The 57671-nt window shown below is 39.1% G+C and carries 57 protein-coding genes and 2 tRNA genes (2 of these 59 cut by a window edge); 30 read left to right on the top strand and 29 right to left on the bottom strand.

Translation table 11 applies throughout. From position 1 onward, the window contains the following. Together BFP77_RS11415 and polA are read left to right on the top strand one after the other, a co-directional pair. Positions 1 to 53, top strand: partial view of an isoaspartyl peptidase/L-asparaginase family protein gene (locus tag BFP77_RS11415; protein WP_099574151.1) — the 3' portion only. Its footprint begins 940 nt before the window's first position; 53 of the gene's 993 nt are visible here — the last part of the coding sequence; the start codon falls outside the window, past its left edge; its stop codon occupies positions 51 to 53. Between the two features lie 48 nt (positions 54 to 101). Further along, the gene (polA, locus tag BFP77_RS11410) at positions 102 to 2936 is read left to right on the top strand and encodes a DNA polymerase I (protein ID WP_099574150.1); all 2835 of its coding nucleotides are present in this window, start codon (positions 102 to 104) and stop codon (positions 2934 to 2936) included. Positions 2937 to 2984: 48 nt separating this feature from the next. Here polA and BFP77_RS11405 read toward each other — a convergent pair whose 3' ends face one another. Then, positions 2985 to 3545, bottom strand: a complete 561-nt coding sequence (locus tag BFP77_RS11405; protein WP_099574149.1) for a hypothetical protein — start codon at positions 3543 to 3545, stop codon at positions 2985 to 2987. Between the two features lie 331 nt (positions 3546 to 3876). Between BFP77_RS11405 and BFP77_RS11400 the strand changes: the two genes are divergently transcribed. Then, the gene (locus BFP77_RS11400) at positions 3877 to 4209 is read left to right on the top strand and encodes a T9SS type A sorting domain-containing protein (protein WP_180272347.1); all 333 of its coding nucleotides are present in this window, start codon (positions 3877 to 3879) and stop codon (positions 4207 to 4209) included. 55 nt (positions 4210 to 4264) lie between these two features. Here the strand turns inward: BFP77_RS11400 and BFP77_RS11395 are convergent, their stop codons facing one another. After that, the gene (locus BFP77_RS11395; RefSeq protein ID WP_257212953.1) at positions 4265 to 4768 is read right to left on the bottom strand and encodes a lipocalin family protein; all 504 of its coding nucleotides are present in this window, start codon (positions 4766 to 4768) and stop codon (positions 4265 to 4267) included. Positions 4769 to 5087: 319 nt separating this feature from the next. On the opposite strand from BFP77_RS11395, the gene rplM reads away from it, so the two are divergent. The 4 genes from rplM to tsf all read left to right on the top strand — a co-directional run bounded on the left by rplM (position 5088) and on the right by tsf (position 8347). Next, positions 5088 to 5543 carry a 50S ribosomal protein L13 gene (gene rplM / locus BFP77_RS11390; protein WP_099574147.1) on the top strand — a complete coding sequence of 152 codons (456 nt, stop codon included), beginning with the start codon at positions 5088 to 5090 and terminating at the stop codon, positions 5541 to 5543. Next, positions 5543 to 5929 (top strand): 30S ribosomal protein S9, encoded by a 387-nt coding sequence (gene rpsI / locus BFP77_RS11385; RefSeq protein ID WP_099574146.1) that lies wholly within the window; start codon positions 5543 to 5545, stop codon positions 5927 to 5929. The genes rplM and rpsI overlap by 1 nt, the downstream gene beginning before the upstream one ends. 214 nt (positions 5930 to 6143) lie before the next feature. Next, on the top strand, positions 6144 to 7310 hold the full coding sequence (rpsB, locus tag BFP77_RS11380) for a 30S ribosomal protein S2 (RefSeq protein ID WP_099574145.1): 1167 nt from the start codon (positions 6144 to 6146) through the stop codon (positions 7308 to 7310). Between the two features lie 71 nt (positions 7311 to 7381). Next, the gene (gene tsf, locus BFP77_RS11375) at positions 7382 to 8347 is read left to right on the top strand and encodes a translation elongation factor Ts (RefSeq protein WP_099574144.1); all 966 of its coding nucleotides are present in this window, start codon (positions 7382 to 7384) and stop codon (positions 8345 to 8347) included. Between the two features lie 75 nt (positions 8348 to 8422). Here tsf and BFP77_RS11370 read toward each other — a convergent pair whose 3' ends face one another. Then, on the bottom strand, positions 8423 to 10294 hold the full coding sequence (locus BFP77_RS11370; RefSeq protein WP_099574143.1) for a M61 family metallopeptidase: 1872 nt from the start codon (positions 10292 to 10294) through the stop codon (positions 8423 to 8425). A gap of 175 nt (positions 10295 to 10469) precedes the next feature. On the opposite strand from BFP77_RS11370, the gene pyrH reads away from it, so the two are divergent. From pyrH to BFP77_RS11340, 6 genes are all read left to right on the top strand, one after another. Further along, complete coding sequence (gene pyrH / locus BFP77_RS11365; protein ID WP_099574142.1) at positions 10470 to 11177, top strand: UMP kinase; 708 nt, start codon at positions 10470 to 10472, stop codon at positions 11175 to 11177. Positions 11178 to 11220: 43 nt separating this feature from the next. Continuing rightward, positions 11221 to 11775 (top strand): ribosome recycling factor, encoded by a 555-nt coding sequence (frr, locus tag BFP77_RS11360; protein WP_099574141.1) that lies wholly within the window; start codon positions 11221 to 11223, stop codon positions 11773 to 11775. Positions 11776 to 11912: 137 nt separating this feature from the next. Continuing rightward, positions 11913 to 14300, top strand: a complete 2388-nt coding sequence (locus tag BFP77_RS11355; RefSeq protein ID WP_099574140.1) for an efflux RND transporter permease subunit — start codon at positions 11913 to 11915, stop codon at positions 14298 to 14300. Positions 14301 to 14398: 98 nt separating this feature from the next. Beyond that, the gene (asnS, locus tag BFP77_RS11350; protein ID WP_099574139.1) at positions 14399 to 15832 is read left to right on the top strand and encodes an asparagine--tRNA ligase; all 1434 of its coding nucleotides are present in this window, start codon (positions 14399 to 14401) and stop codon (positions 15830 to 15832) included. Positions 15833 to 15870: 38 nt separating this feature from the next. Continuing rightward, the gene (rpoN, locus tag BFP77_RS11345; RefSeq protein WP_099574138.1) at positions 15871 to 17328 is read left to right on the top strand and encodes an RNA polymerase factor sigma-54; all 1458 of its coding nucleotides are present in this window, start codon (positions 15871 to 15873) and stop codon (positions 17326 to 17328) included. Beyond that, positions 17328 to 17933: a hypothetical protein gene (locus BFP77_RS11340; RefSeq protein ID WP_099574137.1), complete on the top strand. Its 606-nt coding sequence runs from the start codon at positions 17328 to 17330 to the stop codon at positions 17931 to 17933. Before rpoN ends, BFP77_RS11340 begins: the two co-directional genes overlap by 1 nt. Here BFP77_RS11340 and BFP77_RS11335 read toward each other — a convergent pair. The 8 genes from BFP77_RS11335 to BFP77_RS11300 form a co-directional block, all read right to left on the bottom strand. Continuing rightward, positions 17928 to 18614: a porin family protein gene (locus tag BFP77_RS11335; RefSeq protein WP_099574136.1), complete on the bottom strand. Its 687-nt coding sequence runs from the start codon at positions 18612 to 18614 to the stop codon at positions 17928 to 17930. The genes BFP77_RS11340 and BFP77_RS11335 overlap by 6 nt on opposite strands. Before the next feature lie 150 nt (positions 18615 to 18764). Then, complete coding sequence (locus tag BFP77_RS11330) at positions 18765 to 19247, bottom strand: ExbD/TolR family protein (protein ID WP_099574135.1); 483 nt, start codon at positions 19245 to 19247, stop codon at positions 18765 to 18767. A gap of 20 nt (positions 19248 to 19267) precedes the next feature. Then, on the bottom strand, positions 19268 to 19891 hold the full coding sequence (locus tag BFP77_RS11325) for an ExbD/TolR family protein (protein WP_099574134.1): 624 nt from the start codon (positions 19889 to 19891) through the stop codon (positions 19268 to 19270). Positions 19892 to 19903: 12 nt separating this feature from the next. Further along, positions 19904 to 20335 carry a hypothetical protein gene (locus BFP77_RS11320; protein ID WP_099574133.1) on the bottom strand — a complete coding sequence of 144 codons (432 nt, stop codon included), beginning with the start codon at positions 20333 to 20335 and terminating at the stop codon, positions 19904 to 19906. Between the two features lie 25 nt (positions 20336 to 20360). After that, entirely contained in the window at positions 20361 to 21110 is a 750-nt protein-coding gene (locus BFP77_RS11315) for a MotA/TolQ/ExbB proton channel family protein (protein ID WP_099574132.1), read from the bottom strand. A 78-nt stretch (positions 21111 to 21188) separates the two neighbouring features. Continuing rightward, positions 21189 to 21276 (bottom strand) — tRNA-Ser (locus BFP77_RS11310). Positions 21277 to 21347: 71 nt separating this feature from the next. Continuing rightward, complete coding sequence (locus BFP77_RS11305) at positions 21348 to 22379, bottom strand: asparaginase (RefSeq protein WP_099574131.1); 1032 nt, start codon at positions 22377 to 22379, stop codon at positions 21348 to 21350. Positions 22380 to 22398: 19 nt separating this feature from the next. Next, entirely contained in the window at positions 22399 to 23166 is a 768-nt protein-coding gene (locus BFP77_RS11300) for a TatD family hydrolase (protein WP_099574130.1), read from the bottom strand. 99 nt (positions 23167 to 23265) lie between these two features. Between BFP77_RS11300 and BFP77_RS11295 the strand changes: the two genes are divergently transcribed. Beyond that, on the top strand, positions 23266 to 23712 hold the full coding sequence (locus BFP77_RS11295) for a retropepsin-like aspartic protease (protein ID WP_099574129.1): 447 nt from the start codon (positions 23266 to 23268) through the stop codon (positions 23710 to 23712). An 81-nt stretch (positions 23713 to 23793) separates the two neighbouring features. On the opposite strand, the gene odhB is transcribed toward BFP77_RS11295, so the two are convergent. Both odhB and BFP77_RS11285 read right to left on the bottom strand, forming a co-directional pair. Then, complete coding sequence (odhB, locus tag BFP77_RS11290; RefSeq protein WP_099574128.1) at positions 23794 to 25011, bottom strand: 2-oxoglutarate dehydrogenase complex dihydrolipoyllysine-residue succinyltransferase; 1218 nt, start codon at positions 25009 to 25011, stop codon at positions 23794 to 23796. A 22-nt stretch (positions 25012 to 25033) separates the two neighbouring features. After that, positions 25034 to 27835, bottom strand: a complete 2802-nt coding sequence (locus tag BFP77_RS11285) for a 2-oxoglutarate dehydrogenase E1 component (RefSeq protein ID WP_099574127.1) — start codon at positions 27833 to 27835, stop codon at positions 25034 to 25036. Positions 27836 to 27953: 118 nt separating this feature from the next. On the opposite strand from BFP77_RS11285, the gene BFP77_RS11280 reads away from it, so the two are divergent. Continuing rightward, positions 27954 to 28469: an alpha-ketoglutarate decarboxylase gene (locus BFP77_RS11280; protein WP_257212952.1), complete on the top strand. Its 516-nt coding sequence runs from the start codon at positions 27954 to 27956 to the stop codon at positions 28467 to 28469. A 2-nt stretch (positions 28470 to 28471) separates the two neighbouring features. Here BFP77_RS11280 and BFP77_RS11275 read toward each other — a convergent pair whose 3' ends face one another. The 4 genes from BFP77_RS11275 to BFP77_RS11260 all read right to left on the bottom strand — a co-directional run bounded on the left by BFP77_RS11275 (position 28472) and on the right by BFP77_RS11260 (position 32407). Continuing rightward, complete coding sequence (locus BFP77_RS11275; protein WP_257212951.1) at positions 28472 to 28834, bottom strand: hypothetical protein; 363 nt, start codon at positions 28832 to 28834, stop codon at positions 28472 to 28474. An 8-nt stretch (positions 28835 to 28842) separates the two neighbouring features. After that, positions 28843 to 30117: a metal-dependent hydrolase family protein gene (locus BFP77_RS11270; RefSeq protein ID WP_099574125.1), complete on the bottom strand. Its 1275-nt coding sequence runs from the start codon at positions 30115 to 30117 to the stop codon at positions 28843 to 28845. A gap of 76 nt (positions 30118 to 30193) precedes the next feature. After that, positions 30194 to 31210, bottom strand: a complete 1017-nt coding sequence (gene galE, locus BFP77_RS11265) for a UDP-glucose 4-epimerase GalE (RefSeq protein WP_099574124.1) — start codon at positions 31208 to 31210, stop codon at positions 30194 to 30196. Positions 31211 to 31252: 42 nt separating this feature from the next. Further along, positions 31253 to 32407: a DegT/DnrJ/EryC1/StrS family aminotransferase gene (locus tag BFP77_RS11260; RefSeq protein WP_099574123.1), complete on the bottom strand. Its 1155-nt coding sequence runs from the start codon at positions 32405 to 32407 to the stop codon at positions 31253 to 31255. 91 nt (positions 32408 to 32498) lie between these two features. Between BFP77_RS11260 and BFP77_RS11255 the strand changes: the two genes are divergently transcribed. The 11 genes from BFP77_RS11255 to BFP77_RS11220 all read left to right on the top strand — a co-directional run bounded on the left by BFP77_RS11255 (position 32499) and on the right by BFP77_RS11220 (position 38671). Next, the gene (locus BFP77_RS11255) at positions 32499 to 33737 is read left to right on the top strand and encodes a 3-deoxy-D-manno-octulosonic acid transferase (protein WP_099574122.1); all 1239 of its coding nucleotides are present in this window, start codon (positions 32499 to 32501) and stop codon (positions 33735 to 33737) included. A gap of 15 nt (positions 33738 to 33752) precedes the next feature. Continuing rightward, complete coding sequence (locus BFP77_RS11250; protein WP_099574121.1) at positions 33753 to 34025, top strand: hypothetical protein; 273 nt, start codon at positions 33753 to 33755, stop codon at positions 34023 to 34025. 144 nt (positions 34026 to 34169) lie between these two features. Then, on the top strand, positions 34170 to 34298 hold the full coding sequence (locus BFP77_RS17375) for a hypothetical protein (RefSeq protein WP_257212950.1): 129 nt from the start codon (positions 34170 to 34172) through the stop codon (positions 34296 to 34298). A gap of 263 nt (positions 34299 to 34561) precedes the next feature. After that, on the top strand, positions 34562 to 34684 hold the full coding sequence (locus BFP77_RS17370) for a hypothetical protein (protein WP_257212949.1): 123 nt from the start codon (positions 34562 to 34564) through the stop codon (positions 34682 to 34684). Positions 34685 to 34911: 227 nt separating this feature from the next. Then, entirely contained in the window at positions 34912 to 35262 is a 351-nt protein-coding gene (nirD, locus tag BFP77_RS11240; RefSeq protein ID WP_099574119.1) for a nitrite reductase small subunit NirD, read from the top strand. A gap of 21 nt (positions 35263 to 35283) precedes the next feature. Continuing rightward, positions 35284 to 35709 (top strand): DUF4202 domain-containing protein, encoded by a 426-nt coding sequence (locus BFP77_RS11235; RefSeq protein WP_306475426.1) that lies wholly within the window; start codon positions 35284 to 35286, stop codon positions 35707 to 35709. Positions 35710 to 35899: 190 nt separating this feature from the next. Continuing rightward, complete coding sequence (locus BFP77_RS17365; RefSeq protein WP_257212948.1) at positions 35900 to 36502, top strand: type IV pili methyl-accepting chemotaxis transducer N-terminal domain-containing protein; 603 nt, start codon at positions 35900 to 35902, stop codon at positions 36500 to 36502. Positions 36503 to 36516: 14 nt separating this feature from the next. Further along, on the top strand, positions 36517 to 36888 hold the full coding sequence (locus BFP77_RS17360) for a hypothetical protein (protein ID WP_257212947.1): 372 nt from the start codon (positions 36517 to 36519) through the stop codon (positions 36886 to 36888). Further along, on the top strand, positions 36879 to 37739 hold the full coding sequence (locus BFP77_RS17355; protein WP_257212946.1) for a sensor histidine kinase: 861 nt from the start codon (positions 36879 to 36881) through the stop codon (positions 37737 to 37739). Before BFP77_RS17360 ends, BFP77_RS17355 begins: the two co-directional genes overlap by 10 nt. Further along, complete coding sequence (locus BFP77_RS11225; protein ID WP_099574118.1) at positions 37726 to 38325, top strand: precorrin-2 dehydrogenase/sirohydrochlorin ferrochelatase family protein; 600 nt, start codon at positions 37726 to 37728, stop codon at positions 38323 to 38325. The genes BFP77_RS17355 and BFP77_RS11225 overlap by 14 nt, the downstream gene beginning before the upstream one ends. After that, the gene (locus BFP77_RS11220; RefSeq protein ID WP_099574117.1) at positions 38309 to 38671 is read left to right on the top strand and encodes a DUF7009 family protein; all 363 of its coding nucleotides are present in this window, start codon (positions 38309 to 38311) and stop codon (positions 38669 to 38671) included. Before BFP77_RS11225 ends, BFP77_RS11220 begins: the two co-directional genes overlap by 17 nt. Before the next feature lie 275 nt (positions 38672 to 38946). On the opposite strand, the gene BFP77_RS11215 is transcribed toward BFP77_RS11220, so the two are convergent. The 4 genes from BFP77_RS11215 to BFP77_RS11200 form a co-directional block, all read right to left on the bottom strand. Further along, positions 38947 to 39028 (bottom strand) — tRNA-Leu (locus tag BFP77_RS11215). A 129-nt stretch (positions 39029 to 39157) separates the two neighbouring features. Beyond that, entirely contained in the window at positions 39158 to 40855 is a 1698-nt protein-coding gene (locus tag BFP77_RS11210) for an adenylate/guanylate cyclase domain-containing protein (RefSeq protein WP_099574116.1), read from the bottom strand. A gap of 7 nt (positions 40856 to 40862) precedes the next feature. Further along, positions 40863 to 41240, bottom strand: coding sequence for a response regulator transcription factor (locus BFP77_RS11205; RefSeq protein ID WP_099574115.1), 378 nt, complete (start codon positions 41238 to 41240; stop codon positions 40863 to 40865). A gap of 36 nt (positions 41241 to 41276) precedes the next feature. Further along, positions 41277 to 45650 carry a response regulator gene (locus BFP77_RS11200; RefSeq protein WP_099574114.1) on the bottom strand — a complete coding sequence of 1458 codons (4374 nt, stop codon included), beginning with the start codon at positions 45648 to 45650 and terminating at the stop codon, positions 41277 to 41279. Between the two features lie 201 nt (positions 45651 to 45851). Here BFP77_RS11200 and BFP77_RS11195 point away from each other — a divergent pair, with 201 nt between their 5' ends. Then, on the top strand, positions 45852 to 47240 hold the full coding sequence (locus BFP77_RS11195) for a dipeptidase (protein WP_099574113.1): 1389 nt from the start codon (positions 45852 to 45854) through the stop codon (positions 47238 to 47240). Positions 47241 to 47305: 65 nt separating this feature from the next. On the opposite strand, the gene BFP77_RS11190 is transcribed toward BFP77_RS11195, so the two are convergent. Next, on the bottom strand, positions 47306 to 47887 hold the full coding sequence (locus BFP77_RS11190; protein ID WP_099574220.1) for a PhnA domain-containing protein: 582 nt from the start codon (positions 47885 to 47887) through the stop codon (positions 47306 to 47308). A 229-nt stretch (positions 47888 to 48116) separates the two neighbouring features. Here BFP77_RS11190 and BFP77_RS11185 point away from each other — a divergent pair, with 229 nt between their 5' ends. The 3 genes from BFP77_RS11185 (at position 48117) to BFP77_RS11175 (ending at position 51712) form a co-directional block, all read left to right on the top strand. After that, positions 48117 to 48482, top strand: a complete 366-nt coding sequence (locus BFP77_RS11185; RefSeq protein WP_099574219.1) for a BlaI/MecI/CopY family transcriptional regulator — start codon at positions 48117 to 48119, stop codon at positions 48480 to 48482. 2 nt (positions 48483 to 48484) lie between these two features. Beyond that, on the top strand, positions 48485 to 50473 hold the full coding sequence (locus tag BFP77_RS11180; protein ID WP_099574112.1) for a M56 family metallopeptidase: 1989 nt from the start codon (positions 48485 to 48487) through the stop codon (positions 50471 to 50473). A gap of 138 nt (positions 50474 to 50611) precedes the next feature. After that, positions 50612 to 51712, top strand: a complete 1101-nt coding sequence (locus BFP77_RS11175) for a DUF4407 domain-containing protein (protein WP_099574111.1) — start codon at positions 50612 to 50614, stop codon at positions 51710 to 51712. A 3-nt stretch (positions 51713 to 51715) separates the two neighbouring features. Here BFP77_RS11175 and BFP77_RS11170 read toward each other — a convergent pair whose 3' ends face one another. The 7 genes from BFP77_RS11170 to BFP77_RS11140 form a co-directional block, all read right to left on the bottom strand. Beyond that, positions 51716 to 51961 (bottom strand): putative collagen-binding domain-containing protein, encoded by a 246-nt coding sequence (locus tag BFP77_RS11170; RefSeq protein WP_099574110.1) that lies wholly within the window; start codon positions 51959 to 51961, stop codon positions 51716 to 51718. Positions 51962 to 51970: 9 nt separating this feature from the next. Next, a complete protein-coding gene (locus BFP77_RS11165) occupies positions 51971 to 53503 on the bottom strand; it encodes a DUF5060 domain-containing protein (protein WP_180272346.1) in 1533 nt (510 codons plus the stop codon). Positions 53504 to 53660: 157 nt separating this feature from the next. Continuing rightward, positions 53661 to 54662, bottom strand: a complete 1002-nt coding sequence (locus tag BFP77_RS11160) for a metal-dependent hydrolase (protein ID WP_099574218.1) — start codon at positions 54660 to 54662, stop codon at positions 53661 to 53663. A 99-nt stretch (positions 54663 to 54761) separates the two neighbouring features. Further along, positions 54762 to 56549 (bottom strand): MutS-related protein, encoded by a 1788-nt coding sequence (locus tag BFP77_RS11155; protein WP_257212945.1) that lies wholly within the window; start codon positions 56547 to 56549, stop codon positions 54762 to 54764. 60 nt (positions 56550 to 56609) lie between these two features. Beyond that, positions 56610 to 56963, bottom strand: a complete 354-nt coding sequence (locus BFP77_RS11150) for an MmcQ/YjbR family DNA-binding protein (RefSeq protein ID WP_099574107.1) — start codon at positions 56961 to 56963, stop codon at positions 56610 to 56612. A 6-nt stretch (positions 56964 to 56969) separates the two neighbouring features. Further along, positions 56970 to 57362 carry a Dabb family protein gene (locus tag BFP77_RS11145; protein WP_099574106.1) on the bottom strand — a complete coding sequence of 131 codons (393 nt, stop codon included), beginning with the start codon at positions 57360 to 57362 and terminating at the stop codon, positions 56970 to 56972. Positions 57363 to 57408: 46 nt separating this feature from the next. Further along, positions 57409 to 57671, bottom strand: partial view of a DUF4230 domain-containing protein gene (locus tag BFP77_RS11140; RefSeq protein WP_099574105.1) — the end only. 361 nt of this gene lie beyond the right edge of the window; 263 of the gene's 624 nt are visible here — the last part of the coding sequence; its start codon lies beyond the right edge, outside the window — the gene reads right to left on this strand; its stop codon occupies positions 57409 to 57411.

Raw genomic sequence — 57671 nt, 5'->3', positions numbered from 1 at the left:
CCTATTCGGAAGAGGGTCACAGAAACAATCCTTCCAAATCGTTTTTATCCTAGGATTCAAATCAAACTTTGTACTTTTAACCCCCACTTTAATTTCAAATAATGGCCGATCAAAAAAGACTCTTTTTACTAGATGCATACGCATTAATTTTCCGTGGATATTATGCCCTGATCAAAAACCCTAGAATTAATTCCAAGGGTATGGATACCTCTGCCATAATGGGGTTTATGAATTCACTTTTTGATGTTATCAAGCGAGAAAAGCCAGACCACCTCGCCGTTTGCTTTGATAAAGGAGGTAGCTCAGAACGCACGGAACTATTTCCAGACTACAAGGCGAATCGTGACGAAACGCCAGATGCTATTAGAATTGCCATACCGTACATTCAGGATATTCTTAAAGCCATGCACATTCCCTCCGTGGTTTTAGAAGGCTGGGAGGCAGATGACATTATTGGAACATTGGCCAAACAAGCAGAAAAAGAGGATTATAAGGTATTTATGGTTACACCTGATAAGGATTTTGGCCAGCTAGTATCCGAGAACATTTTTATGTACCGCCCGGCAAGAATGGGCAATGGTATCGAAATTTGGGGAATTCCGGAAATCCAGAAACGTTTTGGTGTAGAACGGCCAGAACAGGTTATAGACTATTTGGGTATGATGGGCGATGCTAGTGACAATATACCAGGATTACCGGGAGTAGGTGATAAAACCGCTAAAAAATTCATTGAAGAATTCGGGTCTATGGAAGGCCTGTTGGCCAATACCGATAAACTTAAGGGCAAAATGAAGGAGAAGGTAGAAGCAAATAAAGAACTTGGCTTGCTGTCTAAAAAATTGGCTACTATATGTATAGATTGTGATGTTAGCTTTAACGCCGAGAACTATGAAATGTCCGTTCCGGATAATGAAAAAGTTCAGGAAATATTTGAAGAATTGGAATTTAGAAGACTCAAGGACCAATTCATTAAAATTTTCTCCGGAGCCTCTGAGGAAATTCCAACACAGGTAACGGGTACAGAAACGGCTAAAAAAGTCAATACAGCTGCGGGCAGTGGACAGTTTTCTCTATTTGGAGGCGATGGTGCCTCCCCCGCGACCATAAAAGATAGTTCCAGCAGGAACACTATTAAGGATATACCACATGCCTATCAAAGTGTTGCCCCTGGTATGGCCATGAAACTATTCCTACAGAATTTAATGAAACAAACATCGGTATGCTTTGATACCGAGACGACCGGTCTAGATCCCTTAACGGCAGAATTGGTGGGTATTGCTTTCTCTTGGGAAGCCACCAAGGGCTTTTATGTACCATTTCCAGAAGACAAAAATGCCGCACAAGCCTTGATTGAAGAACTCCGTCCGTTCTTTGAATCAAAGGAAATTGAGAAGGTAGGTCAAAATCTGAAGTACGATATTAAAGTTCTTGCCAAATACAACATTGCGGTAAAAGGTAGACTTTTTGACACCATGTTGGCGCACTATCTTATAAATCCTGATATGAGACATAATATGGATGTCCTCGCAGAAACTTACCTTAATTATACGCCCGTTTCCATAACGGAACTAATTGGCAAAAAAGGAAAGAACCAGCTAAGTATGCGCGATGTTCCCCTGGAAGATCAGACCGAATATGCAGTAGAAGATGCCGACATTACTTTTCAACTTGCGCAACATTTTAGACCGGAATTAAAATCGGCCAATACGGAAAAACTATTTCAAGATATAGAAATCCCGTTACTTCGGGTCTTAGCGGATATGGAGCTAGAGGGTATTAATTTAGACAAGCAGTTCCTGAACTCCCTTTCTACGGATTTGAATAATGATATCGCCTCTTTGGAAAAGAAGATTTACGCAGATGCGGGAGAGGAATTCAACATCGGTTCCCCTAAACAATTGGGAGAGATACTCTTTAACAAACTAAAATTAGTAGATAAACCAAAAAAGACCAAAACAGGTCAATACTCTACCGCAGAAGATGTTCTTTCTTATTTGGCAAAGGATCATGAAATTATCCAGAACGTTTTGGATTATCGCGGACTATCCAAACTAAAAAGTACCTATGTAGACGCCCTTCCCGAACAAGTGGAACCTACAACGGGTCGTGTGCATACGGACTACATGCAAACCGTAGCGGCCACGGGTCGTTTAAGCAGTAACAATCCCAATTTACAGAATATCCCAATTAGAACAGAGCGCGGACGACAGGTAAGAAAAGCGTTCATCCCAAGAAATGAAGAGCACATACTACTGGCTGCGGATTATTCCCAGATAGAATTACGAATTATAGCGGCATTGAGTGAAGAAACTACAATGATAGAAGCATTTAAGAACGGAGAGGATATCCACGCCTCTACGGCCTCCAAAGTGTTTAATGTGCCCATTGAGGAGGTGACAAGAGAACAGCGAAGCAATGCCAAAACCGTGAACTTTGGCATCATCTATGGTGTTTCTGCATTTGGCCTAAGTAACCAAACCGACTTATCTCGTTCCGAAGCAAAAGAACTTATTGATACCTATTACAAGACCTACCCAAAACTCAGGAACTATATGGGCGAGCAGGTAGATTTTGCCCGTGATAACGGATATGTCCAGACCGTACTTGGAAGACGAAGGTACTTAAAGGACATTAATGGTAGTAATGCCATCGTTCGTGGTGCGGCAGAACGTAATGCCGTGAACGCTCCCATACAGGGAAGCGCCGCAGATATTATTAAAATTGCAATGATCAATATTCATAAAAAATTGGAACAGGGTAATTATACCTCTAAAATGCTATTGCAAGTACATGATGAATTGGTTTTTGACATCTACAAACCCGAATTAGATGAGCTTAAGGTGCTCATAAAAGATGAAATGGAAAATGCTTATAAAATTGCCGTTCCCTTGGACGTAGAAGTAGGATTGGGCGAAAATTGGCTAGAAGCGCATTAAAAAAAGGCATCCATTGGGATGCCTTTTACGATATAAACCAAATTAACTTTAACCCATATTACCAGCCAATCTCGGAAATTGCGCTTTTTTCCTTTTTATCCAATCCTTAAGAAAAGTGAAGGGACTGGTAACCTGCCTAGGAGCTAGATTGAACCAAAGTTTTATTTCAGTTTTCTCATCATTCTTAAGAATAAGTTCATTTTCCATGGTAAAATCGAAATAATCAAAACTAGATACAGCTCTTACCGACCCATCACTAAGCGTGAATTCCGCATTTTTTCTATCAAAGTACACTCTTAATATACTGTAGGTGCCAGGTTGCCACGAAACAATATCCGATGATTTCAAAAAATGACCTGAAGACATTCCTTTAATCTTTACTGAATTTTGACCGGGAAAATCCAATACACGCTGCTCGTTTCCTTTGCCATCTATAACTGCTAACTTAGTAATGTTCAAATCTAGTTCCGAAACCCTGTGACTATGTAATAAGGTATTTTTTAATACTATCTCTTTGAGTTTCTTGTCATGCGCATACCATTGCCTAACTACATCGAAGCCAAATGGTGTCATGGTCCAAATTGGTGGATAAAATCTTGTTTTTTCCATAATACATTGTATTTAATTATACATTGCAAAATTATGTCCCTACAATACCATCAAACAACTACAAAATTATCCACTATATGTTCAATATTAACTTTGTAATCATATAATATAGAAAAAATGGTTAATTTAAGACACTTTACAATATTTCACCTTGCGTAAAATTCCCTCTAATCAGAACAATTTTCATCAACATATTCTAGCACTAGCACAAGTAATTGCCTGAAAGTCAGTTTTCATAACTGTTAAACATTCTTAAAGAATACACTATTGTTAATCCAAATCCGTTGCATATAGACTGTTCTAATTTAATATGTACGAATCAGGTTTAACGATGAAAAAGTATATTGTACTCACTTTGTTCTTATTTCTCTTTGTTGGAACTGGATTAGCCCAATCCAATGAGATTTTGAACGCAGTACGGAGCGAGCAAATAAAAGTCTTTCCAAATCCGGCCACGAGCCTTATAAACGTATTGGGGCTTCAAAATTCAAAAAGTGCAGCGATTGTGGTCTCGGATGTTTACGGTAATGTAGTGTTACAACATAATTGGGAAATAAAGAATAAAGCTTTGAACATTCCTGTTGCCAATTTACAAAAGGGGATCTACGTCATTTTCATTCGGTCTTCCGAACAAAATGTTCAAACAAAGTTTTACAAACAATAACAAAGCAAAAAAGCCCTCTTAAAAAGAAGGCCTTATTTTTATTATCTATTGTAGATTATCTCTTTCTAAAAATAAATTCCCCACTATCGACAAAGTTGGGAATTTCCAAATCAGCAGCATCAACCGTCATTATATCCCCCTGAATACGCACATCCACATTAATAGTATCGCCGTTCATATCCACAATACTTACCACACTTCCATCAAAGGTATAGGTGCTAGACTCCGAATCGGACTCTGTTGGGCAAGGAACATCCAAACCAGTTGCAGTGGCATTCACTTCCACAAAATTAGCTGCGTTACTAGCCTCGGCCGTTAAGTCCTCATTAAACTGCAGGGTTATAATGTAACAATCCTTATCAGTAAGGAAATCTAAAATTTGTTTACCAAATTTTGCGTCATCACTAGCTGTAGTGTTATCTATTACAAGCTCTGTTGCATCCCAAGTACCGATTATAGCGCTTGGTGAAGAGTCCATGCTATCCGAATCCTTATCCGAACTACAAGAGAACAATAGCGATACGAGTGCCATGGAACCACATATTTTCTTTAACATCATTCTTAGTTTTGATTATCAATCACTTAAAACGAAGAATAAACGGGATTATTTCGTCTCCCATCCTTAATTACATGAGAGTAACTAATATTTTCAGAAAATTATATGAAATAAGAAAAGATTTTCCAAAGGCAAAGAAGCTAGAGAGTACCCTATGAAAAACATAATTTACGTTTCATTTTGGATTTTGAATACCCTTGAAACAGAAGTCAAAAAAATCTATAAAATAATAAGAACTAACTATTTGCAATTACACTTAATTAGTGTACATTTGCACCCCGTTTAACGGGATTGATTACATTAATAGTTAAAAATAGCAGTAGTGGATACATTAAGTTATAAAACCATTTCGGCCAACAAAACAAACGTAGACAAGCGTTGGTTATTAGTGGATGCCGAGGGAGAAGCTTTAGGACGTTTGTCTTCTAAAGTCGCTAATTTGTTGAGAGGAAAGCACAAACCAAATTTTACCCCACATGTTGATTGTGGCGATAATGTGGTTATTATTAATGCGGAAAAGGTGACCCTTAGCGGCAACAAATGGACCGACAAGGAATATTTAAGATATACAGGTTACCCAGGTGGACAGCGATCAACGACTGCTAGAGAACTATTAGAAAAAAATCCTGCAAGTATTGTAGAAAGAGCTGTAAAGGGAATGTTGCCTAAGAATAAACTAGGAGCTGAACTTTTTAGAAATCTTAAAGTATACGTTGGTACGGAGCACGGACAAGAAGCACAAAAACCGACTGCGGTTAATTTAAAAGATCTTAAGTAATGGATACAATTCACAAAATCGGAAGAAGAAAAACAGCCGTTGCCAGAATTTATCTTTCTGAAGGAAAAGGAAACATCGTAATAAACAATAAAGATTTAAACGATTATTTCCCAACTGCTACATTACAGTATAAAGTAAAACAGCCTTTTACCCTAACAGGTACAGATGACACTTATGATGTTAAGGTTAATGTATACGGCGGCGGAATCACCGGACAAGCCGAAGCTATTAGACTGGCTATTTCAAGAGCAATCTGTGAAATTGATGCTGAAAACAGAATTACACTTAAACCAGAAGGTCTATTAACCAGAGACCCAAGAATGGTAGAACGTAAGAAATTCGGTCAGAAGAAAGCTCGTAAGAAATTCCAGTTCTCTAAGCGTTAAACAAGAAATTATCAGGTGCTTCTCTCAAGAAGCACCTTTATTATATTTTTAACTAGTTCATTGAAAGTTCCGTTAGAGGAACAATTAAAAATCCTTACATTCTGCTAAGAAAGCAAGGTAAATTAGTTTAGCATCTAAATGTTGAAGGCTTTTCACTTTATATGAAATACCACCTCAGCATTGCTAATTCAAAAGAACGTAAACTAAATTTAAAATGGCGAAAGTCGAAGTAAAACAATTATTAGAAGCAGGTGTGCATTTTGGCCACCTTACCAGAAAGTGGAATCCGAACATGGCTCCTTACATCTACATGGAGCGTAACGGTATACACGTAATCAATCTTTACAAAACTGTTGCAAAAATGGACGAGGCTAACGAAGCCTTGAGCAAAATTGCAGCATCCGGACGTAAGATTCTTTTCGTAGCCACTAAAAAGCAAGCAAAAGACATCGTTGCTGAAAAAGCAGCAAATGTGAACATGCCGTACATCACAGAAAGATGGCCAGGTGGTATGCTTACCAATTTTGTGACCATCAGAAAAGCCGTTAAGAAAATGGCTATGATCGACAGAATGAAAAAAGATGGTACCTTTCTTACACTTTCAAAGAAAGAGCGTTTGCAAGTAGACCGTTTACGTGCCAAACTAGAGAAGAACTTAGGTTCTATCTCCGAGATGACACGTTTACCCGGTGCTTTGTTCATAGTAGATACCATGCGTGAGCACATTGCGGTCAAAGAAGCACAAAAATTGAATATTCCAATTTTTGCCATGGTAGACACCAACTCTGATCCAAGAGATGTAGATTATTTGATTCCTTCCAATGATGACGCATCTAAATCCATAGACATTATCATGACGCAAGTTACCAATGCCGTTGCAGAAGGTCTTGCGGAACGTAAGTCTGAAAAAGGAGAAAAAGAACCTAAGAAAGAGGCCAAAAAGGAAGAGGCTCCCAAAAAGGAGGTAAAGGAAAAATTAGCTCCAACTCCAGAAACTGTTGAAACTGAAGCACCTCCTGTGGTAGCTAAAGCAACAGAGATAAAAGTAGATGTTGAAGCCACTAAAGAGGCCGTAGCAGAAGAAAAAAAGGAAGCTCCTAAGAAAGAAGCCAAGGCGAAATCCGCGAAGGCAGATGACCTAACCAAAATTGAGGGAGTTGGTCCAAAAGCTGCGGAAGCCTTGACCAACGCAGGACTTGAAACTTTTGCCAAAGTTGCAAAAGCTGATGCCGATAAGATGAAAGAAATTTTAACGGAAGCAAGTTCTAGAATGGCTCATTTAGACCCAACCTCTTGGCCTAAGCAAGCTCAAATGGCTGCTGATGGAAAATGGGACGAGTTAAAAGAATGGCAAGATAATGTAAAGGGAGGCGTTGAATAAACGAAACTCTCTTCGCTAAATAGATTTAAGAACAGTCTCCTCATTTAAGAGGAACTAAAAAATACAAGACAATGGCAAAAATTACCGCCGCAGAAGTAAATAAATTAAGAAAAGCTACAGGAGCCGGGATGATGGATTGCAAAAATGCTTTAGTTGAGGCTGAAGGAGATTTTGACAAAGCAATCGAAGTTCTTCGTAAAAAAGGACAGAAAGTGGCAGCCAAAAGAGCCGATAGAGATTCTTCTGAAGGAGCTGCAATAGCTAAAATAAATGCAGATAACACCGCCGGTGTAGCACTAGTTTTAGGATGTGAGACTGATTTTGTGGGTAAGAACGAAAATTTCGTAGCCCTAGCCAACGAACTCGCTGAAATTGCTTTGAACCACGATTCCAAAGAAGCCTTGTTAGCTGCTGATTTTGGAGGCATGACCGTTACCGAGAAATTAATTGAGCAAACCGGCGTTATAGGTGAAAAACTAGAAATTACGGCTTTTGAGAAATTAGAAGCACCTTACGTTGGTTCCTATGTTCATATTAACAAAATAGCAGCACTCGTAGGATTATCGTCCAAAGTTGATAATGCTGAGGTCTTAGTTAAAGATTTAGCTATGCAAGTTGCCTCTATGGGAGCAACGACACTTTCTTATAAAGATTTTGATGCGGCCTTTGTAGCCTCTGAAACAGAAGCAAGGATTGCTGTTATCGAAAAAGACAATGAAGAGTTGGGTCGCTTAGGTAAAACCCTGAAGAATGTACCTCAGTACATTTCAAGAGCGCAATTAACCGACGAGGTCTTGGCTAAGGCAGAAGAAGATGCCAAAGCGCAATTAAAGGCAGAAGGAAAACCAGAACAGATTTGGGATAAAATCCTTCCAGGTAAAATGGAACGTTTCATTTCTGACAATACTACTTTAGATCAAGAACAATGTTTGCTTGACCAAAATTTCATTAAGGATGAGAAGAAAAGTGTTGCAGATTACGTAGCATCATATGGAGATGTACACGTTACCGGATTTAAGCGTGCGACAGTAGGATAATGATAGCATTAGACTAACTCAAACTAAAAACCCTTAAGGTAATTCTTAAGGGTTTTTTATTGGTGATAATTTCCATTATCCTTTAAGCCATGCCCTCCTCAATTCAGTAAAATCTTCTGAAATGCCTTCCACAGGTATAATTTTCGTAACCTCTACGGTAGGCGAACCAACCAATCCCTTAACCTGTAAAACCTCTCCATCACGTAGAATTTCCATCTCGATCTCAGTCTCTGGAGTCCATGCAAAGCTCTGACCTATTATTGGCCTAATTGATTCTAAAGTAATGGTCGTGCCATTAATGGTTTTGATAATATCGCCCCCCTGTATACCCATATCATTGAAAAAGGAATTCAAGCTTATTCCATTTCTTACAAATATGTTGTTTCCATTAGCTGTATCCACATCAATAAACGGAATATCACCATTAAGAAAATAACCCGTTTTTTCTTTTAATCTTGTATTTGCCAAGCCAACCTTTGCGAAGTAGGCCATATAATCGATAGGAGTAGCACCTATCACATGTGTATTGAAGAACTCACGCACTTCTGGGTAGGTTAAATTTACAATTTCGTCTATCAGCACCTCATCATCAAAAGGGACATCCTTTCCATATTTCTTAGATAGCTCCTTCATTAACCACAACACTCCCCTTTGCCCTTTACTTTTCTCACGAATCAGAATATCCAACGCAAAATTGATTAACGCCCCTTTTTCATAGACGTTTGGATAGTTTGATGCAAAAGGCTCTTCCAAAATGCTCTTGCTCATTGCAGTAAAGGACATGGCATCATCATATCCTTTTGAGTTAGCCACTTTACGCATGAGTCGCTCATAAAATTCTTCCTCCGTTATCAAGCCTTGATGAATTTGAAACAAATTTGCGAAGTATTCCGTGGTACCCTCATACATCCATAAGTGCCTAGACATTTCAGGATCATTAAAATCAAAATACTGCACTTCTTTTGAGTGAATACTCAATGGGGTAACTATGTGAAAAAACTCATGGGAAACCACATCTATCATTGCTTGTTCTAAACGTTCTCTGGACATGGATTCTGGTAATACCACTACAGTAGAAGTATGGTGCTCTAAAGCTCCAAAGCCCTGAGCATCATCATCATTTAATTGAGATAGGTATAATAGGATATTATACTCTTTAGTACTATCAATATCTCCCAAAAACTTCTTCTGAGCACTCATCATTTCTTCCATACGTTCCTTAAGGTCGCTAGCTTTATAGGTTTCGTTTGGCGAAAAGACACTTATAGAAACTTTTATATCATTGATTTGAAACGTTTCCTTATTGGGCCTAGCATAAAGTATAGGATTGTCTATGACTTCAAAATAGCGTTGCGCTATAAAACTATCCCAGGAAGGGTCTGGCTTTCTATTTTGCTCCATTGGTAAAGAGGTGGTCGCGATTAATTCCGTTGGCTTATATACCAATATGGTATAAGGCACCTCTTTGTAGTCATTGAAATAACCAATAAACCCATGTAGGTTTAACATAAAATTCTCGCCCTTCAAAATATTCGTTCCAGCAGGGGAAAAAACGGCATCCCCTACTTCATTTTCAGTATCGTAAGTGTCGTTTACCAGATAGGTTATCTTATCCAAATTTTTCCCGTTCTCAATATTCCATGTATTATCATCAAGTCTATTTACCTTCAGCCCATTGCCTTTGTAATCAATGGCCATCAAACCCTCTACGTATTTACCATAATCGTCCGTGCTATAAGTTCCAGGAACCGTTTTTGGTATTTTAAAAGTAACGATATCCGAAATAAAGGCTCCTGGATTTATTTCCACCTTAACCCTGTCCTCGTCTATGTTGATTAAATCCAAAGAAGCAATAATGGGAGTTTTGTCTACTGTGATTAATGACTTATTTGCTCCGCAACCATATAGCAGTCCACAGATAATTATCCAGAGATAAATTTTTTTCATATAAAAGTTTGAATTGAATATTTATACTTACATACACTCATACAACCATGACAAGATTATTAAATATAATCGTCCGCGTCCCATTTATTAGGAAATAATTATGCTTTTTAATGTGAAGCTTTCGCTTCTCTGTCATCAAAATTTTTCAGTATTTTTGCTTTGAAAGAAAAGAAATATGCAATACAAAAGAATACTTTTAAAACTAAGTGGTGAGGCCCTTATGGGGGAAAAACAGTACGGCATAGACTCCAAAAGACTTAGTGAATATGCGGAAGAAATCAAAGAGGTTGTAGATAAAGGTATTCAAGTGGCCATAGTCATCGGTGGTGGAAACATTTTTAGAGGTCTAGCGGGTGCGGCTTCAGGTATGGATCGTGTACAAGGGGATCATATGGGTATGTTGGCCACAGTAATAAACGGTCTAGCTTTGCAAAGTGCCCTTGAGATGCAGAACGTTCAGACTCGTTTGCAATCCGCAATAAAAATAAATGAAGTAGCGGAACCATTTATAAGAAGAAGGGCAATGAGACACTTGGAAAAGGGCAGAGTGGTTATTTTTGGAGGAGGAACCGGTAATCCTTATTTCACTACAGATTCCGCAGCGGTACTGAGAGCCATCGAAATAGAGGCCGATGTTATTTTAAAAGGAACTAGGGTTGACGGTATTTATACTGCAGACCCCGAAAAAGATAAGGACGCCACTAAATTCGATACCATTTCTTTCCAAGACGTGCTCACAAAAGGTCTTAAAGTAATGGATACCACTGCATTTACCTTGAGCCAAGAAAACGAATTGCCAATAGTAGTCTTTGACATGAATAAAAGAGGTAATCTTTTAAAAATCGTTGCAGGGGAAACCATTGGCACCACTGTTAATATTTAAACTTTTGGTATAATTTGTGATTATATGATAGAAACATTTTAATATGAACGAAGAAATACAATTTGTCCTAGATTCTGCAAAAGAAAGTATGGACGCAGCAATAGCACATTTAGAACGTGAGTTCGTAAAAATACGTGCCGGAAAAGCCAGTCCTACAATGCTCTCTTCTATTATGGTAGAATATTATGGCTCCCAAACACCACTGTCACAAGTTGCGAACATAAATACACCCGATGGTAGAACAATTTCGGTACAACCATGGGAAAAGGGCATGTTACAAGAAATAGAAAAAGCCATCATGAATTCCAATTTAGGATTTAATCCAATGAACAATGGTGACATGGTCATAATTAATGTACCACCCTTAACGGAAGAGCGTAGAATTCAATTAACCAAACAGGCCAAGGCAGAAGCGGAACATGCAAAGGTAGGTGTACGCAGTGCCCGACAAGATGCGAATAAAGAAATAAAAGAACTGGATGTATCTGAGGACTTAGAAAAAAATGCTACCGGAGACGTTCAAGACCTAACAGATACTTACGTTAAGAAAATTGACGATTTCCTTGCTGTTAAAGAAGCGGAAATAATGAAGGTATAACAAAATTATATCAAGTTATTATTGAATTAAGCAGCCCAGTAGGCTGCTTTTTCTTTTCAGGCTTGCTATCATTTTAAAGCTCCAATTTAGGAAGCTTACAACACAATAGTTACCTTTGCACTCCGCTAAAAATAGGAATGGTAGCAAAACTTACACAAGGATTTTGGGCAAAGACCGCTAGGATAATACTTAGGAACAGAGTAGTGATATTGTTACTTGTTGCGGCTTTCACCGTTTTTCTAGGAATGCAATGGCAACATATGCGGTTTTCTAGCTCCCAAGCCAATTTGTTGCCAGATGATCACCCCGTAAACCGAGAATATCAATCTTTTCTGAGTCAGTTTGGAGAAGAGGGTAATGCCGTTGTGCTTGCCGTTAGGGATAGCGCACTTTTTCTGCCGAACAATTTTAAACGCTGGAATAAATTCAGCAAACAGTTAGGAGCTTTCCCGGAAGTAGATTTTGTACTATCCACAGATAATCTTCAAGAACTGGTAAAGGATAATGAAAAACAAGAATTTGTACTTCAGCCCCTCTTTAAAAAACAATTGGATAGTCAACAGGAAATTGACAGCATAACACAGCATTTGTTTAACAACATGCCGTTTTATGACAATCTACTGTACAATAAAGAAAGTCGTACGTTACGCACCGTAATGTATTTGGATAAGGATATTGTGAATACGAGCGTTCGGAAAGATTTTATCCTTAAAGATATGATACATCTGGTGAGCAGTTTTGAAGAGGAAACTGGTCTAGATGTGCACATTTCCGGTATGCCCTACGTCCGTACCATGAACTCCCAAAATATTATTGATGAAATCGGTAAGTTTATCTTGGCCGCTTTGGGAGTTACCTCGCTAATTTTCTTTTTCTTTTTCCGAAGCGTGCGTGCCACCATCATATCTATGTGCGTTGTAATAATTGGGGTAATGTGGGCATTTGGAATACTTGGATTGCTTCAATATGAAATAACGGTCTTAACGGCATTGATTCCACCTCTAATCATCGTTATCGGTATACCCAACTGTATTTTCCTTATTAATAAGTATCAGCAAGAGGTTAAAAAACATGGCAATCAGGCATTATCCCTACAACGGGTAATTTCCAAAATCGGTAATGCCACATTAATGACCAATATGACTACGGCCTCTGGCTTTGCGACGTTCATTATAACGGATAGCAAACTTCTGAAAGAGTTTGGAATCGTAGCCTCCATAAACATTATAGGAATCTTTGTACTCTCCCTTCTAATTATACCCATTGTCTATAGTTTCATGTCTCTTCCCAAGACCAAACATTTAAAACATCTGAAAAAAAGATGGATCGATGCTTTTGTGAGTTGGATGGAAGGTATTGTAAGACACCAGAGAGTTGCTGTTTATATTGTTTCTATTGCCCTTTTAGTGGTTAGTATCATAGGTATTTACCAAATTGATATTTCTGGAAGCCCTATAGAGGATATGCCCAAGAACGCAGAATTTTTTAAGGATATTCGCTTTTTTGAAGAAGAATTCGATGGCATAATGCCGGTAGAGATAGTTGTGGACACAAAAAGTCCGAAAGGTGTATTGAAACCTGCAACGCTCAAAAGAATAGATAGACTAGGAGATGTTGTAGAAGAAATACCGGAACTGTCCAAACCGGTTTCCGTGGTCAATTTGGTGAAGTATTCAAAACAGGCATTTTATAACGGAATCCCAAAATACTACCAGTTACCCACGAGTCAGGAAAATACATTCATCATGGATGTTGCCAGAAAATCGTCCGACAATGGCAACCTGCTAAAAAGCTTTGTAGATAGTACTGGGCAAACTGCAAGGATGACGACGTTTATGCGCGATGTTAAAACGGACCGTATGGAAGTAATTGAACAGCGGCTTTTAGAGAACATAGCCAAAATTTTTCCAAAAGAGAGATATACCGTTTACATGACGGGTAGCGCCCTGTTATTCCTTAAAGGAACCAAATACCTCGTGAAGAATCTAATTATGTCCTTGGCCCTAGCCATAGGTCTGATAGCCCTATTTATGGCTTACCTATTCCGTTCTTTTAGGATGATTATCATTTCTTTAATCCCAAACTTATTACCTCTGTTGGTAACGGCAGGCATAATGGGTTTTGTAGGCGTTCCAATTAAACCCTCTACCATACTTGTATTCAGTATTGCTTTTGGTATCTCCGTGGACGATACGATACACTTCTTGGCCAAATACCGCCAGGAACTCACGTCAAGCAAATGGAAGATTGAAAAATCGGTGTACGCTGCGTTGCGTGAAACCGGAGTAAGTATGTTCTATACTTCTATCGTTTTATTCTTTGGTTTTTCTGTTTTTGTTATTTCCAATTTTGGGGGAACAGTGGCTTTAGGCTCTTTGGTTTCCGCAACCCTGCTTTTTGCCATGTTGGCTAACCTTATTCTATTACCGTCGCTATTACTATCCCTAGAAAAGAGCATCGCAAATAAAGAGGTCCTTAAAAAACCGCAAATAGATATTCTACCAAAGGGAGAGGAGACGGATTGATTTCCTTTTTAGCTTAAAAATTCCTTTTTAGCCTAAGTATTCCTTCATTTTTTTTAGCAAAGACCTATCTTTGATTTTTAATTTTCAATCCATTTAAAATGCGCTCAGCAAGCATAAAAGAACTACTTTCAGGAAAAGATTTACTACAAGAGGTTACCATAAACGGATGGGTCAGAACATTTAGAAGCAATCGTTTTATCGCATTGAACGACGGCTCCACGTTAAACAATATACAATGTGTAGTAGATTTCGAAAAAATCGATGAGACCATTCTAAAACAGATAAATACCGGTTCTGCTTTACGTATTTCGGGAACATTGGTTGAAAGTCAGGGTCGTGGGCAAAGTGTGGAGATTCAAGTAAAGGATATTGTTGTACACGGGAATGCGGACCCAGAGGCCTATCCTATCCAACCTAAAAAACACTCCTTGGAATTTTTACGGGAAAAAGCACATTTAAGGGTCAGGACCAATACTTTTTCGGCCGTAATGCGTGTTCGTTCCGCGTTGGCTTTTGCAGTACATCAATATTTTAGGGATAATGGTTTTTACTATTTTCATGCACCTATAATTACAGGGTCGGATGCTGAAGGTGCCGGTGAAATGTTTCGAGTAACCACACTAGATGAAAAAAACCCACCTTTAACGGAGAACGGGGAGGTTGACCATAAAGAGGATTTCTTTGGTAAAGAAACTAACCTCACGGTTTCGGGGCAGCTGGAAGCGGAAGCCTATGCCATGGCCCTAGGGAAAGTATATACCTTTGGACCTACGTTCCGAGCTGAAAATTCCAATACATCCAGACACCTAGCGGAATTTTGGATGATAGAACCAGAGATGGCTTTTTACGATTTAGATGACAACATGGATCTGGCGGAGGACTTTATAAAAAGTGTCATCGGCTATGTTCTGGAACATTGTCAAGAAGACCTACAATTTTTGGAAAAGCGTCTTTTGGATGAAGAAAAAACCAAACCTCAGGCAGAGCGCAGCGAAATGGCGCTGATAGAAAAATTAAAGTTTATCTCGGAGAACAATTTCAAGAGGGTCACCTATACTGAAGCAATAGATATTCTTCGCAATAGTAAACCCAACAAGAAGAAGAAATTTAAATATCCTATAAATGAGTGGGGAGCCGATTTGCAAAGCGAACATGAACGTTACCTTGTAGAGAAACACTTTAAATGCCCCGTTATCCTTTTTGACTATCCAGCTAAAATAAAGGCATTCTATATGCGTTTAAATGAAGATGGAAAAACGGTTAGAGCTATGGATATTTTGTTTCCCGGAATCGGTGAAATCGTAGGTGGCTCGCAAAGAGAAGAACGTTTAGATGTACTCAAGGAGAAAATGGCCGCATTGGATATTCCCGAAGAAGAACTTTGGTGGTATCTGGATTTGAGGAAATTCGGTACCGCAGTGCATAGTGGTTTTGGATTGGGCTTTGAAAGACTGGTACTGTTCGCTACTGGTATGGGTAATATAAGAGACGTTATTCCTTTCCCAAGGACCCCTCAAAATGCTGAATTTTAAACGCAATTGATTATTTTTATAAGGACTAGAAAAGACCAATGTTAAAACAATACCTGCAGTTTAAATTATCTCAAAAGCTATCTCCTCAACAGATACAGTTGATGAAGTTGATACAATTGCCTACACAGGCTTTTGAGCAGCGATTAAAGCAGGAACTGGAAGAGAACCCGGCATTGGAAAGTGGTAAAGAGGAAATTGAATCCTTGAACGATGAATTCGATGACCCTTATGACGCGGAAACCGACGGCGAGAGGATAGAAGCGGAGGATATCAATATTGACGATTATCTAAGTGATGACGAAATACCGGACTATAGGACCCAAGCCAATAATTATAGTGCGGACGATGACGAAAAAAGTGTTCCCTATGCCTCTGGAACATCTTTTAATCAATACTTACTCAATCAGCTGAATACAGTATACCTGAATGACGAAGAGTGGGCAATTGCCGAATTTCTGGTGGGAAGCGTTGACGAGAGTGGCTATATAAGAAGGCCATTATCCGATATTTTGGACGACCTAGCTTTTACCCAAAATATATATACCGAAGAGAAAACCATAGAACGTGTATTACATATGGTGCAGCAATTAGACCCTCCTGGGGTGGCTGCTAGGTCCTTGGAAGAATGTCTGATCATTCAATTGGAACGGAAAGAAGGTACCCCAAGTATAGACTTGGCCATAGCTATATTAAAAAAGTCCTTTGAGCAGTTCACTAAAAAACATTACAAGAAACTCATACAGAAGCATAATGTAACAGAGGAAGAGTTAAAAAGTGCTATTTCAGAAATAGAAAAATTAAACCCGAAACCCGGTGGGTCCTATTCGGGAAATACGCGTATAATAGAGCACGTAGTACCGGATTTCTCCATCAGAATTGTGGATGGTGAACTAGAACTAACGCTCAATGGCAGAAACGCTCCCGAACTTCATGTTTCAAGGGAATACAGCAATATGCTGAAGGGTTATAAAGAGTCTAAAGAAAAATCCAAGTCCCAAAAAGATACGGTACTTTTCATAAAACAAAAGTTAGATGCGGCAAAGTGGTTCATTGACGCCATTAGACAGCGGCAACAGACATTATTCATAACGATGAACGCCATAATGCAGTATCAAAAGAAATATTTTTTGACTGGAGATGAGCGCAACCTACGCCCTATGATATTGAAGGATATAGCTGATGAAATTCAAATGGATGTTTCTACGGTATCACGAGTGGCGAATAGCAAGTATGTAGACACTCCCTACGGCACCAAACTGATAAAACAATACTTCTCGGAGTCCATGAAAAATGAACTAGGAGAAGACGTGTCTACTAGAGAAATAAAGAAAATCCTAGAGACGGTCATTAACGAGGAAACGAAAAAGAAACCCTTGACCGATGACAAGCTTGCCGCAATTCTAAAGGAAAAAGGATACCCTATTGCAAGACGCACCATTGCCAAGTATAGAGAACAACTTGGAATACCTGTAGCCAGATTGCGAAAACAGATTTAATGAAATTCTTCTCGAGTGCCATTTCCTACATATTCCATCCACTATTAGTACCAATAGGAGGCACACTCATATACTTCATAATTACCCCAAAATATAGTCCGTTAGAAGTTCAAGGTGGTAATATATTACCCATATTTATATTGACCGTTATTATTCCTATTGTTACTTACATGATTCTAAGAAATTTACATCTGGTACATTCGGTTTTTATGCCAAGTATTGCAGAGCGCAAATATCCGGTGCTCATTCACATACTATTACTGGCCCTTATTCTTTATAAGGTTATTTCTAACCATTATACCATTGAGCTGTACTTCTTCTTTGTTGGCTTAATAGGAGCGGCCGCAGCAAGTCTTATGCTATTATTTTTAAAATTTAAGGTGAGTTTACATCTTATGGGACTAGGAAGTCTACTCATGTATTTAATTGCCCTTAGCATCCACTTTGAAATAAACGTGATTATAGCTATAAGCTTATTCACTCTGGCAGTAGGTGTTGTGGCATCATCAAGGTTATACTTAAAGGCTCATACGAAACCAGAACTACTGGTAGGGCTAATGATTGGTCTGCTATCACAACTTTTGACCGTTAAGTTCTGGTTATAAAATGTAGAATACAAAACCGATTCTCAAAGGCCTAAAACCTATAGATTCCCCATTAACAACGGCGTTCTCTTCAAACAAATCGGTCAAGGAATAATACACATGTATATTGAATGTATTGTACCCAACATTTAAGGTTAATCCGTATTGAAGTCTTCTAATGTCAGAATTAAAGAAACCATCTGTAAAATCCTCAGTAACCAACTTAGACCTGGCTCCTATCACATAGGCAGCCTTGATACCTGTGTAGATACGCCAAAATTTATATTCGGTAGCGGTAGAAGTACGCCATCGAAATTCCAATGGAATCTCAATGAGATGCGTTTCCAATTTACTCCGCCTGAAACCGGCTATATCCGTATCAAAAACATAGTCCAGTCCAGAACCGTTTTCCCTAACACCAAGATTAGAATAGTAGTTGTTTATCGCAAGACCGGCTCCTAGACCCAAAGCCTTTGTTCCTGTTTGATTAAGTGGTATATCCCTTATAAAACCAGCATTGAGACCATAAGATAGATTACGCTGTTTAAAATCCTCTGCCCTATTACGGACAAAATTATATGTTATCCCAAAATAGAACTGATCCTCAAGATAATTAGCTGTTGAAGAACTATCCTTAATTGGAGATTGGCCCGTAGCCTGTAACACTAAACTTAGGCATACAAAACATAGAAAACCTTTCATCTTATTTAATTTACGATATCTAAAACCAACTAGAAAACCTCTGAACCTTATAGTGCCGCGAAGGGCAGTACCGCGTGCTTAAATATAACAAACTAAAAAACGCTCCAAAAGTATTGGAGCGTTTATATAAGTTTGAAATGATTAAATAATCTACTGAAGGTTTCTAAAAGCGTCGCCTTCGTACGTAGTGTAATTTACTTTAAGTGCATTAACCTTTCGTAGTTCCTGCTTTATATCCGATATAAGACCCATATTTGCGTTCTTATCTACTTTTAAAGAAGTCGTCAAAACGTTTTGAAGTTCTTGAGCTTTTTTAGCTCTTTCCATCAAGATATAGTCACCGACCTCGGAAGGGTTCGCAAACTTATCGTTCAATTGTATTTTAGGCTCTGTTCCAAAGACCCTCTCATATTCTTTTGTTGGCTTACCAACATAAATATAAATAACACGATCTTTCTTTTCAAGCTTCTTTATTTCACTCGCGTTAGGGAGAACGTTCTCAACTTTTAGCGAACTATCCTTCATAACAGTTACTGTCATAAAGAAAAATAAAAGCATAAATACAATGTCTGGAAGTGATGCCGTTGATACCGCAGGCACGTCTCCATCTTTTTTCTTTGCAAATTTTGACATAGTGTTTTATTTATCGTTCGTTAATTGGATGAGGAAGTTTCCGCCTCAGAAAGCTTTTGTGGAAATAAATCCTGAATACGTTTTACTTTCTCCTTTAATTCTTCTTTGACATCATCAGGCGTTTCTGGATTCAAATACTCCGCTTCCATATCCGTAAAATCCTTTTTGAATAGACGTTGTGCTTCTCTATTACGTAAATCATTATAAGCACCTACGAGCTCATTTTGAACAGTTATGTAAGTACTATATTTAGTTTCACGATCGTTCTTAAGAGAAATAATTGCCTTTGAAGGATTATCGGATGACGATGCATCTCTCTTTCCCTTGCAATAGTTACAATACTCTGGACTACCTGAAGGTGCTCCTCCGTTATCCAAAAAAGCTTTAGCCTTTTCACGAAGGTCTTTAAGCTCTATCAACTCTTCGTCAGCCAACAACTGCCCGTTCTTGTTGATGTTTACCTGAAAGATATTCTTTTGTTTAATAACAACATCTGTATCGGGCGGTTCTATTGGAGGCAACATACGATCCAATCCTGCATCAGTTTCAATAGTAGTCGTTACCAAGAAAAAGATAAGTAATAGGAAAGCTATATCCGCCATGGAACCAGCGCTAACTTCTGGTGCTCCTGCTCTTCTAGCCATAATTTTTGTTTTTTATTTACTGAACATATTTTTAATAGCGGGTATGATAAGAGAAGCTACAGCGATAATGGTCAAGAGAAAGAAAACATTCAATCCCATCCCAATCTTTTTCACTGTACTTTCATCTGACATAGCTAAAAATTCCGGATCAACATCCGTTCCGCTAGCCAACACATATGATATACCGACCACTAATAAAAAGCCTCCAACTACGAATAGGGTCTTTTTAAGACCTTGTGGATTAGAGAATAAATTTTTAAGTGTGAAAACCAAACTTACTACCACTGCAATTCCTAGTAGTATGTACGTAATGATGAACATTGCGTTCATTGCGCCACTTTGAGCAGCTTCCGCTACAGGCATATCTGAACTAGGCAATAAGTACCACAGCAATGCGCTTACCACACCTATAACAATCAATGCTATTTTTATAATTTTTTGCATAATTTTTAGGTATTAAAGGTGCTACTTATTTTTTGTGATCAACCAACATATCGATTAAAGTAATCGAAGAATCTTCCATATCATTAACGATGCTATCAATCTTAGCGATGATATAGTTATAGAAAATTTGAAGGATAATAGCCGTAATCAAACCGAATACCGTTGTTAATAATGCCACTTGAATATCACCTGCAATAAGAGATGCACTTAAGTTACCAACAGCTGCAATCTTCTGGAAGGCTTGAATCATACCAATTACCGTACCCATGAAACCAAGCATAGGTGCAATTGCGATAAACAAGGATAACCAAGAAACGTTTTTCTCTAGCTGCCCCATTTGAACGCCACCATAGGCTACAACCGCTTTCTCTGCAGACTCAATACTCTCACCTGCACGGTCTAAACCTTGGTAATATATAGAAGCAACAGGTCCTTTTGTATTTCTACAAACTTCTTTAGCAGCCTCAACACCACCAGAAGCTAAAGCATCTTCTACTTGCTGCTTTAATTTAGAACTGTTCGTACTTGCCATATTAAGATATATGATTCTTTCTATAGCTACCGCTAAGCCAAGAATCAAACATAAAAGAACGATACCCATAAAACCGGCACCCCCTGTGATGAACATTTCCTTTAAAACTTGCGTAAATCCTTTTTCTGCCTCAGGAGCTGCATCTTGTACTAGCATTGCTGCAGTTGCCACCTTTGCACTTACCATATTTGTACCTGCTACAAATGCCCCAGCAACTGCTAGGCTTGGGAATAATTTTTTCATTTTTTTCAAACTTAAATTAGTTAGTTAATAGGGTTAAAGATAAAAAAAAAACAATATAAAAAAAGTAAAATTTAATTGCAGAGAGGAAGGGATTCGAACCCTCGATACCCTTTTGGGGTATACACACTTTCCAGGCGTGCGCCTTCGACCACTCGGCCACCTCTCTAAAATTAGTCTTTTTTAAGGTTGGGCAAATAACAAAAAAAATATTGGTTTAAGAAATTAAACAGGTTAATTTTAGTGCATTTCACCACGTAGAGCAGTCTCGAACACCGTTTTAAACAAGGCGTTGGACACATCACTTCCCAGCATGTACATCGCCTTCGTTACAGCTGCCTCCGTTGTAATATCCTTACCACTAACAACTTGCAATTTTTTTAGCTGTGTACTTGTCTCGTATTGCCCCATTAACACACTACCTCCAGAGCACTGGGTAACGTTGATTATATGAAGGCCATTTTTTATGGCCGCTCTTAAGCGCTCAATGAACCAATCCTCGGTAGGGGCATTTCCCGATCCATACGTTTCAATAACAAGAACACGCAATCCCTCTGTTCTAAGAATACTATCCAAAACACGAAAATTGATACCGGGAAAAATCTTTAGAACAGCAACATTTTCGTCCATCTGCTTATGGAACTTTATCTTATTGTTCTTCTTAAGGGGTAATAGATATTCCCTAAAAACATTCAAATGCACCCCGGACTCAACTAAATGCGGATAATTCAATGAAGCAAATGCCTGAAAATGTTCGGCATTTATTTTGGTTGTTCTGTTCCCTCGGTAAAGTTTGTACTCAAAGTACAGACCCACTTCTCTAATTACCGGACGGCCTCTTTCTTGTAATGCCGCAATCTGAATAGAAGTAATTAAATTTTCCTTGGCATCCGTTCTTAAATCACCTATCGGTAATTGTGATCCTGTCAAAATCACCGGCTTTGAGAGGTTTTCCAGCAAAAAGCTCAAGGCAGAAGCAGTATAACTCATAGTGTCACTACCGTGCAAAACAACAAAGCCGTGATGTGAATCGTAGTGAGCCTCAATGATTTCCACAATTCTTATCCAATCTGAAATTTGCATATCAGAGGAATCAATAGGGGCTTCAAAGGAAACCGTATCTATACTGCAATCCAATTGATTCAATTCAGGTATGTTGTTCAGCAACTTATCAAAGTTGAACGCCTTAAGTGCTCCCGACTTATAGTCTTTGACCATACCTATGGTTCCCCCGGTATAAATCAAAAGGATGTTTTTATCATTAGCGGCCATAATTCTCTAATTTAGTACGTTAGACCCCGAAGACCAGTTTTGAGTTATTCGTTGTAATCTCAGCAATCTCTGCCTCCTCCTTTTTATAGATTAACGCCACCTTCTCCAGTACATGTAGCAAATAGGCGCTTTCATTACGTTTACCCCTGTAAGGCTTAGGAGCCAAATAAGGGGCGTCCGTTTCTAATATGATATGACTTAAGTCTATTTTTTCTAAGAATGTATCAATTTTTCCATTTTTAAAGGTGACAACGCCTCCTATACCCAATTTAAAGTTATAGGATATCGCTTTTTGGGCTTGTTCCAATGTACCTGTAAAACAGTGAAATATGCCATAAAGATTTTCTCCTTTCTCTTCTTCAAGAATCTCAAAAATTTCATCGAAAGCTTCCCTACAGTGAATAATTATGGGCAATTTGTGCTTCTTGGCCAATTTTATCTGATATCGGAACGCATCTTGCTGTTGCCTTAAAAATGTCTTATCCCAATATAAATCTATTCCAATCTCCCCCACGGCGCAAAAATCGTGTGTCGTGATCATTTCTTCCACATGCGCCAACTCTTCCTTATAGTTTTCCTTAACATGGGTAGGGTGCAAACCCATCATAAGAAACATATTTTCTGGATAAGTTCGTTTTAAATCCATCATGCGTTGGGTGTAGGTAGAATCGATTGCAGGAATAAAAAAACGCTCTACACCATTGGAAATGGCGTTTTCAATAACGGTTTCTCTATCATCATCAAAAGCCTCACTATATAAATGCGTATGTGTATCCGTAACTATCATACCGCAAAAATAGGTTTATCTTTACAGATTAAATTATAAGTAAGGTCAAGAATTTGAGGGATTCTGGACCATTGTTTTAAAAAACAAATCAAAAAGCGTATGTCCAGATTATATAAATTCCTGAAGAAAAAGAACTTTAATAAAACCAATTTAAAGCTCACCGGCACCAATCATATTGAGGTAACGGCCAAAATAAACGGTATAAAAGGCCGGTTTATTTTAGATACGGGAGCATCTAACACCTGTGTAGGCTTTGATAAAATCGAGTATTTTAACCTGAAATCAAAATCATCGGATATTAAGGCAGCAGGCGCAGGAGCTACCAATATGAAAACACTGCTATCCAAAAAAAACAACATACAAATTGGTAAATGGAAGATGAAAAAGCTAAAGATTGTACTTTTTGATTTAAACCATGTCAATGAAGCCCTAACCTCTCAAAATGCTGCTCCTGTAGACGGTATAATAGGTGCCGATGTATTAAAAAAGGGAAGAGCCGTAATCGATTACCACCAAAAGGATGTATACCTAAAGAAGATAAAATAGTTCGTTTTGCCCTTAACGTAATATAAAAGCCTTTTCCAATATTTGGAAAAGGCTTCTATAATTTATGATAAAGAATGTTTTTTACATCTCCAAAGCTTTCTTCACATTACCGTCCATCAATAATTCTTCTGGGTTTTCCAAGGCCTCTTTAACAGCAACTAGAAAGCCCACAGATTCCTTACCGTCAATAATTCTATGGTCATAGGATAAAGCTACATACATGATAGGGGCTATTGCAATTAAACCATCTTTAGCTATTGGTCTTTCCACAATATTATGCATTCCAAGAATGGCACTTTGAGGCGGGTTGATTATTGGAGTGGACAACATGGAACCAAACACACCTCCATTAGTTATGGTAAACGTACCACCGGTCATCTCATCTACGGTAATTTCTCCCTCTCTTGCACGAATAGCCAGTCGTTTCACTTCTGATTCCACTCCTCTAAAGGATAAATTCTCGGCATTTCGTATTACGGGAACCATAAGCCCTTTAGGACCTGAAACCGCTATACTGATATCACAAAAATCATAGGAAAGCATTTCTTTACCGTCTATCATTGAATTCACAGCAGGATACATTTCCAATGCTCTGACAACCGCCTTTGTAAAGAATGACATAAAACCTAATCCAACCCCATGTTTCTCTTTAAAAGCTTCTTTATATTCTTTTCGCAAAGCAAAGATTGGAGACATATCCACTTCATTGAAGGTCGTCAACATTGCCGTTTCGTTCTTAGCCGCAACCAAACGCTCTGCTACCTTTCTGCGAAGCATAGAGAGTTTGGACCGCGTTTCACCACGATTCCCTCCAGAAACCGGAGAACCCATTGACGGAACGGCTTTAACCGCATCTTCTTTGGTAATTCTGCCATCTCTTCCTGTACCCTTAACGGTTTTGGAGTCCACACCTTTTTCGTCCATTATTTTCTTCGCAGCAGGCGAAGCACTTCCTGTAGCATAGGACTCTTTTGCGGCAGGTGACGCTTTCGGGGCCGGCTTCTCTTCTTTAACCTCTTCCTTTGGAGCCTCGGTTTTACTGCCCTTATCATCGGCTTTTGCTGCACTTGTATCTATCAAACACACCACCGCTCCCACTTCAACCGCATCACCTACTTCAGCCTTTAAAGTTATCGTTCCACTTGCTTCCGCTGGTAATTCCAAGGTAGCCTTATCCGAGTCTACTTCTGCTATCGCTTGGTCTTTTTCTACATAATCACCATCTTCTACCAACCATTCCGCGATTTCAACTTCCGTTATGGACTCTCCTGGAGAGGGAACTTTCATTTCTAGAATCATTCTTCCTATAATTTGATTTATTCTACTTCTTTTTTGGTTTTATCATGTTGTCCTTGGTCTTATCAAAGACATAATCTATCACTTGCTGATGCCGTGCCTTGCTGCGAACAGAACTTCCTGCTGCAGGCGCTGCATAAAAACGTCTTGATGCCACCCTGAAACTACGAGCCTCGGCATAGTGCATCATAATATGACTCCATGCACCCATATTCCTAGGTTCTTCCTGTGCCCAGACCACGTCGTTCGCATTTTTATATTTTGCGGTGATTTCCTTCATTTGTTGTTCCGGTAAAGGAAATAACTGCTCTACCCGTACCAAGGCTACATCATCCCTATTCAGCTCTTCCCTAGCAGCAAGCAAATCATAATAAAATTTTCCAGTACAAAATACCAAGCTTTTAACCTTTTTCTTATCCGCGCCTTCATCATCTATTACTTCTTTAAAAGCTCCGTTAGCCAAGTCGTCTGCGGAAGACACCGCCTTAGGATGCCTTAATAGACTTTTTGGTGTAAATATGATTAAAGGTTTTCTGAAATTGGCCTTCATTTGGCGACGTAGAATATGGAACATCTGGGCCGGAGTAGTAACATCTGCGATATACATGTTATCTTTTGCACATAACTGCAAGTAACGTTCCATCCTAGCTGAAGAATGCTCGGCTCCTTGACCTTCATAACCATGTGGTAGGAGCATAACCAGGCCATTCTGTAATTTCCATTTATCTTCTGCAGCAGATATGTATTGGTCTATCATAATTTGGGCTCCGTTACTGAAATCCCCAAACTGAGCCTCCCATATGGTCAAGGTATTTGGATTGGCCATAGCATATCCATAATCAAATCCTACCACGCCGTACTCTGACAAAAGCGAATTGTATACCTGAAATCTACCCTGTTTAGCGGACAGATGATTGAGCAGCAATACTTCTTCCTCACTCTCCTCTACTTTCATGACCGCATGACGATGTGAAAAAGTACCTCTTTCCACATCCTGTCCGGACATCCTAACTCCGAAGCCTTCCTCAAGCAATGTACCATAGGCCAATAATTCTCCCATGGCCCAATCTAGTTTATCGGTCTCGAAGAACATTTTCTTCCTATCTTTAACTAACTTCTCGACCTTTCTTAAAAATTTCTTTCCTTCCGGTAGCTCGGTTATGGTCTTAGCAATAGCGGTAAGCTTCTTTTTATCGAATTTGGTATCAACGGCATCCATCATCTCCCATTCCCTAACATTGGAAAAACCTTTCCACTCATCTGCCATAAAAGGGGTAATCACCGTCTTGTCCTCTTTTCTAGAATCTTCCAGCTTCTCCTCTAGAGCTTCTTTATATTGCTTTTCCAGTTCAGAAACATAACCATCATCGATAACACCTTCACTTATCAATTTTTCGGCATAAATGTCTCTGGGGTTTTTGTGCTTAGCGATGGTCTTGTATAATTTTGGTTGTGTAAACCGTGGCTCATCACCTTCATTATGTCCATACTTTCTATAACCCAATAAATCGATAAAAACATCACGCTCAAAACGCATTCTATATTCCAAGGCGAATAGCGAGGCATGTACCACCGCCTCCGCATCATCTGCATTAACGTGCAATACAGGGCTCAATGTAACTTTGGCCACATCTGTACAATAGGTAGAGGATCTAGCGTCTAAATAATTGGTGGTAAAACCAATTTGGTTGTTTACGACAATATGAATAGTGCCTCCTGTTTTGTAACCGTCCAAATTTGCCATCTGTACCACTTCATAAACCAGTCCCTGACCCGCAATTGCCGCATCTCCGTGAACTACTATAGGTAAGACTTTAGAAAAGTTATCCGCAAAATTAGCATCTTGTTTAGCTCTGGCAATACCTTCGACAACCGCCCCAACGGTTTCCAAATGCGATGGGTTCGGGGCAATATTCATCTTTATCTTATTCCCGTTATCGGACATTCTATCCGATGTCCAACCCAAATGATACTTTACATCACCATCAAAAATCTCCTGCTCATAGTCCTTCCCGTCGAATTCACTGAAAATATCCTTGGCGGACTTTCCGAAAATATTGGTGAGTACGTTTAACCGTCCCCTATGTGCCATACCCATGACAAATTGCTCTACTCCCATCTCGGCAGCCCTCTCTACAATGGCATCCAAACCAGGGATTAGCGATTCGTTCCCTTCTAGTGAAAAGCGTTTCTGACCAACATATTTGGTGTGCAAAAATCCTTCAAAGGAAACTGCCTGATTCAATTTTTTGAGAATATGCTTCTTTCGGTTTGCATTAAAATCCGGGTGATTGTCATTTACGTTTATCCAATCTTGAATCCATTTAACTCTTTCCGGCTTGCGTATGTACATGTATTCTACACCGATGGCGTCGCAGTAAATTCTGGTCAAGTGACTTATAATAGCCTCTAAGGTACTTGGGCCTATGCCAATAATATCTCCGGCATTAAAAACAGTACCTAAATCGGCCTTTGTTAGACCAAAGTTCTCAATTTCCAAAGAGGGTACATATTGTCTTCTTTCCCTAACAGGATTAGTTCTTGTGAACAAATGCCCCCGGCTACGATAACCATCGATTAATCGAATTACCTGAAATTCTTTTTGCAGAGATTCTGGCATTTCAACCTCACGACCGTTAATGACCGAGGTTACTCGGTCATCACCGGAAATGTTCAACTCTTCTAAAGAGCTTTCCATTCCAAAATCAAAGCCTTGAAAAAATGCTCTCCAACTGGGTTCTACACTGTCGGGGTTTTGCAAATACTTGTCATAAAGCTCTGAAAAAAAAGAAGTATGCGCAGTATTTAAAAAGGAATATTTATCCATGAATTACTTTCTGTATCTTTAGAATAAACTTAATCAAAAATACAACATTTACGATATCTAAAGTAAAGTTGCGCACTATTATTGACAAAAATGAAATTTCTAACGAAAATCGATAAAAATGAGCCTAAAAAATACACTTTTATTCATGGCAGCCTGTCTTTTAGTACAGCTCTCTTTTGGACAGTTAGGGAGTCAAAAAAGTGATTTCTGGAGACGTGTGAATTTTGGAGGGGGCCTTGGTTTAGGATTTACCAACGGAGGGTTTAATGCCTCTGTTTCACCTAGTGCTATTTACAATTTCAACGAGCAATTTGCTACTGGGGTAAGTCTAAATTTTAACTACGCCAAATTCAATGAAGATAAGTTATTGGCCTATGGGGGTAGTATTTTGTCGCTTTACAATCCAATTCCGCAAATACAACTATCAGCCGAGTTAGAACAACTACGGATAAACAGAACATTACAAGGATTCCCAGATGATATCAAAGATAATTATTGGTCGCCTGCACTATTTCTAGGTCTTGGTTACCGTACCAATAATGTTACCATAGGCCTGCGTTATGATATTCTTTATGATGACGAAAGAAGCATTTACCCCAATGCACTGCTCCCCTTTGTAAGGGTATATTTTTAAAATCAGGAGTTGTATTTTTCCCTTAGTTCTACTTTTTGAAGTTCTCGCTCCAAAATAAAAAATGTAATCTGTTTTGAAACATCTACCGCATCCGTAACTTCAATCTTTTCAAAGACTGATTCCGGAATATCTATGGCGTATAGTAAATTGAGATAGTCCAGAAATCGCTCCATAAGCAAAAAATAGATTTTTTCATTAAGAGTAGTTTCTAGTTCTTCTGCGTTAATTCCATCAGGGATTTTTATTGGCACATTTATCCGTTCAAAATCTCTTTGAAGCTGCACTACCAATTTTCCGTAAAGATGATTTTCATTAGCCTTTTTCAATAAATGTACACTTTCAGAAACTTCCTTCTTCATGTTCATCTAAAAAATCATTGCTTATACACAACGCCTTCCTTCATTACAAAACTTACATTTTCGAGGGTACCAACTTTTTTTAACGGATTTTCTTCTACAGCGATTATATCCGCTGTAAAGCCCTCTTCAATTTTTCCCAGTTCATTCTCCATCCCTAATAACTGGGCGTTTACAATGGTCGCAGCCTTAAGTGATTCTTTAACAGGAATACCGGCTTCTAACAAATAACCAAATTCAATGGCATTCTTGCCATGCGGAAAAACGCCTGCATCAGTTCCGAAACCCATGGGCACTCCTTTCTTATAAGCTTTTGCCATCGTAGATTGGTGTATAGGACCAATCTCTAAAGCTTTCCTCGCCACAACTTCCGGAAAAAATCCAGGTTCTTTTGCCTTTTCTGCAACCTGCTTTCCCGCACTTATGGTCGGTATCAAATAACAATTATTTTCGACCATAAGTTCCATAGTTTCTTCACTCATAAAAGAACCATGTTCTATGGTATTTACGCCACCTAATATGGCCAGTTTCATGCCCTCGTCGCCATGCGCATGTGCTGCCACACTAAAACCATAATTTTTTGCCGTACTTGTTATGGCTTGGATTTCCTCTAAAGTAAACTGCGGGTTATTACCACTCTTGGCTACACTCAACACTCCTCCTGTAGCGGTTATTTTTATAACATCCGCACCATTTTTATAACGCTGTCTCACTGCTTTTTTTGCATCATCTATCGAGTTCACGACCCCTTCCTTGGGTCCAGGGTCTCCCATTAATTCTCGCTTTCTACCATTGGTTGGGTCTGCATGTCCACCTGTGGTTGCCAGAGCCATTCCTGAAGTAATTATTCGAGGCCCGTCTACCAATCCTTTATTAATGGCATTCTTTAAGGCGATATTTACACCTGTACCGCCAAGATCACGGACCGTGGTAAAGCCTGCCATGAGTGTTTTTTTCGCATATACGGTAGACTCTAAAGCAATATCGGCCTCATTTTGGGTAAACTCTTTCATATAACTTCCCTTGTTGTATTCACCTTCTATATGCACATGCATATCGATAAGACCGGGGAGAACTATCCTATTTTTAAGGTCAAGAGTCCTATCTGAAGCAGCTCCTGAGACAAAACCATTTTCAATACGCTTTATTTTAGTACCGGAAACTATTATTGTTCTTTCCGTAATCATTTTTCCGGTGGACACATCGTAAATACTTCCACATTGCAGATAAGTGTCTTGAGCACTCACTAAATTTACAATTAGCAGTAAAAGGGATAGAATAGCATTTCTCATACGAATTGGCATTAAGGTAAATAAGGGAGAAATATACCATATTTCTCCCTTATTCAGAATTTTGATCGTAACTATATCAATCTCGTATCTTCTGTTCCCAGACCCAAGCCGATTTCATGGCGTCGTCCAGGGTATATTCCGATTTCCACCCTAAAACGGTATTGGCTTTTGTAGTGTCCGCGTAGGCACTCGTGATATCACCAGGGCGTCTATCAACAATTTTATAATTTAATTTTTTGCCAGAGACTTTTTCAAAACTTTGAATAGCCTCCAAAACCGAACTGCCCTTTCCGGTACCCACATTGAAAACTTCATAATTCTCATTGTTCTTACCTGCCAAAAGTCTTTCTAAGGCAACTACATGAGCCTTGGCCAAATCCACCACATAAATATAATCCCTGATACATGTGCCATCCGGAGTCGGATAGTCATCACCAAAAACGGAAAGTTCTTTCCGTAATCCAATTCCCGTTTGGGTAATAAAAGGCACTAGATTTTGAGGAACTCCTATAGGAAGTTCTCCAATCTCGGCACTAGGGTGCGACCCCATCGGATTAAAATAACGTAAAGCTATTGCACTAAGTTCAGGTGTAACCTTGCAAGTATCCGCGATGATTTCCTCACCCATTTGTTTTGTATTACCATAAGGAGATTCCGCAACCTTTACGGGAGCATCTTCTGTTATGGGCATCTTATCGGCTTGGCCATATACCGTACAAGAAGAACTAAAGATGAAGCTTGCTTTTTCCTTTTTACTTAGTTCTTGAAGGATATAAACTAAGGTGCCAATATTGTTCTCGTAGTACAAAAGTGGTTTTTCTACACTTTCCCCTACCGCCTTTGAAGCAGCAAAATGAATAACACCCTTAATATCTTGATGTCTTTTAAAAAAATCACTGACTTTCTCCTTTTCCCTAAGGTCCAGTTTTTCAAATAAGGGAGTTTTACCAGAAATCTTAGTGATTCCGTCTAAAACAGACTCACTAGAATTAGAACAATTATCTATAATAACGACTTCAAAACCTTTGCTCTGTAATTCTACAACCGTATGTGAACCTATAAATCCGAGCCCTCCTGTTACTAATATTTTCATGTACTATTTTTATGGTGTGCCAAATATATACACTAAACTGGCTTAGCCATTTACAAATTCGATAACCCTAGACGTAATATAGTTTAACTGCTCATCGTCAAGTTCCGTATGCATGGGCAATGAAATTACCTCCTTTACCAATTGGTTCGTATGAGGGAAATCTTCCTCCTGATATCGCTCATCTACGTAAGCCTTTTGTTTGTGTAGGGGAATGGGGTAATACACTCCGCATGGAATACCGTGCTCATTTAAATAGGTCACTAAAGCGTCTCGCTTACCATTCGTAATTCTTAAGGTATACTGATGAAAAACGTGACAATCACAAACATCACAAATACCTTCACAACCATTAACGGTTTTAGGTACTATGATGTTGGTCCTATCTGCAAAAGCCATATTATATTTCCTTGCAGCGGCTCTTCTGGCGTTGCAATAGCTATCCAACTTTGGGAGCTTAGCCCTTAGTACCGCCGCTTGTATAGAATCTAATCTAGAATTAACTCCGACCACATCGTGATGATAACGCTCGTACATTCCGTGATTTACGATACCTCGCAGTGTATGTGCCAAATCGTCATCATTAGTAAAAATAGCACCTCCATCACCATAGGCTCCCAAATTTTTAGAGGGAAAGAATGATGTTGCACCAATATGACCTATAGTACCTGCCATAGCCTTTTTCCCTGTTTTTGAACGATATTTAGCGCCAATTGCCTGTGCGTTATCCTCAATTACGAATAAATTATGTTCTTTGGCCAAACTCATAATGGCGTCCATATCAGAACATTGTCCGAACAAATGCACTGGCACTATTGCCTTGGTCTTTGGGGTAATGGCTTTTTCTATGGCATCAATACTAATATTGAAAGTATCCAAATCTACATCTACCAAAACTGGAGTTAATTGTAATAAGGCAATCACCTCAACGGTAGCCGCAAAGGTAAAATCCGCAGTGATGACCTCATCGCCCGGCGCTAGATTTAAGCCCATCATAGCGATTTGCAAAGCATCCGTTCCGTTTGCGCAGGGGATAACATGTTTCACGCCAAGATAAGTTTCCAAATCTTTTTGGAAGGAGTGTACCTCTGGCCCGTTAATGAAGCTTGATGTTTCCAAAATTTGGGCGATAGAGGCGTTAACCTGCTCTTTTATTTCCTGGTATTGACCACCAAGGTCTACCATTTGAATTTTTTTCATTTTTCTACATTAGGTGAAGCACCACAAAAATACGAAACGTCTGACAATGAATTTCTGGAAAGAAACGTAATTTAGCTTCAAATAAAAGAGTTTGCTTTTAATTTATAATATTGTCGTCTCTATCACCTGGCAGCTGCTAAAACTACTAGCGCTGGTTAACACAAAACTCTCTCTTTTTGTAAAAGGAAGGAAACAAACCTTTGCAACACTAAAAAAGCATATTAATGAGACGGACAAAACTATTTGGCTACATACGGCATCTTTGGGTGAGTATGAACAAGGATTACCTATTCTAGAACGGTTACGATTGGATTATCCCGAACATAAATTGGTGTTGACCTTCTTCTCCCCCTCCGGTTATGAAGTCAAAAAAAATACAAAAGAGGCAGATGTGGTAACCTATTTACCAATGGACACCCAAAAGAAAGTCATTCAGTTTTTAGACACCGTACATCCTGAACTTGCTGTTTTTGTTAAATATGAAATATGGCCCAACTACCTCACTGAATTGGGCAAAAGAAAAATACCCGCGGTACTTATTTCAGGGCTTTTCAGAAAATCACAAATCTTTTTCAAAGCTCATGGAGGTTTTATGCGAAAGAGTTTACGTAATTTTTCCCATTTCTATGTACAGGATAGTGTATCCAAAGAACTACTGAAATCCATTAACTTAACCAACACGGATATTAGCGGCGATACGAGGTTTGATAGGGTTTCCGAAATACTGGAACGCGATAACAATCTAGGGTTCATGAATAGTTTTTCTAAAAATCATACATGTTTTGTAGCAGGAAGTACATGGCCGGAAGACGAAGAAGTACTAGTGGATTTCATGAATACCTCGCCCTCCACAACAAAGTTTGTTATTGCACCACATAATATAAAAAGGAATCATATATCAAACTTAAAAGCGTCCATTACCAAAAGTACAGTGCTATTTTCCGAAATTGGGGATAAAGATTTAAAAACAACCCAGGTACTTATTATAGACACTATAGGGCTTTTGACCAAAATATATAGTTATGCGGATATCGCCTATGTGGGCGGCGGCTTCGCGACTGGCCTACATAACACCTTGGAACCCGCCGTGTTTGGTGTACCCGTTATCATAGGCCCTAATTACAATGGCTTTCTGGAAGCGGAAAAACTGGTGGAACTGGGAGGTGTTCTACCTATTTCCAATAAGCCTGAGTTTTCTTCAATCGCTGAAATGCTTATTACAAGCGAGGACAAAAGCGCTGAATTGGGTCAAATAAACCGTACTTACATTGAAAAGAATAAAGGAGCGAGCGTCCGAATAATGGATGGTATACGTACTTTATTAAAGTAGACAATGTACTCGCTTATGAAATTGCCCAAGAACCTTATACTAACTGCTGCCCTACTATTCCTTTTCTCTTGCGGGGAGACGACATCAAAATCTGGTCAAAAGTCTCCAGCCGAGAATCAAAAAAAGGGTAGTGAAGTACCACTTAGAGATCAACGAAAAGATTCCATACTACACAAACCCGTTAAAAAAACTAAAAAGCAAAAATCCAGGGACACCCTAAAACCCAGAATCACAACCGATTTAGATTTCCCTGAAAAAAACGAAGTGTCAGAACCTTTATCAAAATAGTCATTCAGCCTTATTGTGATTATAAAGAATTGTAGCTATTTTTTACTTCATAGCAACTTTTAGGCGTTTGGTCGATTTCAAAATGCTTTTTCGAAGAACTTAATTTCATAATCCATATATTAGACGAAACAACACTATATGATTATGGAACAGGAACTTACATCAGGAGTAAAAATCCTTAATGGTTTTTTAAAATTAATGATTGCATGCTTAGTTGGTATTCTAATAGCCATTCCGATAGCATTGATATTGGATTTCATGGGCGTAATATAGAAAAGCGAACTACTCTAGAATATTCTAAAGATTACTAAAAAACATGCTTTTGGACAAGTGTGCTTTTTTTATTCAAATCTAAACAAGCTAAGTAGTCCCAGCTCGATGAAATTCAATTTTTATCGTTAAAAGCGTATTCCGTTTTGTTCAAACCACAAAAATATACGGTTTTACCACATTATTGTAAGATTTTACAACATTTATTAAATCAGACCACCAACAATATCTAATTTGAAAATTATAACTTTAAAGTAGGTAATGTCATGAAAGATTTATCATTTAAAACAGGGGTAGATTCTTATCTATCCGTTCTAATTATTGCGATGAACGCCTTTTTGGCTGTCGTTGCAGTAGGAACCTTCATGTCCTTAATTGGACTAATCTAAAATCAATTTTAAACTATTGTTTATCGATTAAAAATTACTTTAGGAAAACCTCTCTTTTGGGAGGTTTTTTATTTCCTCACTTAGCTAAGACCTATTCAAAAATCAACGTAGCTTTGGCTCTTTGACTCTAAATAAAATCTAAGATTTCGCCTTTATAATTTAAAATTTCTTTGGTGTGTACCTTCAACCACTTTGAGAGTATTGTGGCGTAAACTGAGCGAAAATCAATAGAATATTTAAGATCCTTATTCGTATCCAAATCGTACAAATTAGGAGCTTCATTTCCCGAAACTGGAGGTGCGTGCATTAAATATAAGGACAAACAAATCGCAGTCTTTAATTTTAAAAGAAAAGGCGTTTGGTATGCTTGTCAAAATCTTTGTCCGCATAAAATGGAAACGGTACTCTCTTGGGAAATGATAGGTGATGAGCAAATGGAAGCGAAGGTAGCCTGTCCTTTGCATAAGAACAATTTCTCCTTGAAAACCGGAAAGCATTTGAACGGTGACTTGGAGGCAATTGCCACCTATCCCGTAAAAGTTGAAAATGACGTTGTATATGTAGGCTTTTCTGAATAGTTTTGGCCTAAACCGAATAATATGTCCACTTCCAATAAACTTCAACGTGCGTTTCATCTTTTTCACGAGGCCAATCAACAAGACCCAAATACTGAAGTTTTTGATGGAAAAACCTATCCGAAAGAACTGTTGTACGCGCAACGGATGACAATGCAGCTCAATAGTTTTGAACCCAACGCTTCCGAAGCCTTACAATTAACGGCAAGGTGCCAGCACATCTGCCGTTGGGAGATTGCCAGGGATTCCTACAAAATGAACCGAGAGGGCTATCTACGTTGGCGACAGGCACTTAAAAGATTCCATGCAGCAAATGCAGCTGCCATTTTAAGCGAAATAGGCTACACAGAGGAAATCATTTCAAAAGTTAAATTCCTTTTAGAAAAAAAGCAATTAAAGAAGAACGAAGAAACCCAAACCTTGAAAAATGTCATTTGCCTTGTATTTTAAAAACACTACTTTAAACCGTTCGCGGTAAAACATCCCAAGGAAAAAAATATTGATATTCTTAAAAAACATGGCGTAAAATGTCTAAAAAGACCACGGGGCCGCCTTACAATTACCCTTATCGGAGAACTCTATGAATTTAGTATCCAAGGCGATAGGTAGCGCATAAACTACCCTTTTAAATAAAACGGCAATGGCGAACAGCAAACATAAGAAACCACTAGACACTACGACCTTTCAGAGGATTCTTAAGTGGTATCTTTTGGCCTTGGCCGGTATTGCTCTAACCATTATCGTTGCCCAAATTCTAATACAAGCGCACTTAAACTCCCAACTCAACGATTCACGGGTCATTAAGATTGCTGGCCGCCAACGGGCATTCAGCCAAAAGTTGGTAAAGGAAATATTACTGCTTAAAGAAACCAACATCCCTATAGATAGGCAACAAATCATATCGGAAATAGAGAAAACCTTAATGGTTTGGAAAGCATCTCATCATGGGCTGCAATCCGAGGATAGGAAAATGAGACTTCCCGTTGAAAAGAATACCGAAATCCTATCCCTTTTTGAAGAAATAGACCCGCACCACAAGGCAATGGTCGGCGCCATAGAGACAATTTTATCCCAAAAAGGCCAAACAGAAGATTTTGAGAAGCAAAAAACCATTCTCCTAGAAAACGAACGGACTTTTTTGTGGATGATGGACAATATAGTAAATAAGTATGGTGCTCATAGTAATGCTCAATTACAGAACTTGAAAAAAAAGAATATTGGCTTCTTGCTTTTTCACTTTTGATTTTGCTTCTGGAAATGTTCTTTATTTTTAGACCGCTGTCGGTACAGACACGCAAAACGATTTTCAAGTTGATGCGTGCACAAACGGAATTGAACGCCAACGCCGAAAAAATAAAAACGCTTTTAACGGAGCAGGGAAAAGCTTTAAAAGAGTTACAAGAACTCAATTTTGTAATCGGTAATGCAGCCCTATTCGCAAGTGCCAGAAACGATGGAAGCATTGTTTTCATAAGCAAAAAATTTATGCACTTATTGAACCTTAAAGAAGCCCAGTTGAACAAGCCTTTATCGGAACTTTTGATTACGGACGAGGGTCAGCAACAGTACTTAAAAGAAATCTTTAAAAGCAATAGAAAAACAATATTAGAAATGAGGAGATGGCATTGACCACATTAGATGGTAAGCGCATTTGGTTTGACATGTCCATTATACCCATGCACCAAGCAAGCAGACAACAGAGCATCTTAATTCTTTGCTCCGATATTACGCAGCGTAAGCAAAACGCCTTGAAACTTGAGCAATTGACCCAAGATAATTTCGAGGAACGTATGCTTCAAAAGAAACGCCAGGCCAGTCAAATAGTGGAGTGTCAGGAAGAAGAACGAAAACGCATCGCCAAAGACATTCATGACGGTATTGGTCAGATGCTAACGGCATTACGATTTAATATAGAGTCCATCGACCTTGCGAACAAAGAAAAATCAGTGGAGAAAATATCCTACCTTAAAGACCTTACCGCTGACCTTATCAAAGGTGTACGTACCGCTACGTTTAATTTGACACCTCCGGAATTGAGCGATCACGGTATTTTCCCGGCCCTCCAAAAAATGACCGTAGAACTCTCTAAACTCACAGGAAAAACAATTCTTTTCGAAAATAAATCGGACACCAACATCCGCTTGGACTCCCTTGCCGAAACCAATATTTATAGGGTTACCCAAGAGGCCGTTAATAATGCCATAAAATATGCGCAGGCGAACTATATTCTGGTCACTATCAATTTTAAGGAAGCTATTTTAAGCATTGTTATTGATGACGACGGCAAAGGTTTTAATACCAACATCTTAAACGATGTGCCTAAAAACAATAGCGAAGGCGGTATGGGGCTTTTTTTTATGAAAGAACACATCAGTTACATTAACGGACGTCTCTTTATACATTCCGAACCGGGAAAGGGAACACGTGTAACCATTAATTACAAAAGCGAACAAAAAACAATCTTGAATGGAACAGAATGAGTTATATCCCGTTTTTCTAAAAGTGTCGCAATTGCATATTTTAATTGTGGGCGGAGGCAACGTTGCTGAGGAGAAACTGACCTTTTTACTAAAATCCAGTCCTAATGCACAAGTGGAAATGATTTCTCCAATGTATCGCAAGGGCACCATTGAACTGGCCGAAAAGCATCATGTAAAAATGCATAAGGGACGTTATAAAAGGAGGCTTTTGAGAAAAAAACACCTCGTCATTGCAACGACGGAATTTCCAAAAGTAAACGAACAAGTTTATGCAGATTGCAGAAAACGTTCTATTTTAGTGAATGTGGCGGACAACCCACCTTTTTGCGATTTTTATATGGGCGGTATCGTTACCAAAGGCAATGTAAAAGTCGCTATTTCCACCAATGGAAAATCGCCAACAACGGCCAAGCGCTTGCGCCAATTCTTTGAAGATGTGATTCCGGAAAATATCGATGATTTGGTAAAGAACCTCAACGAATACCGCAAAACTATAAAAGGAGATTTTGAAGAAAAAGTAGAGACCCTGAACGAATTCACTAAGGGGTTGGTCCAAAAAAAAGAAAAGGATGAAAATAAGGATTAGAGGAAATTCCATTAGATACCGTTTAACAAAATCAGAAGTGGAGACTTTCTGTGCAACGGGGCGTTATGAAGAATCTACGAACTTTGGCAATTCGGTATTTACCTATGTGCTGGAAGCCAAAGAAGCTACTGCTGTCCTAGATGCGGAGTTTAAAGACAATACAATTACCTTATTTATGTCCAAAGAAATGAGTGTGGGCTGGTATACCTCTAATGAAATAGGCTTTAGGCATACCTTGGTCAGGGCCGATAATTTCGAGCTTTCGCTTTTAGTGGAAAAGGATTTCGTGTGTATGGACGAGACTATTGAAGATCAATGCGATAATTATCCCAATCCAAAAGCGTAAAAAAACCGACTCCTAAAAATCATCTTTTCCCTTTCTACAAGCCCTTCGGCTTTACTCAGGATAAACTCCGAGACTCGCCTCTCCTTAAATTCAGTGCGCATACGGATTATTCCTAACTAAAAAAGCCCCCCGTTTACCGGAGAGCTTTTACTTTGTACAGGCCCTTCGGCTTCGCTCAGGATAAACTCCGAGACATCGCTCTCCTTAAATTCAGTACGCATACGGATTATTCCTAACTAAAAAAGCCCCTCGTTTACCGAAGAGCTCTTACTTTGTACAGGCGGAGAGACTCGAACTCTCACACCTTGCGGCACTAGATCCTAAGTCTAGCGTGTCTACCAATTCCACCACGCCTGCATCACTATTTCCCGAAAATTAATCCGTTTATCGGGCTGCAAATATAATGTAATTTTTGAATTTTGAAACCTACTTTATCAAAAAGTTGTTTTTAGGTATCTAGCCGAATTTTATAAAGAAAGAATGACCCTATTTTGTCCCCATAAGTTCCACGCCATCCCAATTATCCTCTATCTCTTGGGTAATAAGGTGGGCCGATTTATTTAAAAATAATTTAGAGGTTTTATCCAAGACGTTCAATTTAAAAATTTCCTGAAACGCAACCGCCGCCATAGCAAATTCCATGTTAAAATAATAATTCATAGCATCATTGAACGTTGGGGTTGTTTGTAACTTATGGCGGAATAATAAATCCTCATCCCCATCGATACACTCGTACAATTCTATGGCTTTTTGTTTTCCTTTGACCTGAACAGGTCCTAAATACCTAAAGTTAAATTCCTTCAGCTCAGTCAATTTATCTTTGCACTCCTTTGTCAACAAGATTGAGGTGCCATAGTGCTTGGATAGACCCTCTATTCGTGCAGCGGTATTCACGGTATCCGAAATAATAGCAGCATCTAAACGGTTACTATCTCCCGTAATCCCCATAATTAAATGACCATCCTGCATACCCACGCCAATTCTAACGGGCAACCGGTTCTTTAATACCCGCTCCTTATTATATTCATGTAGCACTTTATGCATTTCTACAGACGCCGTTAGGGCACTTTGTGGACCATCTGGAAATAAAGCCATGAACCCATCTCCCAAATATTGCATAATAAACCCTCCATTCTTCCTTACAATAGGCCCCATACGGTTGTTAAAACCGTTTACGAACAAAAAATTATCTCTAGGGGACAGCCTTTCAGAAATCGTTGTGAATTCACGGATATCCGCAAATACAACTGTTACCTCTCTTTCCGCAAGGTCACCTAATAGGACTTCTGTAATTTTAGCCTTACCTAACGATTTTATGAATTCCGAGGGAACAAATTTCTGACTTACCTCATGGATTTGACGTATAGCTTCCTCCCGATCCCGTGCCTCCTTTAAGCCTTTTTGATATAAATGTGCGCTTTCAATGGCGGCGGCTGTTTGTAAGGCAATCGTAGTAAGTAATTTTAATTCTGCAGCTGTAAATTCTTTTTTGTCCTCGTGCCCTAAGATAACCATCCCCAGTGTTCTATGCTTCACTTTCAACGGTGCATACATGACTGCTTTAAGATGCTTTAGGGATGGATTATCCTTAATCCTATTCTCAGGAACTATAGCAGAATTACCCTTTAAAATTAAGGCTTTAAGAACATCATTCTGACTTTTGATATTTTCGCCACTATTTGGGTTGTGTCCAAAAGCGGCAAGTTCCGTAACCTTACCCTCCTCTGGTTCGTAGAGTAAAAATAGACCATGGGTAGAACCGATGATTTGGGAAGATTCCTGTAACGCAATTTCGGCAATAGAGTCCCTGTCAATTTTTTCCGAAATCATCTCACTAAGGCCGTAAATCATATTGATTTCACGGTAAAGGCTCAATACCTCCTTTCCAATTCTTTTCTTCTCAAACTCTTTGGTCAATAAGGCTTTGATAAGATTGGCCATTAAGGAGCCATTGGAAGTAGTAGTCTTAACAGTCCCCAAGTTTAGTTCATCAATACGTAAATCAAAGGTATAGGGATATTCCGCATCTATAGTACCCCATAGTACCCCATGATCATAATCCAAAACAAGCAGCTCCATTTTAAAATAGGCCGTCATTTGCTTAATGAGGGAAATCGAATCCTTATCCCTTTTAAGCACATATTTTAAGGCTCTATTCCATAAAGAAATGCCATTTTCGCCCATGTCCGCTTTACCCTTTAATTATTTCCTCTGCAACCGCCAGCATTTCATCTGGATCAAATGGTTTTGTCATGTATCGATCGGCTCCCATATCCAATCCTTTTTGACGGTCTACCTCTTGGCCCTTGGCCGTTAAAAGAATGATATAAACCTCTGTAAGTTTGAGTTCCTTTTTAACTTTTTGGCAGACCTCCATCCCGTTCATTTTTGGCATCATTACATCCAAGAAGACCAAATTAGGCTGCTCTTTTTTTATAATATCCAAAGCCTGTTCCCCATTTTCGGCGAACAAAAGTTCCACACCCACATCCTCCAAGTCTTCTAAGGTCTGCTCAATAAGCATTCTAATATGAGGTTCATCATCTACAATCAGTAATTTTTTATTCATGCTTTTCTTTTAAATTGAATTGGTGCGGGAAACCATTTATTCATAAACAAAGAACATGACGTTCTCCATCCCCTTTTGTACTTTCAAATCTTTGATAAAGTTCTTATCCCCATTATAAATTGAATTGAGCATAATGATATCAGGCATCGACTCGTTTGCCGTTTGCAACAGATTATCCGATGTAGCTTCCACCACTTTGTAGCCACGTGCACTTAAAACCTCGGTCAAGGTCTTTACCGCTGAGGCATCTTCATCAACGACCAGAACTTTCTTTTTGGAAACCCCCTGTTCCAGTAATTCGTCTACTTCGTGAAATAGTTTCTCCGTATCAATAGGTTTGGTCAAATAGCGATCTACACCAATTCTAAATCCACGTTCCTTATCCTGTACGATAGAAAGTATGATGATAGGAATATCCATGGTAGCGGGGTCATTCTTTAATACTGCCGCTACGTCAAAGCCATTAATCTCCGGCATCATCACATCTAAAATAATTAGGTCCGGTTTCTCTAAACGCACCATATCCAATGCCGCTTTGCCATTTGCCGCCTCACGCACCCGGTATCCGGTGTCCGTCAGCTCCTGCCGTAACAAGGACCGTATAGGGGTATCGTCGTCTACCACCAAAATTGTGGGTTTACCGTCCGGTTTTTTACGGGAACTATGACTTATCTGCTTTTTAAGACTTCTAAGGATACGGTCTAGCTGTATGGGTTCTTGCGTGGCCGCTTCTCCCAGAACGGGTATTGAAAAGAAAAAGGTACTCCCCACATTAAATTCACTTTTCATCCAGATAATTCCACCGTGGTGCTCAATGATTTCCCTACAGATGGGAAGTCCCAAACCAGTACCCTGTGGCTTATCGGTCAACGTATCGCCAGCTTGCCTAAAGCGCTCAAAAATTTTGTGGCGATCTTCATCCGCAATACCCACGCCGGTATCCTGCACTTCAAAAATAAGCTGTCCTTTATCCTGATACGCTTCCAAGCTTACCGTTCCTTTTTCAGTGAATTTTACGGCATTGGATAATAGGTTGATGACCACTTGAATCAACTTATCCTCGTCCGCTTTGATAATGGGCAAGTCCTCCGGAATATTTTTCTTTAGTTTCAATCCTTTTTGTTCGAAGAGGGAAGACGTAGCTGCTATACCCCTATGAATTACATCTTGAAGAAATATGGGGCGCATGTTCCACTCCATTTTGCCGGATTCTATTTTGGCCAAATCCAATACGTCATTAATGAGGTTCGTTAGTCGTTCCCCTTCGGAGACGACCACATCCAAATTCTCACTAACTTGCTTCATGGTTCGCTTGATCTTCTGATCACTAACGTCGACGGCCGGGAATATTTTATCCTCCAACCGTTTACGAATAATTTTGGCAAAGCCCAAGACCGAAGTTAAAGGTGTTCTTAATTCATGGCTTACCGTAGATAGAAAGGCACTTTTGGCTTCATTGGCGTCCTCAGCCTTTGCTTTTGCCTCTTTGGCTTCTTCAAAAAGCTCTGCGTTGTGTAGGGCAATACCAACATTTATTGCAATTGTCTTTAATAAATTTTTGTCCTGTTCATTAAACCTACTCTCTTGTTGGGTGCTCTGAACACTCAATACCCCAATAATTGTATCCTCCACGGGAATAGGCACCCCCAGATAGGAAACCGCCTGTTTGCCTGAATGTTTTACCCCAATTTTATCATACTCTGCGGCTATATCCGCATCTTTATTGATTAATAGCGGTTCCCCAGTCTTAATAATTTGAGAGGTTAAGCCCTCCCCAAAATTCATGGGCTGCATATCATCTCCATCTTCGTATGGGAAACTGATGATATTGGTATCCGGATTCAAAATGGCCAAATAGGTAATGTCTGACTTAAACAATTTTTTCATTTCATCGCCCACCAACTGGATCAAATCATTGAGTTGTAGCTTTTCGGTCAACGCTTGGCTTACTTGGTTGACCGTTGCCAATTCCTGTAAGCGCTGGTTGGCTTCCTTGGTCCGCTCCTCAACTGTATCTTCCAAAACCTTTTGCTGGTTTAGAAGGATTTTGGTACGCGCTTTTACAATAAGGTACACCACTGTTAAAAATGCCAGGCCATACAGAAGGTACGCCCACCAGGTAGCATACCAAGGAGCCTTTATGGAAAAAGAAACCGAAGCCTCCTCCGTAATATCCCCATAGATATTTTGCGCCCTGGTTTTAAAGGTATAGCTACCCGCCGGTAGATTGATATACTCACGTGTTGTTTGCGAAGTCCACTCAGACCATTTATCATCCAAGCCGCTTAACTGCGTACTATACTTTATATCCCTTTGGCCAACAAAAAGTGGTGATGCGTACCCTAAGGTAACTGAGTTTTTAGCAAACGGAATGCTCATCTTTTCTGGAAAGATCGTATTTCCTCCATAAACGATGGAATCCCCAGCAATAGTCATACTTCTTACCGCTACCTTAAATTGTGGGATTACAGGTTTTTCCAAATCACCCTCATATCTAAAAATCCCATCTGGGCCTGAAAACCAAATAACCCTAGAACCGTCTGCTCTAGCTTCCTCAGGGTAAATATTAGATATACGTGCGTTGTTAAGTTCTTTGAATGTATCTGTATTCACTACCTTAAACTCCCCATTATCCTGTTTCTCTGCAATCATAATTCCAGAACCCACATCAAAAAATTGTTTTCCATCGTCCGTTATTTTACCTCCAGAACCCGGTTTTTTCCAATCTATATAATCATCAAAAAAGAATTTCTTTTTCTCAAAACGTTGATTATCCTCATTAAAATAATACGTTTCTTCAACTGTGTCTGCAAATACGTTCATTTCGTCCTCATTGCCCCCAACGTAAATGATAGATTTTGGCACTCCATCCTTTTCGTCATATATAACAAATTCAGATGCGTCTATATCAAGTTTACCTTCGATAAACTTAGGTATCACTTTTATTGCCTGAGCCTCCGTTCTTGTACTCAACCATAGTGATCCATCAGTATTTTCATAATAGCCAGTTAGAGGGGGTAATTTATAAGTAACCGATTCTTCCTCAAATTCCTCTGTTTTTTCATTAAAGTAAAAACTCATGAGGCCTTGAGGATGCGAAACATATATTCTGCTACTATCCACTTTAGATTGTACCGAGTTACCAGCCCTAAAATCATAATTGATATTTTTCCTTACGTAGCTAAAGGATTTGTCCTTTAATTCAATATAACCCATACCGCTGGTACCTGTAAACAAACGATCACGGAATTTTACGAAATTAGCTCCTTGACCAAATGTGGCAGGAATTTCAATAATCTCATTTTTACTTTCATCTAAATAGGACACACCATTGTTTGTGCTAATATACAAGGTACCCTTATGGCGGTATATCGACTTAGCATCAGTGGTCAGACCCATATTTGAATCCAATAAGGTAAGACTTGAATTTAAGTTGGTACTGGATATCCCTTTAAAAAGTGCCATCCATAAGACCCCTCTTGAATCTACGTGGACAAAGTTTACAGCGCCATCCGGCAAACCGGTAGCTGGGGTATATTTTTGCAGGAAGGAACCGTCGTGACCTATAAGATATGCCCCGGCATCATTAGTATTAAATACGTAACGGCCGTCTTCTAAGGCGAATCCAGGGAGATAAAGATTTCCTTTGACAAATTCATCGATTTCTGTTTTGAACGGCGTGAAATCTCTACCATCATAAATATAGAATCCTTCATTTCTTGTGCCAATCAACACCTTATCATCATAGGGCAGTATAGCGTAAATTCGTTCACTCGCAAATTTCTCTCCATTGGGCACAAGCTCAAACGTATCATCATCCGTAAGTTTAGTCAGACCCACGTCCCAAATTCTCAAATAATACTCATCGTTGACAATACCGCCTACATGCAACCCATTCTCCGATGTTATCACTTTCATAGCTTCCCCGTCCCAGCAATACAGTTTAAACTCCGTTCTAAAAATCACCCTACCTTTGTAATAGTCAATTTCCCAAACATCAGCAAAAACAGCATGTTCTTCAGGTATTTTATCATTTAAAGATTCATAACTCATTTCTCCATTATCCAATGTTGTGATGTATCCCAATTGCCCTGAGCCTCCAACATAAATAATACCCTTATCGTCCTTTACCAAACTACGGGTGCCAATACCAGGAGTTTCTATCAAGTTCCAGTTTACTCCATCAAACTGTAAAACACCGTCAAGATTAGCAAAATACATGATACCGTCATCAGCTTCTAACGCCCACCAGTTTACTGGGTCAGCCTCATAATCTTGGTAGCTATAGGAAGTAATTAAAGGCCGTCCTACCTGTTCTTGGGCTAGTAGTGAAGCAAAAAATGAAAAAATAAAGATAAAGCTGAAGCAAAGGCTTTTGCCTAGCGCAAAACGGTAATGGTTTTCTTGCATGTTGGTTTGGTATAAATAGTACAGGCGGAGGGGGAGTTAACCTGTATATTCTAAATATACAAAATAAACAATTACATCCTCTAATTGTTTATAATAAAACAAGAAGGGATTGGGCTTCCACTAAATTTTCTTCTTTGTGCGTTGAACATTATTAGTTAAAATACTTCTTTTTCGTACATTTAAAACTTTCCAAAATATGCTATGACACAGATTACAGATTACATTGCCCAAAACAAACAACGATTTTTAAACGAACTCATCGAACTCCTTAAAATACCTTCTATAAGTGCGGATAATGCCTATTCCAAAGATGTACTTCGTACGGCAGCATCCGTAAAAGATGCGCTAGAAAAGGCGGGTTGCGATGTAGTGGAAATTCATGAAACAGAAGGCTATCCTATCGTTTATGGAGAGAAAATAATAAACGAAACCTTGCCTACGGTCTTGGTATACGGACATTATGATGTACAACCGCCAGACCCATTAGACTTATGGAACTCACCACCGTTTGAACCTGTCATCCAAAAAACCGACCTACATCCAGAAGGGGCCATATTCGCTAGAGGTGCTTGTGATGACAAGGGGCAGATGTACATGCACGTAAAAGCCTTGGAACTTATGGTACAAACAGGTCGGCTACCCTGTAACGTAAAATTCATGATAGAGGGCGAGGAAGAAGTGGGAAGTAACAATCTGGCCATTTACGTTGCCGAGAACAGGGAAAAACTGTCCAACGATATTATTCTTATTTCGGATACGGGCATGATCGCTAACGATATTCCTTCTATCACTACCGGACTAAGAGGTTTAAGTTATGTTGAAGTAGAAGTTACGGGTCCCAATAGAGACCTTCACTCCGGCCTTTATGGTGGTGCAGTGGCCAACCCCATCAATATTTTAACCAAAATGATTGCCGGTCTGCATGATGAGAATAATCGTATTACCATTCCAGGTTTTTACGACAACGTAGAAGAACTTTCCAAAGGGGAACGAGCGGAGATGGCCAAAGCCCCTTTTAGTTTGGAAGCCTATAAGAAAGCATTGGATATTGATGCTGTTTATGGGGAAAAGGGGTATACGACCAATGAGCGGAATGCCATACGCCCCACACTAGATGTCAATGGTATATGGGGAGGTTATACTGGCGAAGGTGCCAAAACCGTAATTGCCAGTAAGGCTTTTGCGAAAATTAGCATGCGTTTGGTCCCCAATCAGGATTGGAAAGAAATAACGACACTGTTCAAAAACCATTTTGAAAGCATAGCTCCTAAAGGAGTAAAAGTCAAGGTTACCCCGCATCACGGCGGTCAAGGCTACGTTACGCCCATTGATACCGTTGGGTACCAAGCCGCATCAAAAGCCTACGAGACTACCTTTGGCAAAAAACCTATTCCGCAACGTAGTGGTGGCAGCATACCTATAGTTTCACTTTTTGAAAAAGAATTAAATAGCAAAACCATTCTCATGGGGTTTGGCCTGGATAGCGATGCCATTCATTCCCCTAATGAGCATTTTGGGGTGTGGAATTATTTAAAAGGTATAGAGACCATTCCGTATTTCTATCAATACTTTACGGAGATGAATTCTTAAATAAAAGCAAGATGGCTGCGCTTTTAGAACATGAATAAGAACAAGCTGTATTCTAGTTTCTAAAATTATATTTTCTTCACGTATTTGGTAATAAGAACGGTCTGTGTGGGTCCCACTTTGCCTTCAATGTATTCAGCGTTCTCACGATCAAGTGAAATTCTGCGAACGGCCGTACCCTGTTTGGCCACTTGACTGGACCCTCTTATTTTGAGGTCTTTGATAAGTACTACACTATCTCCATTCTCTAGAATAACGCCGTTCACATCTCTGTGAATAATTTTTTCATTTTCAGAAAGTCCTTCCCCCGTAGCTTTGGCCCATTCCAAAACAGTATCCTCCAAATACATCATGTCCAACAAATCGTTTGGCCAGCCCTCCGTTTTCTTTAATCTTTGAAGCATGCGCCACGCCACCACATTAACCGTATCGTACTCGCTCCAAATACTGTCATTTAAACAACGCCAATGGTTAGGGTCCATTTCAGCTGCTTTTTCAATTTGCGATCGGCAGGTATTACAAGCCAGTAGACTTACGTCCAGTCCGCTAATAGAAACTGGTGGCACCTCGTAAATATCTAAATCTGTAGTTGCGGCACAAAGCTCACAAGCAGTACCGCTGCGCTCCTGTAAATCGGTCAATACACTCATTAAATTGAATTTAAGGAACAAACTTAATCTTTTTACATCAAGCAAGATATATGTTTGGGGCGTTACCCTAAAAAAGGGTCGGGCTATACATTACAAGTCCATTTTACCCTTACGGGAAAATCCGGGCTTTCCATTTCTATCCCTAACGCAAAATCAAAAATTAAACTCTACACTTGTAGAATTAAAATTTTTATTCTATGTTTGTAGAGTTAATTCTAAGAACGTAGAAATGCAGCTATCAAAAACCGAGGAAGAACTAATGAATATCGTATGGAAGCAAAAAAAAGCCTTTATGAAAGATTTACTGGACTCCTACGAAGAACCCAAACCAGCGACCACCACCATAGCCACCCTTTTAAAAAGGATGACGGACAAAGGTTATATCGCATACAAAAGCTATGGTAGAAGCAGGGAATATTACCCTTTAGTAAAGAAGAAAGACTATTTCTCTAAACACGTAAACGGACTCATTAAAAATTTTTTCAACGATAGTCCAGGTCAGTTTGCCTCATTTTTTACTCAGGAAACAGACCTCAGCAAAAAAGAACTGGAAGCATTAAAAAAACTAATAGACGACGAAATCAAAAAGAAATAATAATGTTGATATATCTATTAAAATCCGGGGCCTGCATGGCCGTATTTCTGCTTTTTTACAAACTATTCTTAGAGCAAGAGAACATGCATGTTTTTAAGAGATTCTTCTTATTAACGGCAATTGTAGCCTCCTTTTTAATACCAGGCATCGTATTTACCTCCTATGTGGAAACCGTTTCGGAAAACATCGAAAACATTGCTAACGTGCCTTATGTAGCCGTGGTTTCCAATGAACCCAAAGATTTAGATATGATCAACTGGAGTTTGATAATGACCACTATATATTTAATAGGAATCATTTTTTTTAGTTTCCGGTTCTTTAGAAACCTCTTTCAAATTTTAAGACGGATCAAAATAAACCCAAATTTTAAGGCAGCCTCTAGTGTTAGGGTTCTTCTAAAAGAAGTACTACCACCGCACACGTTCCTTAGTTACATTTTTTTGAATAAGAAAAAGTATGAAGAGAATGCTATCCCCAAAGAAGTATTGCTACATGAAGAAACACATGCCAAGCAACGCCATAGCCTAGATGTTCTTTTCGTAGAATTTCTACAAGTAATACTATGGTTTAATCCCCTAGTCTATCTCTATAAAAAAGCGATAAAACTAAATCATGAATTTTTGGCAGATAATGCCGTACTACAACAAGAAATTCACACTAAAAATTACCAGAATACATTACTGTCCTATTTATCAAAGGAAAGTCTGGAAAAATATCAGTCAACCGGCATTGCGAATGCCATTAATTATTCATCAATCAAAAAACGATTTACCGTCATGAAAAAAAGAACATCAAAAAAAGCAATCGTATTAAGAAGTTTTCTGCTGATTCCATTAACAGGACTGCTGTTATTTGGATTTAGTGAAAGTAAAGTAATTGAAATTCAAAAAGACAATGTTGAAGTCAGTGAAATAGCATTTCTCATTGAAAACATTGCCATTCGGATAGATGAAGAAGGAAATTTATATATTGACGATAATGAAAAAATAACTCTTGAAAGCTTAGAAGCACATCTATTAAGCCTAAATAAAAACCTCTCTAAGATAGAAAGAGAACAACAGGTCAGCGCAATTGTAAAAGTAACGTCGAATACGCCCAAAGCCATTATTAAAGAGGTAGACCGTATCGTAACGGATTATGGTGTCGCTCAAATAGACGTTGTTCGTCAAGAACCCCTGTACATAGGTATACTAAAAGAGGATAAACCCGAACAATCTCAGATTGAAAAGTACAACACTTTAGCCAAAAAATACAATGCTGTTCCCATAGAAAAACGAGTCATTCCGTTGAAGGATTTAAAAATCTTGGAGCGTATTTATAAAGGAATGACAAAAATCCAAAAAAAGGAAGCGCAGCCCTTCCCTGAGTGTCTTCCAAAAAATTCTCAAGACGGTGCATCCAGGGACCAAATGGCAGCATACAACGCCTTAGCCAAAAAGTATAATGAAATGGATAGCGACCGTATGCGTATTCTAAAAAGTGATGTAGAACGTTTGGAATTCATCTATAGTTTAATGTCGGACAAGCAAAAAGCCGACGCTGAACCCTTTCCAGACTTTCCGGAACCACCACCGGCACCAAAAGCTCCAAAAGTTCCCAATGAAAGAGAGCAAGCTGCGGTTCAAATAAAAGAAATAATTGAAAAACAAGATCCGTATGATGTTGTTGGATCAGCCAGAATCACGGACCCCACTTCAACACCTAGATCACCAAAAGTTTACATTGGCAAAATTGAGAAAGATGCTCCTCCACAAACTTCTGTATTAAAAGCAGAGGTTAAATCAATACAGACACCACCTCCTTCAACTCCACCATCTCCATTGGACCATATTATCGATATGGCCAAAAAGGGTGCGATTTTTATGTATAAGGGGAAAGAGATTTCATCTGATAAGGCGATAGCGCTTATAAAAGAAAATAGCGATTTAAGCATAAGCACAAAACGAACGAACAATGAAACTCCAATCGTAAAAATTTCCAAGTATTTATAAAGCGGATATAACCAGCGTTTTAAAAAAGCCTTCAATTTGAAGGCTTTTTGTATAACAATTCTAAGCAAACCACGTTCTAACAGGTAAGACGATCATCAACACTGAAGAGATTTCAGCATCAATCAAAAAACAAAACGTATGTTACAAGATTTTTTTATTCTCTGCTGCGGGGCAGATTCCGAAATTTTAAAAACCTGTTCCAAAGGAGAACAGAACAAATATGCAGGCATCGGCGCCACGGTATTTTTTACCGCTGTGATGGCATTTATTGCAAGTAGCTATGCCTTATATACTGTTTTTGACAGCGTTTATGCAGCGATATTCTTTGGCTTTATATGGGGTCTTCTTATTTTTAATCTAGACCGCTTCATAGTTTCTACCATCAAAAAAAGAGCTAATTTTTCACAAGAGTTATTACAAGCTACACCGAGAATTATACTAGCGCTTATCATTGCAGTGGTCATTTCCAAACCCTTGGAAATGAAAATTTTTGAGAAAGAAATCAACCAGGTACTACTAGAACAGAAGAACGAACTTACCCTTGCCAACAAGGAACAACTAGCGCTGCAGTACGCACCATCCGTTGCTAAGTTAAATCAAGATATTGACTCTTTGAAAGCGGAAATAGCCCTAAAAGAGGCAGAGACCAATGCACTTTATGACACTTATATTTCCGAAGCGGAAGGTACTGCCGGCACCAAACTTTTAGGTAAAGGTCCTGTATATGCTGAAAAGCGAGAAAAACATGACGCCGCTCTTGCGGAGCTTCAATCACTAAAATCTACTAACGCTGAAAAAATTTCGGGTATAGAAGCGGACATTACAGCCTTAAATAAGGAATATGCCGATGTGGTGAAAAATTCCCAGCCTATCATTGATGGTTTTGATGGTTTAATGGCACGCATCACCGCTTTGGGAGAATTACCATGGTTTCCATCCTTCTTTATTTTTCTATTGTTCCTAGCTATCGAAACCTCTCCCATTATCGCAAAACTTTTAGCGCCAAAAGGTGAGTATGACATAAAGCTGGAAGAAGAAGAAAGCATTCTAGCTTCATGGGTGGCCCAAAAAGTGGCCCAACGTAAACTAATTGTATCTACGGATAGTGATATCAACCAAAAAATCTATGAAGACCTAAAAGGTGAAGAAGAACTTTATGGGTACAAGAAGAAAAAAGCCGAAGAATTACTTCGTTTACAAGCCGATACATTCCATAAGGTACAGGTTAAAAATCTTTAATTGTCAATGTGATTTTTTAATCAAGACTACCCAGTCTTGATTTTTAATATGCTCTTGTTTTAATGGTGGCGCGCCCATTTCGGTTGTACCACCGCCTTTTACAGATAATACACTTCCATTTTGAAGTTCGCCCCCTACCAAAGGGTTAAACCATTGAATGGTAAAAACACCTTCAATAGCATTTAAATCAATGGTGTAGTTCTTGGCGTCTGGCAAGTAAAGGGCATAGATCTCTCCAGGTTTTTCCAAACAATAGCCTTATACTGCACTAATGCGCTCTGGGTTCGCTTCCATTTCCCAATAAGGCAAATGATTTTGAAAAAATTGAAGCGCATGATCCGTTAATTCCCAAAGTCTATCCGTTGTTCTCCAGTCCTCTGTATTTAAATCATTATACCTATTATTTGCACCATAATACCACTCAACACCTGCCGCACCGGAAAGTAAGGTACCCCATAGGACATAGCGCCTAATGGAATCGTGGTTATAATCAACGGAATCCGGGACAACCCCGGTATGCCACATCCCTATTTCATCCATTGCAATGAGCCAAGGATGCCCGGTAGCTTTAGATTTTTTCTTCCATTCCGTTACTACTTTAGCAGCGTTTTCCCTTTTATCGACCTGCAGGGAGAGTCCGTCTAAGTTCTTATAACCGACTATGGAATCCAATACATTACCTCTTGCAGGTTCGTGAGAATGTGTATGCAATAGTATAGGGTAATCGTATGGGTCTATCTGAGTAAGGTAATCGGTCATCGCTTTACGCTGACTATCATTCTGCGCGATAGGCGTGAATTCTGCAAAACCATTCTCCTCGCCCAAATTCCATTGGAGACCCAAATGGTGTCCAAACCGAGCTACCATTTCCTGAAAGTATAATTGCCTTAAGGAACCAGTATCTCCATTATCCAACATCGTTTCATTTTCCGTTTCCTGTAAAACCGCATGCAAAAAAATACCCTTGGACTGCATGTGTTGAAAAACGATTTCCCATTGCGCCAGTTTACTAACATCAAAGCGGGTGAAATCGTCCGGTTCCGCATAGGGCCAAACATCCTTACCATCGCCCTTAATGTTCATCGTTAAAAAGTAGGCGACGTTCATTCCTTTAGAGGCCAGATAATTCATAGCCCCCACAAGACCTTTACCTTTGTCATTTTGCCAAGTGGGGTCGCCACTATTCCAATCTTTTAAATGTGGTTCGTATTGATGTAAAAGTTGGCTGGTCTTGGATTCGCCATCCCTTTCAGCAGCCTGCATCCTATACGTACCGTCAAAATCCCCATAGGCCAGTAAATTTTCTGGACTATCGGCACCACCCTTTATCCAATAGGTGTCGGAATGCTGAAATTTGAAGTAGCCGTTAGCATTCACCAATCTCCCTTGAGCCCTAAAATCCGGGGCTTTTTTATTAGATGGAACGACCATGAATTTGCCACTTGCATCTGCAATGGGCAATTTTTCAGTGTTGGCCGTTATTTGCTGTAACGCTATCTCTTCTCCTTTGTATAGTGTAGCCTCATAGCTCCATTCCCCTATTTTGTCCGGCGTAAAACGGACTTGCCAAACAGAACCGGAGTTGGCACTAGTTTCGGCCGCGCTTCCATCAGCCGCATAAAACCCCCTAATTGCATATTGAGATTGCTCATGCGTAAAATTGACCATTGATTTATAATTTAGAAAAGGATTGATTTCGGCTGTCTCGGAAGTTTCCTCTCCATTAAAGGATAAGGTTATGGTATGCCACTTTTGGTATTTAGACAACACCTTATCTTTATCTTCAGTCATACACCCTAGATGAAATAGAATGACAAAAAATAGCATGAATTTCTTCTTAAATTATTTTTTAAACTTTCTTTTTTACAGAAATATTTCTGAACTTTTTTCGTGAACTTCTTAAACAAATACTACCCTATCCAATAAGTCAACTCAACTTATAGTTCGTTTAATTTCCCCACATTCTTTTCCAAAGCTCCTTCAACAGTCTTTTTGCATCCCGTTGAAATTTTGGAGTTTCCTTCACTATGATATCGTCCTCCTTTTTAATTAATTCATACGAGAAAGCGAATTTTTCTTCGTTTTCAGAGAGACTTACCAAACCAAACCTAAGGTCGTTGAAGACAAGTTGTCCATCTTTTTCCGAAAGCGTATACCAGCCCTCGGTTATCGCAATCAGTCTCTTGATTTTTTCATGCGACTTTAAGGTTTTCAATAGGTTTCTATTTTTGGGATAAGCCTTGAACTGAACCGTATCTGAATCAAAAAACGAATAATTCCCAATTAAATAAGCGTCTTTGGTGTCTATATTAGCGGTCCAAAGAACGGTATTGAAAGGAGTGGGCCTTATATCCATCTGGGTATACACTATATTCTGATTTTTAAGGCTATGCTCAAATTTCTTAAATGCGATACTTTTTAAAACCAAAGTAAGAAGTAAATATGCTGAACTTAGTATAAGTCCGGCTACATTGTATTTTTTGCGCAATGGTGCTTCTCTTCTTTGACGCGCTGCCAAGATTAAGCATACCAAAAAAGGAAGGGTATACAAGGGATCTATTACAAATATGCTCTGAAAGGCTAATCTGGTTTTAAAAGGCCAAAAAAGTTGTGTACCCCAAGTGGTAAAGGCATCTAAAATAGGATGGGTGAATAGACCCCAAAACATTAGCCATGACCAATTCTTCCATGTAGCATTACCATTTCTATTTAAGCGCCATACGAGCCAACCAAAAATGGGGGCCAATAGAATAGAAAACAGGATAGAATGGCTAAAGCCTCTATGCCATTCGGTCGCGGTAACTGTATCTGTAAAATAACGTGCTAGTACGTCTAAGTCTGGTATTGTGCCTGCAATTGCACCATAAACCACAGCCTTATTACCCACTTTTTTACCAAGTACTGCCTCCCCTACAGCTGCTCCTAATACTATTTGTGTGAGTGAATCCATAAGTTCCCTAACCCCAAAGGGCAATTTTACTATTATTTTTTGTGTGAAGTCTAACCTCCACCAACTATCAACCGCCAACCATCAACCAGCAACCATAACTCAATCCAAAATCTCCATTTTCTTTAACAAAAACGAAGCGTTCATATTCTGACAAATACCCGCTTTGAACTTATAATCAAAATGCAGTTCGTTCGCTATGATTTCAGCATCAAAATAATAGTTTTTTACCTGTGGTAGTTCCTCGGCAACATCACAAAGACTTAAATCGTGGGTAGCTATAATACCTGTGGAATTTGAAGCAACTAAACGTTCCAAAAATTTTCTAGAACCCTTGGCCTTGTCCGTGCTGTTCGTTCCTTTTAAGATTTCATCCAGAACAATAAAGTAGTGGTCTTTCTGAATTTCGTCCACAATAAATTTTAATCGCTTTAATTCTGAAAAGAAGTACGACTCATCATCCGTTAGAGAATCGGTGGTACGCATACTGGTAATCAATTTTATAGGCTTATAGGTAACAGACTTGGCACAGACCGGAAGTCCGATGTTGGCCATAAGCAACTGTAAGGAAACCGTACGTAGAAAAGTACTCTTGCCGGCCATATTTGCTCCTGTAATAATGAAAAATTCTTCTTCTTTGACTTCAAAATCGTTAAGAATACTTTTTTCAGGTGCTAAAAGTGGATGACCCGCCTGTACCGACTTTACCGTAGGGCCTTCCTTGACGATTGTTGGAAACGTATAATCTGGATGGTTAAATGCAAAATTACCTAGCGTACAGTAGGCATCATAAAAGGCAATAGTATTGAACCAATTCTCAACATCACTTCCGTAGATGCTAATCCACTTTTCCATCTTAAAACAGGTTGCTAAGCCCATAAGAAACAGCCCATTTCCAAAAATGAGGTAGATGATATTGTTGTTCCTATCCAAGCTGTTCAATAGGTTTGAAAATTCTTTTAAGGTTTCTGAAGTTTTACGACCATCGCTTAAGATTTGACTCTTTTTATCCTTCAAAAAATCCGATGTGAACTCTTGCTCCTCTATTAACCGTAATAGTTTTGAATACTGATGAAACGTAGCTAACAATTTACCGGAATTTGCGCCAAGTCTGGCTATTTGCCTGGTGTAAATCCCCGTAAGTAACAATCCGAAAACCACCCAATAGATTAAGATGGACTCCGCAATGAAATCCATGAAATAAAGCGTAAACAGGAAAACTGAAATTCCAGAAAATATCCAAGGTAAAACCTTCATGAACTTTGGCACAAAGGGCTTATAATTGTTAAGCCAGTTTATAATAGTTGGTGTAGGCGTATCCGTTTTAACCATACTGGCCGTTGCAGAAAATTCTTGTCGCCATTGCGGATTTTTAGCCAATTCTGCAATACCTTTTTGCTTTTGCTTTATGGCATCGATGCTGTTTTCTTTTAAAAGGTACGCAAGCATGTCTGCACCTTCCCTTAGTGCGGTTCTATTGCTATATTGATAAAACGAACCCTTCCCAAAAAGGTCGATATCTTGACTGTAATAGTGGGTACTATCCTTAAATTCATCACCGCTGGGCAGATGGTGAAAATCTCTTTTCAGTACCTGAATTTCCGTTTCATTGATGGCTATCAATGTCTTTAACCTATCTCGCTTCTGCTGCAAATTTGTATGTCTTGACACGAGATACAGGAATAAAATAACGGTCGCTAAAAGTACGGCAACAACAAATTTGATAGTATCCCTTAGAAGGTATATCGCAATAACGGCAAGAACAAAGACCCCTAAACGCAACATGCTGGACGCCCATAGCTGCTTTTGCTTTTGGGAAAGTTCTGTAGTGTATTTTTGTGTCTGGTTTTGGTAAAAGGCAAATAAATCTTGCATTCTTCTATTGAACATTTTTAGCGCGAAGACAAACCCAGCGTTGATTGACGCATAAAGATATGGATAAGCCTGCTATTACAATGCCTCTAAAGTAGCCCTTAATTTCTTTGTAAATTTCGCCACTACTAGCTCATACGAATGATCTATAAGTTCCTTGGTTAATTGAGGGTCTATATTATCCAGAAAAACAGTATTCCAGTGCTTTTTACTCATATGCCAGCCTGCAATGACGCCATCATAGGTCTCCCTTAGTTCAATGGCCCTTTCGGGGTCGCATTTGAGGTTTACCTGTGCAGGAACTCTTTCCAGACCGCAAAGTGCGAACATTTTTCCCATAACTTTAAAAACAAGGGTTTGCTCATCAAAAGGAAACCCTTCGGTTACGCCTTTCTTTGCGATGCAGTACTCCCTGAATTCTTCGATATTCATGAGGGACTAAATACCTTGAGAATCATAAACGATTACTTTAGTCCATAATTTACTGGACTCCTCTATAAAAAGTTTGTGCGGTGCTTCATCTTGGTAGTTCTGCTGTGCCTCGGCCGACTCAAAAGAAACAATCAAGGAATAAGTAAAAGACCCATCAACTACATCTCTACTTGCTCTTGGCGGTTTACCGATGAATTTTGTCTTAGCATAGGCGGAGTTATCCAAGAATTTCTGAAGTGACGTTTCAAAAGCTTCACAATCCTCCTTACTATCAGGATTTTCGAGCCAAAAATATACCGTATGGGCAAAATTGGAATCAAACTCGTTCATAGTTTCTTTGTTTTGGGCAAGGGCCGTTAGTGATACGGTTAAAAATAATAAAGTCGTAATTGTTTTCATAATAAATAAGTCTAGTCCTAATTTAAGCAGAGTTCAAATGTGAGCGTTATTTGTCCAACAACTCCTTTTGTTTTTCGGTAATCTCGAGAGCGGTATAATCTAGCTTCCAACCAATGGTTTCTACAATTTTTTCAATAAGAAGCACGGTCTGCAAAGCTTCCTTTCTAGCCGTATCCATTAAACCACTTTCCGGTATTTTCTCTAGGATATGATTTTTTGCCTCTTGGTTCAGCGTAGTCAGATCATCAGGGGTAAATGTGTTGAAAAGTCCGTTTTTTACATCGTAAAATTCCATTTCTGGGGATATGG

It is taken from the genome of Maribacter sp. 4U21, assembly GCF_002742365.1.
Lineage (GTDB): Bacteria > Bacteroidota > Bacteroidia > Flavobacteriales > Flavobacteriaceae > Maribacter.
Note: the sequence above shows the minus strand (reverse complement) of the source record. Positions and strands in the feature narration are given on the sequence as shown.

Excerpts from the sequence above, each read along its gene's own strand:
- BFP77_RS11335 (WP_099574136.1), bottom strand. The coding sequence starts at position 18,614 with ATGAAAGGTTTTCTATGTTTTGTATGCCTAAGTTTAGTGTTACAGGCT.
- odhB (WP_099574128.1), bottom strand. The coding sequence starts at position 25,011 with ATGATTCTAGAAATGAAAGTTCCCTCTCCAGGAGAGTCCATAACGGAA.
- BFP77_RS11405 (WP_099574149.1), bottom strand. The coding sequence starts at position 3,545 with ATGGAAAAAACAAGATTTTATCCACCAATTTGGACCATGACACCATTT.
- BFP77_RS11295 (WP_099574129.1), top strand. The coding sequence starts at position 23,266 with ATGTCCAGATTATATAAATTCCTGAAGAAAAAGAACTTTAATAAAACC.
- BFP77_RS17365 (WP_257212948.1), top strand. The coding sequence starts at position 35,900 with ATGGCGAACAGCAAACATAAGAAACCACTAGACACTACGACCTTTCAG.
- BFP77_RS11325 (WP_099574134.1), bottom strand. The coding sequence starts at position 19,891 with ATGGCTAGAAGAGCAGGAGCACCAGAAGTTAGCGCTGGTTCCATGGCG.
- BFP77_RS11165 (WP_180272346.1), bottom strand. The coding sequence starts at position 53,503 with ATGACTGAAGATAAAGATAAGGTGTTGTCTAAATACCAAAAGTGGCAT.
- BFP77_RS11370 (WP_099574143.1), bottom strand. The coding sequence starts at position 10,294 with ATGAAAAAAATTTATCTCTGGATAATTATCTGTGGACTGCTATATGGT.
- BFP77_RS11235 (WP_306475426.1), top strand. The coding sequence starts at position 35,284 with ATGTCCACTTCCAATAAACTTCAACGTGCGTTTCATCTTTTTCACGAG.
- BFP77_RS11195 (WP_099574113.1), top strand. The coding sequence starts at position 45,852 with ATGACACAGATTACAGATTACATTGCCCAAAACAAACAACGATTTTTA.
- pyrH (WP_099574142.1), top strand. The coding sequence starts at position 10,470 with ATGCAATACAAAAGAATACTTTTAAAACTAAGTGGTGAGGCCCTTATG.
- BFP77_RS11355 (WP_099574140.1), top strand. The coding sequence starts at position 11,913 with ATGGTAGCAAAACTTACACAAGGATTTTGGGCAAAGACCGCTAGGATA.
- galE (WP_099574124.1), bottom strand. The coding sequence starts at position 31,210 with ATGAAAATATTAGTAACAGGAGGGCTCGGATTTATAGGTTCACATACG.
- BFP77_RS17355 (WP_257212946.1), top strand. The coding sequence starts at position 36,879 with ATGGCATTGACCACATTAGATGGTAAGCGCATTTGGTTTGACATGTCC.
- BFP77_RS11285 (WP_099574127.1), bottom strand. The coding sequence starts at position 27,835 with ATGGATAAATATTCCTTTTTAAATACTGCGCATACTTCTTTTTTTTCA.
- BFP77_RS11220 (WP_099574117.1), top strand. The coding sequence starts at position 38,309 with ATGAAAATAAGGATTAGAGGAAATTCCATTAGATACCGTTTAACAAAA.
- BFP77_RS11320 (WP_099574133.1), bottom strand. The coding sequence starts at position 20,335 with ATGCAAAAAATTATAAAAATAGCATTGATTGTTATAGGTGTGGTAAGC.
- BFP77_RS11175 (WP_099574111.1), top strand. The coding sequence starts at position 50,612 with ATGTTACAAGATTTTTTTATTCTCTGCTGCGGGGCAGATTCCGAAATT.
- rpoN (WP_099574138.1), top strand. The coding sequence starts at position 15,871 with ATGTTAAAACAATACCTGCAGTTTAAATTATCTCAAAAGCTATCTCCT.
- rpsB (WP_099574145.1), top strand. The coding sequence starts at position 6,144 with ATGGCGAAAGTCGAAGTAAAACAATTATTAGAAGCAGGTGTGCATTTT.
- frr (WP_099574141.1), top strand. The coding sequence starts at position 11,221 with ATGAACGAAGAAATACAATTTGTCCTAGATTCTGCAAAAGAAAGTATG.
- BFP77_RS11155 (WP_257212945.1), bottom strand. The coding sequence starts at position 56,549 with ATGTTCAATAGAAGAATGCAAGATTTATTTGCCTTTTACCAAAACCAG.
- BFP77_RS11205 (WP_099574115.1), bottom strand. The coding sequence starts at position 41,240 with ATGAATAAAAAATTACTGATTGTAGATGATGAACCTCATATTAGAATG.
- BFP77_RS11200 (WP_099574114.1), bottom strand. The coding sequence starts at position 45,650 with ATGCAAGAAAACCATTACCGTTTTGCGCTAGGCAAAAGCCTTTGCTTC.
- BFP77_RS11210 (WP_099574116.1), bottom strand. The coding sequence starts at position 40,855 with ATGGGCGAAAATGGCATTTCTTTATGGAATAGAGCCTTAAAATATGTG.
- BFP77_RS11225 (WP_099574118.1), top strand. The coding sequence starts at position 37,726 with ATGGAACAGAATGAGTTATATCCCGTTTTTCTAAAAGTGTCGCAATTG.
- BFP77_RS11270 (WP_099574125.1), bottom strand. The coding sequence starts at position 30,117 with ATGAGAAATGCTATTCTATCCCTTTTACTGCTAATTGTAAATTTAGTG.
- BFP77_RS11300 (WP_099574130.1), bottom strand. The coding sequence starts at position 23,166 with ATGATAGTTACGGATACACATACGCATTTATATAGTGAGGCTTTTGAT.
- BFP77_RS11180 (WP_099574112.1), top strand. The coding sequence starts at position 48,485 with ATGTTGATATATCTATTAAAATCCGGGGCCTGCATGGCCGTATTTCTG.
- BFP77_RS11395 (WP_257212953.1), bottom strand. The coding sequence starts at position 4,768 with ATGATGTTAAAGAAAATATGTGGTTCCATGGCACTCGTATCGCTATTG.
- BFP77_RS17370 (WP_257212949.1), top strand. The coding sequence starts at position 34,562 with ATGAAAGATTTATCATTTAAAACAGGGGTAGATTCTTATCTATCCGTT.
- BFP77_RS11275 (WP_257212951.1), bottom strand. The coding sequence starts at position 28,834 with ATGAACATGAAGAAGGAAGTTTCTGAAAGTGTACATTTATTGAAAAAG.
- rpsI (WP_099574146.1), top strand. The coding sequence starts at position 5,543 with ATGGATACAATTCACAAAATCGGAAGAAGAAAAACAGCCGTTGCCAGA.
- BFP77_RS11340 (WP_099574137.1), top strand. The coding sequence starts at position 17,328 with ATGAAATTCTTCTCGAGTGCCATTTCCTACATATTCCATCCACTATTA.
- BFP77_RS11185 (WP_099574219.1), top strand. The coding sequence starts at position 48,117 with ATGCAGCTATCAAAAACCGAGGAAGAACTAATGAATATCGTATGGAAG.
- BFP77_RS17360 (WP_257212947.1), top strand. The coding sequence starts at position 36,517 with ATGTTCTTTATTTTTAGACCGCTGTCGGTACAGACACGCAAAACGATT.
- BFP77_RS11330 (WP_099574135.1), bottom strand. The coding sequence starts at position 19,247 with ATGTCAAAATTTGCAAAGAAAAAAGATGGAGACGTGCCTGCGGTATCA.
- BFP77_RS11315 (WP_099574132.1), bottom strand. The coding sequence starts at position 21,110 with ATGAAAAAATTATTCCCAAGCCTAGCAGTTGCTGGGGCATTTGTAGCA.
- BFP77_RS11145 (WP_099574106.1), bottom strand. The coding sequence starts at position 57,362 with ATGAAAACAATTACGACTTTATTATTTTTAACCGTATCACTAACGGCC.
- tsf (WP_099574144.1), top strand. The coding sequence starts at position 7,382 with ATGGCAAAAATTACCGCCGCAGAAGTAAATAAATTAAGAAAAGCTACA.
- BFP77_RS11260 (WP_099574123.1), bottom strand. The coding sequence starts at position 32,407 with ATGAAAAAAATTCAAATGGTAGACCTTGGTGGTCAATACCAGGAAATA.
- BFP77_RS11305 (WP_099574131.1), bottom strand. The coding sequence starts at position 22,379 with ATGGCCGCTAATGATAAAAACATCCTTTTGATTTATACCGGGGGAACC.
- BFP77_RS11190 (WP_099574220.1), bottom strand. The coding sequence starts at position 47,887 with ATGAGTGTATTGACCGATTTACAGGAGCGCAGCGGTACTGCTTGTGAG.
- BFP77_RS11250 (WP_099574121.1), top strand. The coding sequence starts at position 33,753 with ATGAAATTGCCCAAGAACCTTATACTAACTGCTGCCCTACTATTCCTT.
- BFP77_RS11160 (WP_099574218.1), bottom strand. The coding sequence starts at position 54,662 with ATGGATTCACTCACACAAATAGTATTAGGAGCAGCTGTAGGGGAGGCA.
- asnS (WP_099574139.1), top strand. The coding sequence starts at position 14,399 with ATGCGCTCAGCAAGCATAAAAGAACTACTTTCAGGAAAAGATTTACTA.
- BFP77_RS11400 (WP_180272347.1), top strand. The coding sequence starts at position 3,877 with ATGAAAAAGTATATTGTACTCACTTTGTTCTTATTTCTCTTTGTTGGA.
- BFP77_RS11280 (WP_257212952.1), top strand. The coding sequence starts at position 27,954 with ATGAGCCTAAAAAATACACTTTTATTCATGGCAGCCTGTCTTTTAGTA.
- BFP77_RS11150 (WP_099574107.1), bottom strand. The coding sequence starts at position 56,963 with ATGAATATCGAAGAATTCAGGGAGTACTGCATCGCAAAGAAAGGCGTA.
- BFP77_RS17375 (WP_257212950.1), top strand. The coding sequence starts at position 34,170 with ATGGAACAGGAACTTACATCAGGAGTAAAAATCCTTAATGGTTTTTTA.
- polA (WP_099574150.1), top strand. The coding sequence starts at position 102 with ATGGCCGATCAAAAAAGACTCTTTTTACTAGATGCATACGCATTAATT.